Here is a 57,671-nt window from a genome sequence, read left to right as displayed (position 1 = left end):
CATCAACAACGTACCAGTCGTGTTGAACTTCAGCTGGCTTAGCGCTGAGAGTTTTCATTAAACCACTACCTATTATAGTTGGTTTGGACTATGGAAGCTGTCCAAACAAAAAGGAGTCCGAATTCTACCTGAGAATGGGTAGAACTACAATGGAAAAGTCACATTTTAAGCGCTATATTTTATCAAGTTTGGTTATAAAAGCAAAATCACCTCTAGCGACCATTTCACGACAGTAAAAATCAGGTATTGATCTTCTTTATCTAGTGCTGTTTTAGCTTTTTCTGTATGGTCGCAGCTAATAATAATGATGAGGACGGATCACTATGTCTGATGATTTAGAACGCATCGCTACAACGACAAAAGCATTAACGACAGAAGCATTAAAGCCGCAACCAAATAAACTGCTAAAATTTATAGCAGGTTTTTTCATCACATTGATTGGTCTGTATGAACTGGCATTTTTGTTGGTAGGTGCAGCTTATGGTACTGATGTATTTGATTTTATCTTAATCTATTCTGTATTTATGCACATCACCTTGCTCCCTTTTATGCTATATGGCATCGGTGGCTTCATCATGTTGAGTCTATCTGATCAAAACTATCGAGCAGTCACTCAACAAGCGCCCAAAATACTATTTATAGGTTTGTTGTTATGTATGGTCGTGATTGGCATTTCGGAATGGGCGCATTAGATGGGCATCTTAGATAGCCGATTTAGATTAGATTGGAGATAAAACAATTTTGCTCAGGATGGCGCTATAATTCAGCTACACCTAGCTATAGTGGATGAAGCTGCATGCGCCCTTTATATGTCACCAGTGGTGAACCTGCAGGTATTGGACCTGATATTTGTCTAAGTCTGGCAGCTCGACAAGATGAGCGTCCAATTGTGGTATTGGCAGATCATCAATTATTACAACAACGCACCGAAATTCTAAAGCAACAAGTCGAATTGATTGAATATTCAGGTCAGCAACAGCCTGCAGCGCTTGGGCAGTTATATGTTGAGCATGTGCCTTTGGCTGTAGATGTTGAGTTGGGGCATTTAAATGCACAAAATGCAACTTACGTTTTGGAGCAATTACGTCGCTCAGCTTCTTATGCAATGACAGGTAAGAGTGTGGGCGTGGCGACAGCACCCGTGCAAAAATCTATTATTAATGAAGCTGGTATTTCTTTTAGTGGGCACACTGAATATTATCAGGAGTTTGCAGGTGTTGCGCGTGTGGTGATGATGTTAGCCACCAAAACCTTACGCGTTGCCTTGGCGACCACGCATTTACCTTTACGTGCCGTGGCAGATGCCATTACCAAAACACGTTTAGAACAAGTAATTGATATTTTGCTGCACGATTTAAAAAGCAAGTTTAAAATTGAACATCCTAAAGTATTGGTCTGTGGTTTGAACCCACATGCGGGCGAAGATGGGTATTTAGGCATGGAAGAAATTGAGGTGATTAATCCTGTGCTGCAAAATTACCGTAATCGCGGTGAAAATCTCAGTTTAAGTTTACCTGCAGATACTTTATTTACCCCAGAAAATTTAAAAGATGCCGATGCAGTTTTAGCGATGTATCACGATCAGGGTTTACCTGTGTTAAAATCTCAGGGCTTTGGTGAAGCAATCAATATTACTTTAGGCTTACCGTTTATTCGCACTTCAGTCGATCACGGCACAGCGCTCTCCCTCGCAGGTACGGGACTTGCGAAAAGTTCTAGCTTGCATGTTGCTGTCGATTTAGCGCTGGATTTAGCACGTTCATAATTTCAGCTTGGAAATCTTTATGTATCAAATTAATGCCCTAAACCCAAAAGATGAAGGGCATCAGGCTCGTAAACGCTTTGGTCAAAACTTTTTGCATGATCAACGCGTGATTGCCAAAATTGTCCGCTCAGTGAACCCACGTCCAGGCGATAATATTGTCGAGATTGGACCGGGTTTAGCGGCATTGACCTCACCTTTAATTGGTGAGTGTGATGCTTTGACTGTAGTGGAATTAGACCGTGATTTGGCCGCAGGCTTACCGGGACGTGTGCCACATCCTGAGCGTTTAACTATTGTAGAAAGTGATGCGCTGAAATATGACTTTACCGAGTTATTTCAGGAAGGGCGCCCGCTACGTGTGGTTGGAAACTTGCCGTATAACATTTCGACGCCGCTTTTGTTTCATCTCTTAGAGTTTGGTGACAAAGTTAAAGACATGCACTTTATGCTGCAAAAAGAAGTGGTAGATCGTATCACGGCTGAACCGAATACCAAAGAATATGGGCGTTTATCGGTGATGATGCAGTATTACTGTAAGCCAACGTTCTTGTTTGAAGTACCGCCTGGCGCATTTAATCCACCGCCTAAAGTGACTTCTGCAGTATTCCGTTTAGAGCCTTATGTGACTAAACCGATTATTGCCAAAGATGAAAAAGCATTGGCACGTTTGGTGGCGCATGTATTTACCCAACGTCGTAAAACATTGCGCAATAGCTTAAAAGGCATGTTGGCTGAAGATGCGTTTGAACGTGCAGGGGTAGACCCAATGGCACGTCCTGAAACTTTAAGTTTGAGTGCATTTGTCGCATTGGCAGATCAGATGGTGAATTAATGGCAGCAATTCGATACAACTATGTCATTGGTGATGTGCAGGGCTGCTTTGAAGCCTTAAAACTGTTATTAAAAGAAATACAGTTCGATCCCGATCAAGATTTTATTTGGTTTGCAGGCGATTTAGTCGCGCGGGGTGAAAACTCGGTAGGTGCTTTGCGTTTTATTAAAAAACTGGTAGATCGTGGCGTTGCAGCAACAGTGTTAGGCAATCACGATTTAACCTTGTTGGCAGGCGCACGTGGCTTAAAGAAAATCAAAGCACAAGACAACACTCGTGATGTGATTGATGCAATTGACAGTGATGATTTGATTGATTGGTTGCGTAAACAACCATTGTGTCTTTTTCCTAATGAAAACACCATTTTAACTCATGCAGGTATTCCACATATTTGGAATGCGGAACAAACCGCAGCTTTGGCAAAAGAAGTTGAGGCGGTGATTGGGCATGAGGACTTTGAGGTAGTGGATGCATTCTTAAAGGAAATGTATGGGGCAGAACCTGCAGTTTGGTCGGATGATTTAGAGGGGCATGCGCGTTTACGTTGTATTACCAACTATTTGACCCGTATGCGTTTAGCCAATGCACAGGGTGGTTTGGAATTCAGCTTTAAAGATGCCTTAGATGATCCGATGCCAGAAGGTTTTAAACCGTGGTTTGAATATCCATCTTTAGCTGCGCAAACACATCAAATCGTATTTGGTCATTGGGCAGCATTGCAGGGACAAACGGTAGCCGACAATATTCAAAATGTGGATGGCGGTTGTGTGTGGGGCAATCAGCTTGTGGCTTATCGTTTGGAAGATCAGCAATTGTTTGCAGTGGATAATCCGCTGGCAGAATGGTAATAACATTCATCTTTAAAATTTAAAAATGTGATGATGAAATGAAAATAGCCACCTATTGAGGTGGCTATTTTTTATCTTGAATTTTATTGAATTCGAATCCAAGTTTGACTGCGACCTAGTGTAGATACACCCATATAAGCACGTAAAGTTAAACGTTTACCTGTTGAGTTGAGGCGAATTTTTGCATCGTAAATACGACCTGCCAATGGATCAATTACGCGTCCTTTTTCGTAATTGTTGCTGTTTTTGACTTGTTGTAAGCCTTTTAAAATATCCATCCCTAAAATAGGTTGGTCGGTATAAGGCGCAGGGCATTTATTACAAAGTTCACGTGGGGTATAACCCGGACGCGGGGTTACTTTCACAATTTTACCCGTATAGGTTTGATTGGCTTCTTTACGAATTTCGATGACAGCTTTGGGTGAGCCTGTTTTATCATCAATTTGTTGCCAAGTTCCTGCTAAATCTTGTGCCATCGCCAAAGTGCTTAGACTGCCGAAGATGACGGCTATTCCTAAAGCCAATTTCTGAATCATTTTATTTCCCTTACTCGGTCTTTGCGGCTAGTCTAATCTGTGAATTAACGGACACAAAGTCCCGAGTATCCAGAAAAAATGACCGATGCGACACTATGCGTTAGATTTTATTGACGAATCCACGTTTGTGTCCGACCAATGGCTGAAATTCCGACGTAACCACGTAAAGTGAGACGTTTATTATTAGACGCCAAACGACCTTTCAGGCTATACATTTTGCCTGTAAGAGGATCTAAAATACGTCCATCTGAATAGTTGTTATTTTCCACATGCTTTAAGCCATGAATAATTTCCAAACCCACCAAAGGTTTGTTGGTATAAGGCGCAGGACAATTGACACACATGGTTTTTGGGGTATAGCCTGGTCTTGGTGTGACTTTGATAATTTTACCCGTAAACGTGCCATTTTCCGCTTTGGTAATTTCAATTAAAGCCTTAGGTGAGCCTGTTTTGTCATCAATACTTTGCCAGATACCCGTTAGGTCTGCAGCAAACGCTGAGCCACTGAAGATTAAGCTTGCAAATATACCCATCCATACATTTTTCTTCATATCATTCCTTTAATTGCCAAAATTGATCACAGAGGTTAATTTAAGATATAAAGCGAGTTGTGGTAGGAGTCAAGCGGTTTGAGAGAAAGTGAATCTTAAAGTTGCAACTAAAATGGTGGAAAAACAATAAAAAATGCCACGAACGTGTGGCATTTTAAGTGAAAAGTAAAGTGATTAATTATTCGCTTTTAATCCAAGTTTGGCTGCGTCCTAAAGCTGACACACCGACATAACCGCGCATGGTCAAACGCTTACCGTTGCTGCTTAATTTGGCTTTGGTGCTGTAAATATTGCCGCTTAATGGGTCAATGATTTTTCCACCAGAGTAGTTCATGCCACCTGTATGTTTTAAGCCTTTGAGTACATCCATGCCTAAAATAGGTTGGTTAGTATAAGGTGCAGGACAGTTGATACAGGTATCTTTAGGGGTGTAGCCAGGACGAGGGGTGACTTTGACAATTTTAGCCGTATAGGTGCCATTGGCTTCCTGACGAATTTCTAAAATTGCTTTTGATGAACCTGTTTTGTCATCAATATTTTTCCAAGTACCCGTAATATCTTGAGCTAGCGCAAAACTTCCTAACGCTGAGCAGATTAAGGCAACGGTGAGTTTCATCTTGACCATGTTCAATGTTCCTTGTTTTTGGCTAACTGGATATTTCATAGTAAAAAGAAAGTTAAAACTCGACAAGTCTAAATAAGTGATTGCTCAGTCACATTTTTTGTAAATACAGTATAAAAGTTGGCAGCCACACTGCGGTAAATACTGCATTGACGGCCATACCAAAGGCGGCATAACGTCCAGCTACGCTACCACGTTGCCAAGCTTGGGCGGTTCCAATTGCATGCGCAGCCAGACCTAAAGCCAAACCAGAGGCGCGTTCATCATTGATGTGTCTTAAGATAAAAGGTGAGAACGCGGCACCTACAACACCTGATAAAATCACAATCAAGACTGCCAGTTGAATTGGGGCTTCCAAAAGCGTGGCGATGTTAATGGCAATAGGCGTGGTTACGGCACGTGTGGCAAAGGCCATAATATCGGCACTAGACATGTGCAAGGCATAGGCCAGTCCCATAGGTAGGGCTACAGCACTGATGCTGGCAAACAGTAGAATACCTAAAATGGCTTTTAGTGGTAAATCGTCATAACGCATGGCGGCCAGAGGAATGGCCAGTGCCACCGTCACATAACCCAATAATTGATTAAAAATAGGGTTGGTTTGTGCCATGTAATTTTCGTAAGGAATCCCAAAAATGTATAACAGCAGCAGCACAAAGAACATGCCAAAGACAATTACAGGAATTTGCGGCACTTTTTGGTTGCAAGGTTTTGCCAGAACATAGGCAATGAGGGTGATTAAAAAACCATATAAAACGGATAACATTTTAATCTCCTACAACCAGCGTTTTGCCATTTTGGCATAGAGCCAAAGTGGAATGAGGGTGCTGATACACAGTACAATCAGAAAGATTGGTATTTGTTTGCCCATGTGGGTCAGCATGATCAGTGAACCTGCGCTAATAGGTAAAAAGGCAAATGCACTTTCTTTCATGATTTTGTTGTTGGTATCGACCAAACGAGCAGGAATTTTGCTGAGTTTGCGCCAAGTAAATAAGACCGCCAATAAACTGAGCAAGCCCACTAAATTGCCAAGTTCTGGGTGATTAAACTGAGTCATGATCCATACTGCGGCTTCACGAAACACAATAATCAAAAGGAGTGTGCCGATCCATGCTGGCCAGTCTATCTGTTTTATTCTGCTCATTTTGATCTTTCGTTAAAATTTCACTTATCACGTTTTAACCGATCTGATCATCAATTTCAAATGCTTCTAACGGACGTTTAAATTGTTCCGCCTGCGCACCTAAAATTTCTTCAATCGGTAAATGTGCCTGTTTAATCAGTTGTTCCAATTTGTGAGGCGCCATATTGACCTGTAGCAGCAATTGTCCCTGATCATCATAGTGTTCAGATTGAATGACGTTCAGTTCATACAGTTGATTGCGCAATTTGCCATAGGCAGGTTGTAGTTTGAGTTCAAATGGCTGAATTTGTCCCATCAGACACTCATGCACGGCCTGTTTTAATAACTCCAATCCTTGGCCTGAATGCGCTGAAACATAAACACGGTCAGGTTGATGCGGTTTGTCATAGACAATTTTAGCTGTTTCACCTGACACATCAATTTTATTGTAAACCCGAAGAATAGGCACATCTGCGCCAATTTCTTTGAGTACGCCTTCCACGGCTTCAATTTGTTCCATCAGGTCGGGGCTGCTTGAATCAATCACATGCAACAGCAAACTGGCTTCTAAGGTTTCTTCCAATGTGGCTTTAAAAGATTCCACCAGTGAGTGAGAAAGGTTGCGTACAAAACCTACGGTATCTGCGAGGACTAAGCGACCAATACCATCCCATTCTAGGCGGCGTAGGGTGGGGTCAAGGGTTGCAAACAGTTGGTCTGCCGCATAGACATCACTTTGCGCCAAAATATTAAATAGAGTAGATTTTCCTGCATTGGTATAGCCTACCAGCGACACGGTAGGAATAGCGGCTTTTTGTCGTGCTACTCTGCCTTGTGCACGGGTTTGACGGACTTTATTGAGTTTGGTTTTTAGTTGTCCCATGCGAATACGCAATAAGCGTCGGTCAGTTTCAAGCAAGGTTTCCCCAGGACCACGTAAGCCGATACCACCTTTTTGACTGTCTAAGTTGCTGCGACTACGCACCAAACGTGAAGATAAATGTTGTAATTGTGCCAATTCGACCTGTAATTTACCTTCGTAAGTGCGGGCGCGTTGAGCAAAAATATCTAAAATGAGTTCGGTACGGTCAACCACACGGCATTGCATCACTTTTTCTAAATTACGTGCCTGTGCAGGACTGAGTGCATGATCAAAAATGACCAAATTGGCGTCGTGTTCTTTGACCAATGCGGCAATTTCTTCGGCTTTGCCTGAGCCAATAAAGAGTTTGGCATCGGGTTTACTACGTTGAGTGTGGACGTGTTGTAAAACTTCTGCACCCGCAGATTCAGCCAAGAGCTGAAATTCTTCGGCATCTAGGTCTTCTAAAATTTGGACAGCGACACTGACCAGTACAACACGCTCGCCATCTTGATGTGGCACAAAATTTTCCACTCAGCGCAATCTCCATGCTAAAGCTATATTCTAGTAGAAAAAATGTTTGTGCAGGGAAATAGATGATTGGATTTTTCCTGCGCCCTGATTTGATGCTATATCAACGTATGTAAACTCAATTATAAGGATGACCCCAATATAGAATTTATCTATTTAGATTTTGCCAAAAGTCGCATGTTTGCATGCAGGTTTCGGTTTTTATTATCAATGCAAGTTCAGATTGAACAGTATAGAATGAGCAAAATATAGACCTTTATACGTTGTTTTGCGTTTAACAATTAGTGATGACCCTATGAACCCAGCTGTTGAAACTCACACATCTCCAATTCATGGTTTTGCAAAGCTTGCTTTGTATAGCAAAAAAGTTCTGGCAACGGCTGGCGCGATTGGTGAAGGGTTCTATTTGGTCTATCGTCATCAATTGTATAAAGACACCAACAATCCGAACAATACGCGCTATGTGCAATATTTTTGCCGTCAATTGTGCAAAGTTTTTAATATTGAAGTGCAAATTCATGGTGAAATTCCGCATGACCCTGCGCTATGGGTCAGTAATCATATTTCGTGGTTAGATGTAGCGGTATTGGGTTCTAGTGCGCGGGTATTTTTTCTGGCCAAAGCTGAAATTGAAAAATGGCCGTTATTGGGTAAGTTAGCCAAAGGTGGGGGGACGCTATTTATTAAGCGTGGCTCTGGCGATTCAGTCAAAATTCGTGAACAAATCACGCAATTTTTAAAACAAGATATTCCTGTATTATTTTTTCCTGAAGCGACCACGTCAGATGGAAGCAAAATTAAAAAAGTGCATGGTCGTATTTTAGGGGCAGCAATTGAAGCCAAACGACCTGTGCAAATTTGTCTGATTTGTTATGTGAATCAGCAAGGTGAGTTAGATACTGTTGCGCCGTTTATTAATGACATGACCTTTGTTGATCATGTGAAAGATGTTTTGGAAATGCCGAAAGTGACAGCGCATTTAATGGCGTTACCTGCAATTGTGGTAGAAGGGCACGATATTGAATCTTTAACTGCTGTGGTACAGGAACGCATGACAGAAGGTTTGGCTGAGTTGCATCGTCAGGTATTAAAACCACAAGTGCTGACATCATAAAACATGCTTAGGCGCATCTTCATGTTAAAGATAGCCTAAGCACATCACATTTTTTTAAGAATAATGGTCATCATCCAACAGCTTCAATATTATGTTGCTACATAAAGCCTTCAATTGGCAGCCATGAGGTAATTTTCATTGCCGCACGTTGATACCATTTCATCCCTGGTTCTTTTTTCAGAATTTGAGTTTCGCCTTGTGGATTTTTCATCTGCCATTGAATGTTTTGCTGTGCATCCAAAACCAGTTTATAAGCATATTTGGACAAATTGACATCCATGGTGTGGTGAACTGCGCGAGCCAATGGCGGACTGTTTAAAATCACCCCAATTTCAGTATTTAAATATGCCGAGCGTGGGTCAAAATTAAACGAACCAATAAATACCTGTTTTTCATCCAATGCCATGAGTTTGGCATGTAAACTAGAACGGCTTAAACCTTTCATACTGACTTTGGCTTTTTTGGAAATTTCGTGCGTATGTGTGTTTAGGTTTTCCATTTCAGGTCGCGCCAAAAACTCATACAGCTGCACGTTATTTGCCAATAAATCTTCTCGATATTTGGCGTAAAAAGCATGCACCACAGGAACATCGTTGGCTTTAAAGGAGTTGGTCAGTACGCGTACCTGAACGCCATCATCCGCCAAGTCTTTTAGTTTTTCTGCCCCCGATTGTTCAGGGACAAAATACGCAGAAATAATATCGACACTACTGCTTGGCTTCTCTAAATGCGTCAGCAATTGAAAGTTGAGATGTTCTTCTTTTGAGGCGCGGTCTTTAATTTTACTCGGCGCATCTTTGACCACTTCAGCACTGACCCAATCGAACTTAATACTATGCGTCATCCACTGTTCAATCGCTTTAGAACGAGTCACCAAATCTAAATAATTTTGTACGGTGGCTTCTTGATCGTGCTGTTCTAATTGCTGTTTTAAGCTTTCATAACGCAAGGTGTAATGTTGTGGATTGACCAATTGCTTGACTGAATAAGCATAGTCATCATTCCAGTATTCATCAAAAGAGTGAATAATTTCATCCGAAGCCGAGCCGACTAACATCACATCGACATCAGAAAATTGATAATTGTCGCTGACGTTATAGTATTGATTGCTCATATTGCGCCCACCAATCAGAGAAATTTGGTTATCGGCAATAAAGCTTTTGTTGTGCATACGACGGTTAATACGCTTCAAATCCAAAATCATGTCCATGGCACGATAATGTCGAAAGCGATATGGATTATACAGTTTGATGTCGATGTTGACGTGTTGATCGAGCGCGAGATAAATGCCTTCCATTTTTTTGGCATTGTTATCATCGACCAATAAGCGGACTTTCACCCCACGATCTGCCGCACGAATAATGGCGTGTAGTGCAAGCGCGCCAATTTTATCGTTATCCCAAATATAATATTGTAAATCTAAAGATTTTTCTGCTTTATTAATCAGATAGATACGTGCTGCTAGGGCTTCGAGCGGATCATATAGGACATGATAACCCGTAAGCTGCGGATATTTTTCGCGTAGCGGCAGTACAATTTTGGCCAAACTGGTTTGATCGGTTGGGGTTTCAAACGCCATCTGGATCGGATGTTCAATCTGTTTGGGCAGCGTGCTACAGCCTGAGAGTGTCAAAACGAAGGCGCAACTCAGCCACAAGACGTTGTGCCGAATATTTTGAAATGGAGCGGATGAGCTGCGGTTTGCCAAATTAAATTCCTTTTTAGCACGAGGAGCAAATAAGTTAAAAATAGGGTTTGAGTATAATTGTCAGCTATGAAAAGATAAATATGACAATGGTGTGTAGACGACGAGCAAAGCCACTGTGTTGCTATCTAAATGACAGCAACATTAAGCAGTTGTAGTATGACGTAACAGAGAACAATTATGTGGAACAATGATTCGGTGGTGTTGTATTTCTATATTGGCATGGCAATTTTAGCGGTGTGGGCGGTTTCGCAAGCATGGCGCAGTCAGGCCAATACCGAAACCATTCATCCGTTCAAAGCTTTTGTGCATTTATTGGCATTTTATTTGTCTTATCTGTTGCCGCCATTGGTGTTCTTTAGTGTCTATGCTGGGATGCAAGGCTATTATTCTGTTCACGAAGCGATTTTTGTATTTGTGGTCAGCGCCGTATTAAGTTATGCACGTTTTATAGAACCGCATTTAATTCAGGTAAAAACTACTAAATATCAGATTCATGCAGACCGCCGTTTATTAAAGCCTGTCAAAATTGCCTTAATTGCAGATTTACATATTGGTTTGTTTTCTGGGCATGAACGTCAGCTCAAGCAAATTGTGAAGAAAATCAATTTGCAAAACCCCGATATTGTGGTCGTGGCAGGAGATTGGACCTATGAACCTGAAAATAAACTGGCTCAGGAACTTGCCGTATTAAAAGAGATTTGTGCGCCAGTGTATTCGGTCAATGGGAACCATGATGAACAGTACCCAGGTCCGCCTATTCAAGAACTTTTACAAACGGCTTTGGCACAAAATAATGTAATTGATATTGAAGGGAAGATTGTCGAGTTTGACGAGTTCCGTTTGTTGGGTATTGGCGATTTGTGGGCAGGTAAAACCGACATGCGTTATATGCCCGATTTACCTCAAGACAAGCCGTGGGTGTTGTTATCACATAACCCAGATACAGTAGATATGGTACCTAAATTACCAACTCGTCCGCTGATGTTGGCAGGACATACCCATGGTGGGCAAGTTGAGTTGCCATGGTTAACCGATTATGTGATGAAAAAAGTATCGATTTTAGGGCATAAAAAAGGTTTATATCGGCATGATCATGCCGATGTATTTGTGACTGTAGGGACAGGAATGGTCGGTGTTCCTTTTCGTTTTGGTGTGCCGCCCACGATTGATATTATTGAATTATTGTAAGCACCGTCACCATCGCCTACATGAAAAAAACCAGCCGAGGCTGGTTTTTTTGATGCAATTTTTGCGCTTAAATTTGATTGTTTACATCATCATGCTTGGTTTCTCGAATCATTAAAAATGCGATTAAAGACAAGATGGATGCTGCACTTAAATAATAACCAACTGCAGCCAAGCCATAAGTGGTGGCAAGTTTGGTGGCAATGAGTGGGGCAAACGATGCGCCAAAAATACCCGCCAAGTTAAAGGTGAGTGCGGAGCCTGTATAGCGTACAGATGTTGGGAAAATTTCAGACAATACTGTACCAATGGGCCCGTAAGTAAGTCCCATAATTGCCAAGCCAATACACAGGAAAATAAATACAATCCACGTGCTGCCTGAAGCAAGCATATCGGCAAAGAATAAGCCAAAAATTGCAGAGACGATGCACACCGCAATAGAGGTAGTTTTACGTCCAAATTTTTCGGCTAAAACGGCTGAGAGGGGAATAAATGCGGCAAAACACAATGTGGCTAGTAGTTGAAGTTTTAAGAATTCTTCACGTGAATAACCCAGTTGTTTAGTGCCCCATTGCAAGGCAAATACTGTAGTCAGATAAAACACCACAAAGGTACAAATTGCAGCGATTGTTCCGAGCACTAACATTTTAGCGTGTTTTTTAAAGACCTGAATAAATGGCACATTGACTTCTTTTTGTTTATTCAACACTTTTTGGAAGGCAGGCGTTTCATGCAGTTTTAAGCGAATCCATAAACCGACAATCACCAATAAGGCACTCGAAATAAACGGGATGCGCCAGCCCCATGTCATAAAGTCTTGCTCAGACATCAGCGCACCTAAAATAAGGAATGAACCTGTGGCAAGAATAAAACCAATCGGAGCGCCCAATTGTGGGAACATGCCATACCAAGCACGTTTACCTTCAGGGGCATTTTCTGTGGCTAACAGTACTGCTCCCGACCATTCACCGCCCAAGCCTAAACCTTGCCCTAAGCGACACAACGCCAACAGTAATGGCGCGATAATCCCAATTTGTGCATACGTCGGCAGTAAACCAATACAGACTGTAGAAATTCCCATGGTCAATAATGCCGCGACCAAAGTGGCTTTGCGTCCAATCCGATCTCCTAAATGTCCAAATAAAGCTGCGCCAATTGGACGGGCGATAAAGGCAATTGCAAAGGTGGCGAGAGATTGAATGGTTGCCGTCATTGGGTCAGTACTGGTCGGAAAGAACAGATACGGGAAAATAATGACTGCCGCAGTGGCGTAGATATAAAAGTCAAAAAACTCGATGGTGGTACCGACCAAGCTTGCAGTCAGTACTCGAAATTTAGAATTTTGAGTCGGCTGTTCAGCGGCAGCAGTAGATGAAGATGCCATACAGGACCTTATGTAAAGTGAATTTTAAATGAAAGTGCAATTTGGCACAGACCGCACTGGCAGAAAAATAGTAGATACTTCTTGTAGTTATACTTTTTTGAACAAGAAGTCGGTTACAAAACTGCATCCATGAACACCATTCAAATCTGATCGTTTTATCTGTAAGACATGAGCGATATTCAGCGTTAAATCACATACAGATAAATTGCCAGAAAGTGTGCGCCTGCACCAATTAAGACAAATACATGCCAAATTGCGTGGGTATATCTTACGCGTTTTAAGGCATAAAACAATGCACCCACGGTGTAGGCAATGCCGCCAATTAGCAAAAAGGTCAGGGCTTGGCTGCTTAAATAGGCTTGCATATCGTCCATGACCAGAACGGCTAACCAACCCATCACCAAGTAGGCAATTAAAGAAATTTTATGAAAACGGTTGATAAATACCAGTTTAAATAGGGTGCCAATCAGGGCAATAATCCACAGGGCAATTAACAAATATTGTGCTTTTTGAGTAGGAATCGCGATGGATAAAAATGGGGTATAAGTCCCTGCAATTAAATAATAAATTGCGGTGTGATCTAACTTTTTATAAAAATAACGACGGTCTGCTGCGGTTGCCATGTGATACAGCATTGAAGCAGAAAAAAGCAGTACCATGCTTATTGCATAGGCCCACAAACCTAGCCATTGTCCCGTACTTAAATACGCACCTTTAATGATTAAAAGAATACCTGCAATAAATGCCAAAGCCGCACCAACACCATGGCTCAGATAGTTAATCCGTTCTTCTTGCAGGTCATAATCAGGCACTAAAGGGGCATTTAATTTCATGGCGAATCTGCTTTAATTTCTTTAATTATACAACTGTATCGTAATTCAATTTTGCTTTTAGGGTAATAACAATTAAACTTGAATTGTAATTTTTTCAGGTTTTTATTATGTCGACTTTGGCTTCTCCCTCTGTGCAGGAACAACAATTCTTAGAGGCTTTTCAGCAAGCCATTGATACACAAAAGCTTGATCGTGTGGTGCTGAGTCAATATAAAGGCGAACTGGAACAATTAGAAAAAATCACCTTACGGGTGATTCAGCTAAATCAAGACACCGTTTTAACTTGTTTGTATCGCCATAAAACGCAGGATATCACCAAAAACTATCCTTTGGCAGAAGCACAGATACAATTGAGTCACTTATTGGCAGATTGTAAACAGGCCAATTTATTCACGACAGATCAGGAAATTCAGCTAAAAAAGAACAAAAAGAAAGCCATGCTTAGCATCAGTAAAACAGCACCGACTATAGCGAAACCGAAAGAACCACAAGGACATGACCGAGAAAAGCAGCGTTATGTCGATCAATCCAGCCCATTTTTACAACACTTGGGGATTAGCGATGCCAAAGCGCAAATTATTCCGAGCATGGCGCGTAAATGGAAACAGATTAATAAATTCATTGAAATTTTTTCGGGTGCCTTGGCGCAAATCAAAATTTCGGAAAATACCTTGCGCGTGGTGGATTTTGGTTCAGGCAAAGGCTATTTAACTTTTGCGCTCTATGACTATTTGCAAAAGCAGCAATTTATTCCCTTTGTGACTGGGGTGGAACTAAACCCGAAAATGGTTGAGTTTTGTCAGTCGGTGGCGAGTGCTTCAGACTTTCAGCAGCTAGATTTTTTTCAGGGCGATGTGCGCACCTATCAGCCAGAACATTTAGATGTAATGATTGCTTTGCATGCCTGTGATGTCGCCACCGATTTTGCAATTCATACTGGTATTCGCCTGAATGCACAAATGATTATGTGCGCGCCGTGTTGCCATAAAGAGTTGCGTCCACAATTACAAAGCCCAAGCGTGTTGCAACCGATGCTGCAATTTGGCATTCATGCAGGGCAACAGGCGGAAATGTTAACCGATACCATCCGCGCTTTATTGCTCAAAGCCTATGGTTATGACACCAAAGTTTTTGAGTTTGTCGCTTTAGAACACACCAGTAAAAACAAAATGATTTTGGCAACCAAACGTCAAAATTGGAGTGAACCTGATCAAGCAGTTTTGGCACAAATTCGTGATTTAAAAACCATGTACGGTATTCAAAAACATTCTTTGGAGTTGTTGTTGAACGATCAGTGGGATCAACAGGGCATTGGTTCTAAGTGCTAAGCAAGATGGAACAGGATATAAAGATGCAAGATTATGAAATTCAATCGGGCACTTGGACACAATTTGCTGCAGAGGCCAAATCTATTCGTGAGCAAGTCTTTATTCAGGAACAGCGAATTGCGCCTGAAGATGAGTGGGATGCACAAGATGCAGTTGCCTTGCATTTTGTGGTCTATGCAACTGGACAGGCGATTGCAACAGCACGTTTACTGGAAAATCACAGTATTGGACGGGTCGCAGTGTTGAAATCACAGCGCGGTTTAGGTGTGGGACGTGTTTTAATGCAGCATATTATTCAGGTGGCAAAGCAGCAGCAACGTCCGTGGGTCAAGTTGTCTGCGCAGGAACACGCGATTCCGTTTTATCAAAGTTTGAGTTTTCAGGTTGAGGGTGAGTCGTATTTAGATTGTGGTATTCCGCATGTAGATATGCGATTGATATTTTAAACGAATTGTCGATAGTCCTGATTTTAATCGTGCAAAATAAAAATCGCCATGATGGAATGTGATCATGGCGATTTCTTTTTATAAACTGTATGAACAGAGCCGCTAGCGCATATTAATGTCCATGTGCGGGTGCTGGCTCATGGTTTTCAGGCATATTGGCATGTTCTGTTTCAGTCATACCGTGTGCATCTGCAGTTTCAGCAGCCAAAGCTTCACGTGCTTCACGATCTGCTTGTGCTTTTGCCAATGCTTCTTGTGACATAGCTGGCGCATTTTTAAAGGCGTGTTGCTGAGTATTCTGCTTTTGTTGCTGGCTAGGCATGTAGTCAGGTTCATTCGTGACCGCTAACCAGAAAATAAACATGAAAATTCCACCCAAAATACAGAAAATAAAGAGTGCTTTCCAACCCCAAGGTGATTTTTCAGGAGTAAGGCGTTCGGTCATGTGCATCTACCCAATTTGAATCTAAATCTTAAAATTATGTAACTTTATAACATAAAATGCATGAGAAACGGATTAAATTCTATTTATGCAGGGATATTCATTGTAATTTTGAGCAAATAAAAAGAGGGATGATATATCCCTCCCAGATTGCTTTAAATTTAAAGTTTAGCTTTAAATGCTTTTAGCACCTGCAGCAACACGATCTTGCAAGATTTTAGGTGGGGTAAAACGCTCGCCATATTCAGCAGTAAGTTGCTGTGCTCGTGCCAAAGCCTGTGTTAAACCATATTGATTCAAAAATTGTAAAGCACCACCTGTCCATGCAGGAAAACCAATGCCAAAAATGGAACCCACATTGGCATCAATGACAGATTCTAAAACACCTTCTTCTAAGCAACGTAAGCTGTCCAGTGCTTGCACAAATAAAAAGCGATCTATCATCTCTTGTTCAGCGATTTCGGTATTTTGATACCAATGGCTTAATCCCGACCAAAGCTGTTTTTTACCCTGTTCAGGGTAGTCATAAAAGCCTGCACCTGCAGCTTTGCCTTTACGTGAGAATTGATGAATCATGGTTTGAATGACTTCATCTGCACTCGACAGTGGTCGGTCTTTTCCTTCGGCTTGCAGCGCCTTACGTGCTTCCTGTGCCACGTGTTCAGATAAGGTTAAAGATACTTCATCTTGAATAGCAAGTGGGCCAACAGGCATACCTGCTTTTAAAGCTGCCATTTCAATTTTGGCAGGATGTACGCCTTCTGCCAGTAAGCGCAAGCCTTCCTGCACAAAAGTGCCAAACACCCGACTGGTAAAAAAGCCACGTCTGTCATTGACTACAATCGGTGTTTTACCAATGTGTTGCACAAAGTCATATGCTTTTGCCAAAGTATCGGCAGAGGTGTTTTTTCCTTTAATGATTTCTACCAACGGCATTTTATCGGCAGGACTAAAGAAATGCAGTCCAATAAAGCGCTGTTGATCTTGCGCAGCTTGGGCAAGCCCGCTTATTGGCAAAGTTGAGGTATTGGATGCCATCACACCTTGTTCTGCCAGAAAAACTTCGGCTTCTTGTGTGACTTGCGCCTTGAGTTGAGGATTTTCAAATACCGCCTCAATAATCAAATCACAGCCTTGTAAATCGGCAGCCTGTGCCGTTGGATGAATATTGGCTAAGACTTGTGCTGCTCGCTCTGCACTTATACGACCTTGCGATACTTGTTTATCCAATAGTTTTTGACTGTAAGCTTTGCCTTTTTCAGCTTGTTCGATGGATACATCTTTAAGAACAACCGCAATGCCTTTGCTTGCTGTGGCATAAGCAATGCCTGCGCCCATCATGCCTGCACCTAAAATGCCGACTTTTTGAGTTTGATGCGGTGCAATGCCTTGCGGACGGCCACTGCCCGATTTAATCGCATTCAGCCCATGCCAAAAGGTGCCAATCATATTTTTAGAAATTTGACCTGTTGCGAGCTGGGTAAAATAGCGAGATTCAATGCGTAAGGCTGTATCGACATCAACCTGCGCACCTTCTACTGCTGCACTCAAAATTGCTTCAGGCGCAGGGTAACAGCCTTTGGTTTTGTCGCGTAGCATGGCAGGAGCAATGGAAAGCATTTGCGCGACAGCAGGTGTAGATGGTGTTCCCCCAGGGATTTTATAGCCTTTGACATCAAATACTTGTTGTGATTGAGGATGTGCAAGAATCCAGTCTTGGGCTTTGCTGAGTAATTCTGTTTCATTTTCAGCAAGATCATGGATTAAACCTAAACTTTGTGCTTTTTCCACACTCAGCTGTTTGCCTTCCATCAACAGCGGCAGGGCAGTTTGTAAACCCAATAAACGTACCATCCGCACAATACCACCGCCACCAGGCAATAAACCTAAAGTCACTTCGGGTAAACCAAACTTGGTTTTTGCATCACGAATTGCAATACGATGATGACAGCACAGAGCAAGTTCCCATCCGCCGCCGAGTGCCGTGCCATTTAAGGCAGCTACCACAGGAATACCACGGGTTTCAATATAACGCAGCTGTGCTTTTAGGTTTTCAATCATCTGAAAAAATGAGCTGGCATGCTCAGGCTGTACTTGAATCAACTCATCTAAGTCACCGCCTGCAAAAAAGGTTTTTTTCGCAGAGGCGAAAATGATTCCCGCCACTTGTTCGTCTGCTTTTAACTTTTGTACCACTTGCGCTAATGCATCTCTAAAGTCAGCATTCATGGTGTTGGCAGATTGATTTGGTGAGTCAAAGGTTAGAATGACAATGTTATCGGCATTTTTATAATAGTGAATGGCGCTCATTTTTATACTCCTTATACTCGCTCAATAATGGTGGCAATTCCCATCCCACCGCCTACACATAATGTAGCCATGCCGCGTTTTTTATCTTGTCGTTCTAGCTCGTCCAGTAAGGTGCCTAAAATCATGGCACCTGTAGCGCCAAGTGGATGACCCAAGGCAATAGCACCACCATTCACATTGACTTTGGCGGGATCAACCTGAAGTTCTGTAATAAAACGCAGAACCACGGCTGCAAAGGCTTCATTGACTTCAAACAGATCAATATCTTCAATGTTCAGTCCTGCTTTGGCTAAGGCTTTGCGTGCTGCAGGCGCGGGTCCTGTGAGCATAATGGCAGGGTCTGTGCCAACCAGTGCGGTAGCAAGCACTTTGGCGCGTGGTTTTAAGTTGTGTTGTTGTACCGCTTGTTCCGATGCAATCAAGACCAAAGCCGCGCCATCAACAATACCTGATGAATTGCCTGCATGATGCACATGATTGACTTGTCCTGCTTCAGGATATTTTTGCAGGGCAATCGCATCAAAACCCATTTGTCCCATATTGGCAAAACTCGGCTTGAGCTGTGCCAAGCTTTCAGCCGTGGTCTGTGGTTTGATAAATTCATCTTGTGCCAAAATCACCACACCTGCCTGATCTTTGACAGGTACAATCGAGCGCTCGAAATGTCCCTGTGCTTGTGCTGCTGCGGCTTTGTGCTGTGATGCTGCTGCAAATTGATCGACTTCTGTACGGCTATAGCCATCGAGTGTGGCAATTAAGTCAGCGCCAATACCTTGAGGAATAAAGTCACAAGCCATATTGGTTTCAGGGTCGAATGCCCAAGCACCACCATCGGAACCCATTGCCACGCGTGACATAGATTCCACACCACCTGCAACGATTAAATCTTCCCAACCCGAACGAACTTTTTGCGCTGCGAGGTTCACGGCTTCTAAACCTGAGGCACAAAAGCGGTTGATTTGTACCCCAGCAACATCATTGTCCCAACCTGCGGCAATCGCTGCGGTTTTGGCAATATCTGCACCCTGATCGCCAATTGGTGTGACACAACCCAAAACAATATCGTCTACTTGTGAGGTGTCTAGGTTGTGTCGTTGTTGCAATTCATTCAATAAGGTTGTGAGTAGGCGAATGGGTTTAACTTCGTGTAATGCGCCATCTTTTTTTCCTTTGCCGCGCGGAGTGCGAATAGCATCAATGATGTAGGCCTCGCTCATAATCAATCCCTTGTCGATAGTTTTCTTTATGATTGCTTTTGAGTGTAATCTGAAAATTTTGAAGTGCAATGACGAGAACGGTACAGGTCAGTGAGGTTTTTTGCTAATTCGGATGACGCAGTAATTTGGCAGAAAGATTGAAACTATAATAGAGCGATAAAAAAAGCCCTTGCGGTGTGCAAGGGCAATCGATTGGAATTACGAGTTATTGTGAATTGTCGATTCTAAATTAATGATAACCGTGCAACTGACGGTATAAACCAGGTGTGACGCCAGTCCACTTTTTGAAAGCACGGTGGAAAGTACTGGTTTCGCTAAAGCCAACTTGTTGTGCCACATCTTCAAGGGTAAGTTCAGGATTCAGCAATAGGTGAATCGCGGCATCACGGCGTAATGCATCTTTTACCCCTTGATAGCTTTTACCTTCTGCAGCCAAACGACGACGCAAGGTTTGTGGCGATAGGTACAGCATGGATGCAACATCGTTCAAGGTTGGCATTTCTTCGCCAATTTGGCTCTTTAACACGTCACGAATACGCGAAGTTAAAGAATTGGTGTTTTTGAATTTCACCAACAATTGCGCAGGCGCGGTTTTTAAGAATTCGTCTAAGGTTTCTTGGGTTTGACGAATTGGTAAATCCAAGTAGTCGGCAGCAAAGGTAATTTCGGTGCGTGGCATGTCAAATTGCATGACAGGCGCAAAGAACAGCGCATCGTATTCATCTGCATGTGCAGGACGTGGATAGCCAAAATGTACGCGCTCCAAAGGCAGGCGACGTTCAATCAGCCAAGATGCCAAGCCGTGCCAAATCATCAACATACTTTCAGTAATAAAGTGATCAGGATCCATAGCTTGTGGAATAGATGGTACCAAACGTGCTTCGTGTTTATCACGTTCTAAGGTAACCGACCAATCATCACCAAACAGTTTGTAGAATTGCGAAGAGAGTTCTAAGGCATCGCCCAGTGTTTTGGCGTGAATTACCAATTGGCACATGATCGCGAATGTACCCAAACGACGTGGCTGAGAATCAAAACCCACGTGTTCGTCTTGGGTCACCATCCACAACATTTTAATAAAGCGAGTATATTGTTCAGGTGAAATACGTGCTTTCGGTTGGCGCAGAAGTTCTGCCTCAATACCGACATGAGATAATAAGGTTTCGACATCCATGCCGAGTCGCTTAACACCCGTGAGCGCTGCATTTACAAAATGGATACTAATGGTATCTCTGCTCATGTTAAATCCTTCAGTCTCTTTTGTATTCACGTAAGCTTGACCTAAATGACGCTAAAAATTGAAATTGGCAATTTACAATACCAATTTTACTTATTTTACATAATAAATTGCCGAAATGATCAAGGTAAATGGCTGAACATGACATTGTGTTACAGTTTTGCTGTTTATAAGATGAACGGAAAATCAGTAAAAATCGAGTAATCACAACAATGACACATGCACTGAGCGGTTTAAAAGTTTTAGATTTTTCTACCTTATTGCCCGGCCCTTTTGCCAGTTTGTATTTGGCGGATATGGGTGCAGAGGTGATTCATATTGAATCGGCAACCCGTCCTGACTTAATTCGTTTATTTCCGCCCTATGCCAATGGACAAGCGACTTCGCACAGTTATTTGAATCGGAATAAACAGTCAATTACTTTGGATTTAAAATCCCCCGAAAGTATTCAGCTTATTCACGATAAAATTGCCGAATTCGATATTGTATTGGAACAGTTTAGACCAGGCGTGATGCAGCGTTTAGGGCTGGACTATGCCAGCTTGGCAAAAATTAATCCGCGACTGATCTATTGTTCCATCACAGGTTATGGACAAACAGGCGATTATCAACAAAGGGCAGGACATGACATCAACTATTTAGCCTTGTCTGGCATTGCGGGGCATAGTGGACGGCAAGCGGGTGGGCCGCCACCGCTCGGGATTCAAGTGGCCGATGTAGCAGGTGGATCATTGCATGCTTTGGTGGCGATTTTAAGTGCAGTGATAGAACGTCAGCGCAGTGGTTTAGGGCAGTATATTGATATTTCGATGACCGATTGCGCTGCGACTTTAAACAATATGGCCGCTTCAGCGGTTTTGGCGGCACAGGTTCCTCAATATGCTGAGCAATCTTACTTAAATGGTGGCACCTATTATGACTATTATGAAACAGCAGATGGCCGTTATCTTTCAGTCGGTAGTTTAGAGCCGCAGTTTATGCAGGGTTTGGCACAGATTTTAAACTTACCGATACTTTTGGAAAAAGGGGCATCTTTAGATCCGCAAGAGCGCTTGCAAGTCAAACACGCTATTCAAGATAAAATTAAAACACAAAGTTTTGCCACATGGCAGCAGGTATTCGCGCAATATGATGTCTGCGTTGAACCTGTATTCACTTTAGATGAAGCCTTACATTCACCTTTGGCACAGCAACGCGGTTGGACAGTAGAAGTTCCTATTCAGCAGAATGCCGAAAAAACTGAAACTCAGTTGGCGTGTCCAATTAAATTTTCACGTTCTCAAATGCGTTACGATTATATCGGGCAGGCTTTGGGTGCAGGGCTGTGGTCATCTCAGATTAAAAATCAGGATGAAGATGAAGCCAAGTCGTAATTTCAGGTAATCAATAATAGATCGAATAGATGCTATAGCAGAAAAAGTGCTAAAGCATGCACTATTTTGTGATAGCTCTATAAAAAGCCTGTAAATTTTGGCAAAGGCTTACAGGCTGTGATGTTGCAATGGCTTATCAATAAAACCGCTAAGAAATATGTAAAAAACACATTTTGTTGATAGATTGAATCTCGCTATGCTGTCAGCCGTGATAATAGAAATGACTAGCTGTACGCCATGTATTTATATACTGATTTCGATCAGCAACTGATTAATGAACGTGTTGCACAGTTCCGCGACCAAACGGAACGTTATTTAGCAGGCAAATTGACTGAGGATGAATATCGTCCATTGCGTCTGCAAAATGGTTTGTATGTACAACGCTATGCGCCAATGTTGCGTATTGCGGTGCCTTACGGTCTGATGAACTCTAAGCAATTGCGTAAAGTTGCGCAGCTTGCCAAAGACTATGACCGTGGCTATGCGCACGTATCAACACGTCAAAATATTCAGTTTAACTGGCCTGCACTGGAAAATGTGCCTGACATGCTGGCAGAGCTTGCAACCGTACAAATGCACGCAATTCAGACTTCGGGTAACTGTATTCGTAATACCACCACAGACCAGTATGCAGGTGTCGTGGCGGGCGAAATTGCTGACCCACGTCCAACCTGTGAATTAATTCGTCAGTGGTCGACTTTCCACCCTGAATTTGCCTTCTTGCCACGTAAATTCAAAATTGCGGTGTCTGCACTGGAAGAAATTGACCGTGCTGCGACTGCATTTCATGACATTGGCGTCTATATTGTTAAAAATGAAGCAGGCGAAATTGGCTATAAAATTAAAGTTGGTGGCGGCTTAGGTCGTACTCCAATTATCGGTAGCTTTATTCGTGAGTTCTTGCCACGTGAAGATTTGATTGCTTACTTAGAAGCTATTTTACGTGTTTATAACTTGCATGGTCGTCGCGACAATAAATATAAAGCACGTATCAAAATTTTGGTAAAAGCCTTAACTCCAGCAGTATTTGCAGAAAAAGTTGAAGCTGAATTTGCACATACGGTGAAAACCTTAAAAATTGATGCAGAAACTTTGCAAAAAATGGATAAAAACTTCACGCCATTTGCTTATCAAAACTATGCCGATGAAGATTTTAGCGAGCTGTTTGCGCAGTATCCAAAATTCAAGCAATGGTTCAACATCAACACCAATGCGCACAAAGTACAAGGCTATCGTATTGTCACCATTTCATTGAAACGTGCAGGTGTTGCACCGGGTGACATGACGACAGAAGAAATGAATCTGATTGCAGATTTAGCCGATCAATATACCTTTGGTGAGTTGCGTACCACGCATGAGCAAAATATTGCTTTGGTAGATGTGCCACAAAAAGACCTGTTTGCATTGTGGCAAGTGCTCGATGCCAATAACTTGGCGCGCGCGCATATTGGCTTTATTACCGATATTATTTGCTGTCCGGGTGGTGATTTCTGTTCACTTGCCAATGCCAAATCTATTCCAATTTCAGAAGCCATTTCACGCCGTTTTGATGATTTGGATACCATTTATAATCTTGGCAAACTGGATTTAAATATTTCAGGTTGTATGAACGCTTGTGGTCATCACCACGTTGGTAATATCGGGATTTTAGGTGTCGATAAAAAAGGCGCGGAATTCTACCAAATCACTTTGGGCGGGCATGCAGACCATGATGCGTCAATCGGTGATATTTTAGGGCCATCTTTTGCTGCTGAAGTGATTCCTGATGTGGTGGAAGAAATTTTAAATACCTACTTAGATTTGCGTAGTGAAGGTGAAGACTTCATCGACACTTATCGCCGTGTCGGCATTCAACCATTTAAGGAGCGCGCTTATGCTTAATACTGCACTACCTGTGCTCGCAAAAGATGGCACGATTGCAGACAATACTTATCAAGTGATTGCTGAAGATGCAGCATTACCGCAAGGTGATGTGGTGCTCAGCGTTGAACAGCTTGATCAGTTGGCACAAATTTCAGGTAAAAAAGCCCTATATTTAACGGTAGATGCTTCGCCTGAAAATCATGAATTTCCATTGGCAGAACTGGATGCAATTTTTATTGAATTTTCAGGTTTTAACGATGGCCGTGGTTATTCTTTTGCGGCATTGTTACGCCGTCAAGGCTTTCAGGGTGAACTTCGCGCAGTCGGTGATGTCTTTAAAGACGTCTTAAATTATATGAAACGTGCAGGTTTCGATACTTTCGTGATTAAAGAAGGTAAAGATGTGCAAGAAGCTGCAGCAGGTTTGGCGGACTTTACCCATCCTTATCAAGCTTCTACCGCAGTGCCAAAACCAAATTATCAAACAGGTGCGTAATATATTGATGATGGATTTCATCGAAATGTAGATAGATTTTATCGAAATATCGCGGTTCACACATTTACAAACAGCCTGCCATGTGCAGGCTTTTTGTTTGCCTTAAAATGATCAAACGGCTTGTTTTATCGCACTTCTTAATGATTTAATTTACCGCAAAGTGCTGTAGTATAAGCACGCTGATGTAGCATCGCAGTCTTATGTAGGCGTTATTTTTACATTATCAAAAATCAATCAAGACGATAATTTGATGTGATTATCCTCTGATTTATTTTTCAATTTTTTCATGATGAAGTGATTTGTCTTTATGCAAAATTCTATCCGTATTGGTATTGCTGGTTATGGCAACTTAGGTCGTGGCGTTGAAACGGCGATTCATAAAAACCCAGATTTACAATTGGTGGGTATTTTTACCCGTCGTGCGCCTGAAAGCGTTTCACCATGTTTTGCTGAAACAGCAGTGTTTCACATGGATTCATTGTCAGATTTTCAAGACAAAATTGATGTGCTGATTTTATGTGGTGGTTCAAAAGACGACTTACCACAACAAGGTCCTGTATTGGCAAGCCAATTTAATATTGTCGATAGTTTCGATACGCATGCACGTATTCCTGAATATTATGCATCTGTAGATGCACCTGCGACAGCGAACAAGAAAACTGCACTCATCTCAATTGGTTGGGATCCAGGCATGTTCTCGATTAATCGTTTATTTGGTGAAGCGTTGTTACCAGATGGTGAAACCTATACTTTTTGGGGTAAAGGTTTAAGTCAGGGTCACTCAGATGCCATTCGTCGTGTTGATGGTGTAAAAGCAGGTGTGCAATATACCATTCCATCGAATGATGCCATTGAACAAGTGCGTAGCGGTGCGCGTCCTGTATTAAGCACCAAAGATAAACATACTCGTGAATGTTATGTCGTACTTGCAGAAGGTGCCGATGCTGCTGCGGTAGAGCAAGCGATTGTGACCATGCCAGATTATTTCGCTGACTACAACACAACCGTAAATTTCATTGATGAAGCGACTTTAGCCAAAGATCACCAACGCATGCCACATGGTGGTTTTGTCATTCGCAGTGGTAATACCAGCGATGAACAAAAACAAGTGCTTGAATTCTCATTGAAGTTAGACAGCAATCCTGAGTTTACCGCGAGTATTTTGGTGGCTTATGCACGTGCTTGCTATCGTTTAAACCAAATGCAGCAATATGGTGCAAAAACTGCTTACGATGTTGCGCCAGGTTTATTGTCAATGAAATCGCCTGAACAGTTGCGTGCAGAATTGCTCTAAACTTTTTAAAGTTATAAGCAAAAAGACGAATCAATGATTCGTCTTTTTACTTTTTGAATAAAGAAGGGTTAGGGAATGACTTTATTCAATCTACCTCAATCCCTCTTTACGAAATAGGGGTTGCAAGGCACTTAAAGTAATTCAATCGCGACCGCAGTTGCTTCACCACCACCAATACAGAGAGCAGCCACACCACGCTTGCCACCTGTACGTTTAAGCGCATGAATCAAAGTTAGGATAATACGTGAACCTGTAGAACCCACAGGATGCCCAAGCGCACATGCACCACCGTTAATATTCACTTTTTCAGGATCAAGCTTGAACTCATCCATTGGGCACATGGTGACCATAGCAAAAGCTTCATTAATTTCCCATAAATCTACATCTGCAACTTGCCAAGCTGCTTTATCCAATACTTTTTGAATCGCAGCAACAGGGGCGATGGTGAACTCCGATGGATGTTGTGAATTGGTGGCATAAGCCACAATTTTCGCCAATGGTTGCAAACCTTTGCTTGCTGCATTTTCTGCAGATGTCAGGACTAAAGCCGAAGCGCCATCCGAAATTGAGCTGGCATTGGCTGCGGTAATTGTGCCATCTTTGGCAAAAGCTGGACGAAGGGTTGGGATTTTTTCAATATTGGCATTAAACGGTTGTTCGTCTTTATCGACAACCACGTCACCTTTACGTGTTGAAACATGTACAGGCACAATTTCATCGGCAAAATAGCCTTCATTTACGGCAGTTTGCGCACGTTTAAGAGAGCGAATCGCAAAATCATCCATTTGTTCACGGGTATAGCCTTTGCTATTGGCCATATCTTGTGCGAATGAGCCCATTAAACGCCCTGTTTCTGCATCTTCTAAGCCATCTAAGAACATGTGATCTTTCACATCACCGTGTCCCATGCGGTAACCCGCACGTGCTTTAGTCAGAATATAAGGTGCATTACTCATTGACTCCATACCACCAGCGACAATGATTGAGGCAGAACCTGCTTTGATTGCATCGGCTGCTTGCATGACAGCTTTCATACCAGAACCACAGAGTTTGTTGATGGTGACCGCACCTGTAGAATCTGGTAAGCCTGCTTGACGCATCGCCTGACGAGCAGGGCCTTGCTTTAAGCCTGCAGGCAGGACGCAGCCCATAATGACTTCATCGATTTCTGTTGCTTGTACCCCCGCACGTTGAATGGCCGCTTGGATACTTGCCGCACCTAATTCTGGTGCAGTCACATTGGCTAAACTGCCTTGAAAGCCACCCATTGCAGTGCGTGCACCATTTACAATAACGATATCCGTCATTTTATTCTCCCAGTTTTTTATATGTGCTTTTGTCTAGATTTAATTCCAAGCAGGAATAGATCACTTCAGCAGTATAGGCAAAAAAAGATGAGAATAAAGTGACAATATAAAGATCATTTAGACTGCTCAGTTAACATCCATTGATGTCTTCAGCTCGAGTTTGCCCCATTTTACTAAGCACCAGTCGTTTGCTCGCGACGTGAGTAGAGCAGTAAAAGAAACTACCATTCGAGCCGATCGGCAAACCTTGTTGTGCATTAAAAGTTACACTGGGTATGTTTAAAGTGCCACGCCAATCCAGAGTTCCGTATTTAAGTGCAGTTTTTTCTGTATAAAGAATGTATTCATTGTTGTCTATCTGACGATTTTTATTTCGATCAATAAAAATCATAAAACCCGTATTCCAGTTTTGCTTACTGCATTGGCTAAAGTCATGTGTTGGACAGATCACAACATTACTATGATGGGTGAAGGCATGGGAGCGTGCTATTTTCAGGCTGGACTGTAATGAATACTGAATTCGCTTGAGTTCTTGTTCTGCCATCAGCTGATGAAAATAGGGCAGGGCAATCATGACTAAAATCGCACTAATTGCTAAGGTGACGATCAATTCAAACAGCGTGAAGCCGTTTTTTCTTATATTCGACATAAGTCTATACCTGTTATTGTTATGTTTTTTTTATGATTAATTTGAGTAATTTGTTGTTTTATAGCGCTTTATTTGTTGTATAATAATTACTAAACAACTTCTCGCGAAAGTGCTAGAATAAACCGTAAGAAAGATAGGCTATTCGGACCAAATAATTGAGTAGAAAGTTACCGAATTACAACGGAAATTGTAAGTAATTTTGTCAATAATTTACTTGATTAAAATTATCAAGCACTTGGAAAAGTAAAAAAGTGTTTGTATGATTCAAAGTGACTAGCTTAAAAATAATACTGGGGTATAAGAAAGCCTATCTCAGGGTAGTCGAAAATTTAAGCTTGAGCTTGAACAACAATTGTTATCTCTGGAGGATAAATCCATGAAAATGAGTCGTATTGCATTAGCAATGCTCGTAGCTGCTCCTTTAGCTGCTGCAAACGCGGGCGTAACTATTACTCCTTTAATGCTTGGTTATACTTGGCAAGACACTAAACACAACAATGACAAGCTAACAGATGGTCCAGAATTACAGGACGATTTATTTGTTGGTGCAGCACTTGGTGTTGAACTTACTCCTTGGTTAGGTTTCGAAGCTGAATATAGCCAAGTTAAAGGTGATGTAGAAGGTCTTGGTGCGGGTGCTGAGTATAAAGCTCAAAATATTGCTGGTAACTTCTATGCAACTTCTGACTTGATCACTAAAAACTACGATAGCAAAATCAAGCCATACGTACTTTTAGGTGCTGGTCATTATAAATACTCGCCAGAAGGCTCTATTGCTGGTGAAGATATTGAAGGTACTTTAGGTAATGCGGGTGTTGGTGCGTTCTTCCGTTTGAACGATGCTTTATCTCTTCGTACAGAAGCACGTGGTACTTACCACTTTGACGAAAAGTTCTGGAACTACACAGCTTTAGCTGGTCTTAACGTTGTTCTTGGCGGTCACTTGAAGCCAGCTGCTCCTGTAGTAGAAGTTGCTCCAGTTGAAACCGTTGCTCCAGTTCAACCAGCTCCACAAGAGTTGACAGAAGATCTGAACATGGAACTTCGTGTGTTCTTTGATACCAACAAATCTAACATCAAAGATCAGTACAAGCCAGAAATCGCTAAAGTTGCTGAGAAGTTAGTTGAATATCCAAACGCTACTGCTCGCATTGAAGGTCACACTGACAACACTGGTCCACGTGCATTGAACGAACGTTTATCTTTAGCGCGTGCGAACTCTGTTAAATCTTCACTTGTAAATGAATACAATGTAGATCCAGCTCGTTTGTCTACTCAAGGTTTCGCTTGGGATCAACCGATTGCTGACAACAACACTAAAGAAGGTCGTGCTATGAACCGTCGTGTATTCGCGACGATCACTGGCAGCCGTACAGTGACTGTTGAACAACAAGCTCAATAATTTGAGTTAAGTTGAAAAAACGACTCTTCGGAGTCGTTTTTTTATACTTCTTTTTTTATGAGGTGTTTGGATTAAAGAGTGCCTGAAATAATTTACATTCAATACGTTTAAAAAATATTGTAAAAGTATGATTTTTAGAATAAAGAGTAAATAAGGTAGAGGCTGATGGTGCTTAATATTTCGGTCTGTTGACTCGTAAACTTAGTCGAATTTTTATACCAAGTTTATCGTTAATTCATTTAAAAACTCCAAAGCGTCGTCGCAGATCAAACTTTTAAAATATGGACTCGATGTCTATCAGTCGATCAAATCGTTGTTTAACGATTATAAAATCAACATTGAGCAGTTTGTGATGTGATCTCTCGCCGTATTATCAATAATGAAAGTGCTTTAAAAATAAAATTTGTCTTAAATTTACGCCATAAAAAAACAGCCAAATGTTGGCTGTTTTTAGAATCTTGGCTTCTTAAATGAAGTGAAATAGAAGAAGAACTTTTTTAGTCATGATCAGGGTGTAGTGGTTTCACATCCATATCCTGATATGCAATCAGTTTGGTTTTGTGTTTCCATTTATAGCCTAACCAAATGACCAAGAACAAAAGAATACCAATATAAGTCGATAAAACTGCGAGCCATTCACCTTCGAGAACTGCTTGGTAGTTTTGCCCTAACACGACAATTGCACACAAAATAAAGGCAAACCATGGCGCAAAAGGAAAAAATTTAGCGCGGTAATCTAAATCTTCAAGTTTGTAGCCTTGTGCCAAATAGCCTTTACGGAAGCGATAATGCGATACAGCAATTCCGAGCCAAACGATAAAACCACACATGCCTGACATATTCAGAAGCCAGTTAAATACTTGTTTTTCGCCAATAAATGTTGTTAAAAAACATAGTGCAGCGATTGCTGTTGTGGCATACAGTGCATTCATTGGGACGCCACGTGCATCTAAGCGAGCAAAAGCTTTTGGCGCACTGCCTTTGCGTGCCATATCAAATAGCATACGGGTCGATGAATACATACCCGAGTTACCAGCAGAAAGAATCGCAGTTAAAATTACTGCATTCATGACACTTGCGGCAAAGGCAAAGCCTGCCTGTTCATACAGTAAAGTAAACGGAGAGAGTGCAATGTTATCGGTAGCGGCTGCTTGAAGTAAACGTGGGTCATCATAGGCGATTAAGGTACCAATAATGAAAATACACACGATATAAAACAACAAAATACGCCAGAAGATTTGTTTAATTGCAATCGGAATTGTTTTCTTCGGATTTTTAGATTCACCCGCAGCAACCCCCACCATTTCTGTACCCTGAAATGAGAATCCTGCAATCATCGCCACACCAATTAAGGCAGATAGTCCACCTACAAATGGCGCTTCGCCTTTGCTCCAATTGGCAAATGTAGCAACATCAGGGTTGAGCATGATTTTGACAATCATAAAAATACCGATAATGATGAATGCCACAATCGCAAGTACTTTGACCAAAGAAAAGAAGAACTCAGACTCACCAAAACCTTTGACGGTTAATGCGTTAATTGCGAAAACCACCGCTAAAAATAATGCACTCCAGTAAAAGCCAGGAATATCAGGAAACCAAAATTTCATGATGAATTGCACCGCAACCAATTCAAATGCCACGGTAATGGCCCAGTTGTACCAATAGTTCCAACCTAGTGCAAAACCGAAACCACCTTCGACATATTTACTGCCATAGGTAAAGAACGCGCCTGAAGTTGGATTATGCGTTGCAAGTTCGCCTAGACTGGTCATCAAAAAATAAATCATGACGCCAATTAGGGCATACGCAAGCAAGGCGCCACCAGGACCTGCATTGGCAATGGTCGCACCTGAAGCAAGGAATAAACCTGTACCAATTGAGCCACCAATGGCGATCATGTTTAAATGACGCGCACCGAGCTTACGCTGCAGTTTTCTACTGTTGTGTGAGTCGCTCATCCTACTTCCTTTGTATTTTTCTGCGTGCTGGCAAACAGCACTTTAAAGCCTTGTTGATCTGCCTTGATTGTGCATTGACCGAAACTTTGTTCAATTAAGAGTGGATAATTCAAAAAGCGATTGGCCACAATCCAAAGTTCACCACCCGATTTCAGGTGACGACGTGAGGTTTTACACAGATTTTCACTGGCATCGTAATGTGTGTGAATGCCTTGGTGGAACGGGGGGTTACTCACGATGGCATGCAAAAATAGCGGTGCATCCTCAATGCCTGTCACGGCTTTAATTTCAAGCTGTTGTGGATTGAGCTGATTTTTTTCAAACGTCATTTGCGTTGACGCTAAAGCAAAGGCATCGACATCTAAGGCAAAAATACGATTTTCAGGGTTAAGTTTGGCTAAGTAAGCACTGATCACACCCGCACCACAGCCAAAATCTGCAATTTTCCCAGCAGTAACCTGATTCAAATAAGGCAGTAATACAGCCGTGCCAACATCCAAGTGTTTTTGGCTAAATACACCCGGCAAGGCACAAATCTGTAAATCGCCTTTAGGTGTAGCAACTGTATAGTTTTGCGCCCAATCTGCTAAGGCTTTAGTTTGAACCTTGCAGTCTAAAATCAGCTGCCATAGTTGGCAGTGGCGGGCGCTATCTAGTTTGAGTGTTTTGCCATAAGGTTGTAATTGCTTTGCAGCCCGTTCAATTCCTGCTTTCTTTTCACCGACTAAAAATACGCTGCTGCCTTGTGGGAGTTGTGCGGCAATGGTGTGAATCAGGTAATTGAGCAGTTCCTTGGATTTCGGCACAAAAATAACAGCCTGATCAAATTCACCTGCAGGCAATTCTGCACCAAAATGCACTTGCGCCTGTCGATTTTGAAAGTATTGATAGTCGTTAAAATTCCATGTCCAAACAGAAGTTTGGATTGAGTCACCCAATTCTGCGAGGAGTTGATCGGTCGGGGCATTGATCAGTAGAACGCGACCAGACAAATAGTCATATTGTCTGAGTAAAACTTCGCTTTGGGGGTTCATGGTTCTCTCTCCAATAGAAAAACACTGCCCAAGTTCAGCTCAGACAGTGTTTTTTGGACATGCAATTACTTTTTAGTTTCAGGAAGCACAATATTTAAAATGAGTGCTGCAATACCGCCTGTTGCAACGCCTGAACTGAAAATATTACGGAATAATTCAGGTAAGTGTTCCAGAATTTGTGGCACTTGTGCAACACCTAAGCCTAAGCCTAATGAAATTGCAATAATCAGTAAGGCACGACGATCTAAAGCGACACCTGAAAGAATATTGATTCCCGAAGCGGCAACGGCACCAAACATCACCATCACAGCACCACCTAGTACGGCTTGAGGCACAGCCTGAATCACACCTGCAACTGCAGGAAGTAAACCTAAAATGATGAGTAGGGCAGCAATCCAAATGCCGACATAACGGCTAGCAACACCTGTAAGTTGAATCACGCCATTATTTTGGGCAAATACCGAACTTGGAAAGGTGTTGAAAATCCCTGCCAAGAATGAGTTAGCGCCATTTACCAATACACCGCCTTTAATGCGTTGTATCCATTGTGGGCCATCGACAGGTTGATTGGAGAGTTTAGAGGTCGCGGTAATATCACCAATGGCTTCCAGTGAAGTCACCAAATAAATAAATGCCAATGGAATGAATAAGCTCCAAGAGAAATCCAGTCCAAAATGCATCGGTGTTGGAACTTGTACCAGAGGCGCATCTTTCAGACCTGAAAAGTCGAGATGACCCATCATGCCTGCCATTACATAACCAATCACCAAGGCAATTAAAATGGCAGAGCTTTTAATCCACGTGATATTGATACGGTTCAAAATAATAATAATCGCCAAGACCGTGCACGACATAATTAGGTTGTCAGTATTGGCAAAGGTATTATTGCTCATGGCTTGATAGCCACCACCCATACTGATTAAGCCTTCTTTAATTAAGGTCAAACCAATGAGAAGTACCACAATACCAGTGACCAATGGGGTAATCAGCTTTTTGACCCACGGTAAAATTTGTGAGACGCCCATTTCAATAAACGAACCAGCAATGACTACGCCAAAAATTGCCGCCATAACGGATTCAACAGGTGTGCCTGCGGCGACCATAGCAGCGCCAATACCAATAATTGGGCCAATAAAGTTAAAACTGGTGCCTTGCACAATGAGCAAACCTGCACCAAAAGGGCCGACTTTTTTACATTGTAAAAAGGTTGCAATACCTGAAATGACCAAAGACATTGACAAGATCATGTTGGTATCTTGTTTGGAAACACCTAAAGCCAAGCAAATTAAGAGACCTGGTGTGACAATTGGAACAATAATTGCCAGTAAATGCTGAAAAGCTGCTAAAAAAGCGATGAATGGTTTTGGACGGTCATTCAGACCATAGACCAAATCGAGCTGGTCTTTTGGGTGGGGAGAGTGGTTTAAATCAGACATGAGTCATAAAAAATTGCAAAAGTGGCGCTATTCTAATCGAGTTACACAGCTTTACAAAACCCAAAGCACGCCACTCATCAAAAAAAATTGTGTGTGTCAATAAAGTGTCACTATAAAACTTTAGTATTTTTCTGTATAATTTGCCCTCAAATTTATAGCGTATTGAATTTAAATGTCTGATATTAAAACTCTCCGCAACATCGCAATTATTGCGCACGTTGACCACGGAAAAACAACTCTTGTGGATAAACTTTTACAACAATCGGGCGCACTCGGTGAACGAGCGGGCGAGATTGAGCGTGTCATGGATTCAGGCGCTATTGAAAGTGAACGTGGTATTACCATTCTTGCAAAAAACACTGCAATCAAATGGTTAGACAAACGTACTGATACTGAATACCGCATTAACATTGTGGACACCCCGGGACACGCCGACTTCGGTGGCGAAGTTGAACGTGTAATGTCGATGGTGGATTGCGTACTTCTTTTGGTTGACTCACAAGAAGGCCCAATGCCACAAACACGTTTCGTAACGCAAAAAGCGTTCGCACGTGGTTTGAAGCCAATCGTGATCATCAACAAAGTAGACAAGCCAAACGCGCGTCCAGACTGGGTTATTGATCAAGTATTTGACTTGTTTGATAACTTGGGTGCAACCGATGACCAATTAGACTTCCCAATCGTATATGCATCAGGCTTACGTGGTGTTGCTGGTCCTGCGCCAGACGAATTAGCGGAAGATATGACGCCGTTATTCCAAACAATTGTAGATATCGTCGAGCCACCAGCAGTTGATGTTGATGGTCCATTCCAAATGCAAGTCTCTTCACTTGACTATAATAGTTTCGTGGGTGTGATTGGTGTGGGTCGTATTCAACGTGGTTCTGTGAAATTGAATACACCTGTAACCGTGATTGACCAAGAAGGCAAAACACGTAACGGTCGTATCTTAAAAATCATGGGTTACCACGGTTTAGAGCGTATCGACATCGAATCTGCATCTGCAGGTGACATCGTTTGTGTAACAGGCATGGACGAATTACATATTTCTGACACGATTTGTGATCCGAAAAATGTAGAAGCTTTACCGCCGCTTTCTGTAGACGAACCAACCGTATCGATGACTTTCCAAGTTAACAACTCACCTTTTGCGGGTAAAGAAGGTAAATTCGTGACTTCACGTAACATCCGTGAACGTCTTGACCGTGAATTGATTCATAACGTTGCACTTCGTGTAGAAGATACTGACAGTCCAGACCGTTTCAAAGTATCTGGTCGTGGTGAGCTTCACCTTTCTGTATTGATTGAAAACATGCGCCGTGAAGGCTTCGAAATGGGTGTATCTCGTCCGCAAGTCATCTTGAAAGAGATTGATGGCGAAATGCAAGAACCATACGAAAACGTGACTTTTGACGTAGAAGAACAGCACCAAGGCGCTGTGATGGAACAAATGGGTAACCGTAAAGGTGAGATGACCAATATGGAAGTAGACGGTAAAGGTCGTATCCGTATTGAAGCCACTGTGCCTTCACGTGGTTTAATTGGTTTCCGTTCTGAATTCATGACCATGACTTCTGGTACGGGTATCATGACGTCAAGCTTCTCACACTATGGCCCAATGAAAGCAGGTCAAGTTGCGAAACGTCAAAACGGTGTGTTGATTTCTATGGTTCAAGGTACTTGCCTTGGCTATGCATTGTTCACATTGCAGGACCGTGGTCGTCTATTTGCTAAACCTCAGTTAGAAGTTTACGAAGGTATGATCGTAGGGATTAACTCTCGTTCAGACGACATGACAGTTAACCCAACTAAAGCGAAACAGTTAACTAACGTACGTGCTTCTGGTACTGATGATGCGTTGACATTGGTACCTGCAATTGAATTCACGCTTGAACAAGCGCTTGAATTTATTGAAGATGATGAATTAGTTGAAGTAACACCTAAGTCAATCCGTATCCGTAAACGCTGGTTGACTGAAAACGAACGTAAACGTAACCGTTCTGGTAAATAAGTTTTAAAAATGATGTTGTCCTCATGCGGGGCAGCAAAATTTAAAAATGCCATCAATTTATTGATGGCATTTTTTGTTTAAAATTAGCAAACCAATATATAAAAGCAGATGATTTCCGAGTAAATTACGTGGAAATGAAGCTATAAAATTAATGTATACTTCGTCACATAAATTAAAGTCAAAAAAACTGGAGATTTAAATGAGTATTATTCAAGAGTTCCGCGAATTTGCGGTAAAAGGTAACATGATCGACTTGGCTGTCGGTGTGATTATTGGTGGGGCATTTGGTAAAATTGTTGACTCATTAGTGAAAGATATCATCATGCCATTGATTACTGTGATCACTGGCGGTGGTGTGGATTTCACACAAAAGTTCTTTGTTTTGGGCGATAACCCAAACAATTTACAGTCTTTAGATGAGTTAACCAAAGCAGGTGTAAATGTCCTGACCTATGGTAACTTCCTTACGATTTTAATTAACTTCATTATTTTGGCATGGGTGGTGTTCTTAATGGTGAAAATGATTAATCGTATGCGCCGTAAACAAGAAGAAGCAGCGCCAGAACCAGCAGCAACGCCAGAAGATATCGCGTTGCTACGTGAAATTCGTGATGAATTGAAAAAACGTCAATAATTTTTAATACGCAATCAAAACAAACGGCGCTTTATGCGCCGTTTGTTTGCACCCTATTCTCTAGGATGGAGAGGCGCTGAAGGCATAAAAATTACATCCGAAACTTTACTTCTACCAAATGAAAACCAAACTGACTTTTTACAGGTCCGTGTAGTACGCGTTCTGCTGCGGTAAACACTAATTTATCAATGACGGGTACCAATTGTCCTTTTTTGACCTCACCCAATTCCCCACCTTTTTTTCCTGAAGAGCAGGTCGAAAATTGTTTGGCAATTTTGGCAAAATCAGCACCTGATTGAATCCGCTTTTTCAGTTGTTCACAGGTTTCTTTATCTTTCACTAAAATATGACGCACAATAGCGGTTCTCATACTTTTTTACCTCGTTTGCTTGTTGCAGCTTTAGTCGAAGTGAGTACTTTTTTCAAAGGCTGACATTCAGGACAAAATACCGAGGCACGTTGGCCCAGTTTTAAATTTTCTAGTGTGGTTTCACAGTTCACACACATTTCACCTGCACGTCCATACGCCAACAAGGTTTGTTGGAAATAGCCATTTTCGCCCATCGCATTGCTGTAATCACGTAAGGTCGAACCGCCTAAATCAATCGCTTGTTTTAAAATGCGTTTGATTTCGAGCACTAGTTTTTCAATCTGTTTCAAACTGAGTGATGATGCAGGTTGTGCAGGGTGAATACCTAAATTAAACAGACTTTCCGTGGCATAAATATTGCCCACACCCACCACGACATGGTTATCCATAATTGCAACTTTGATGCCAACATTTTTGTTTTTGAGCTTCTGTGCAAGATAGTCGGGGTTAAAGGCATCACTCAACGGCTCAGGGCCAAGTGGATCTATCAGTTTGCGTTGAGAGCTTTCATTTAGCCATAAAATACAGCCAAAGCGACGTGGGTCGTGGTAGCGCAATTGTATATCTTCAAACTGAATAATCAAATGGTCGTGTTTGCGTAAATCTTCCTGCGCATCGCAAAGACGAAAACTGCCCGACATGCCTAAATGCCACAACATGCTGTCCTGTTCAAATTGCGCCAGAATGTATTTGGATCTGCGGGTCAATTGCAGTAATTTTTGTCCTGTGAGTTTATGTAGGTTTTCTGGAATGGGCCAGCGTAAATTGGCTTGACGTACTTCTACATTCAGGACTTTTTGATCAAGTAGCGGCAATAGACTAGTTTTGGTAGTTTCAACTTCTGGTAATTCTGGCATGGTACAAATTCAATCCGCTTTTAGAAATTAAGCAGGCAAGGACATACAGTAATGCGCTTAATATTGGGCATTATCCATAGAATACAAGCCATAGTGTGCTGTCGCAAAATTATTCTGTGTAAAACAAAAGCAGGCTTTGCAAAAACCATACAACACGTTATAAATAAAATACTTTTTATGTTGAGTATCTTGCATCATTTGAGTTAGTTTTAATTCAAATTTTCAGAAAATAGATTCATCCCGCCATCTTAAAAATGTAGTCTGCTTTAAAGTGGATGATTGCTTTAAACAACAATGTTGGCATGGATGAATTAACTTCAAATTATCTTTGATCAGGTTACATTTTGAGTGTAATCGCACAATATGAGGGCGTGCAGCGTGACATTACTTTTTCAGCCGATTCAATTTGGATCACTGCAACTTGCCAACAAAATTGTTATCGCCCCGATGTGTCAATATTCTGCCAATGAACAAGGTGAATTGAGCTGTTGGCATGAGCAGCAATGGGCCAATTATGCCTTGTCGGGCGCAGGGATGTGTATTGTAGAAGCCACGGCAGTGCAGGCAGAAGGACGTATTAGTTATGCAGATTTAGGCTTATGGAATGACATGCAGCGTGCGCAGATGAAAGCACTATTGCATAAAGTTAAAAGTTTATCGCCTATGCCATTTGCTGTGCAGTTGGCACATGCGGGTCGTAAAGCTTCAACTGATAAACCGTGGCAGGACAAAGGACAGTTTGCTCCGAATGAAGAACATGGCTGGCAGACGGTATCGGCCAGTGGGTTGCCATTTCAATCGCACGAACATCCACCGCATGCTTTAACGCAAGATGAAATTCAACAGGTCATTGCAGACTTTGCCAGCGCCGCAGTACGAGCGGTGGATGCAGGTTTTGACTTAATCGAAATTCATGCCGCACATGGCTATTTATTGCATCAATTTATGTCGCCATTGTCTAATCACCGCCAAGATGAATATGGCGGCAGTTTGGAAAATCGGATTCGCCTTACATTGGAAGTATTTCAGGCGATTCAAAATGCTGTACCAAAAGGCTATCCAATTGGCGTGCGAATTTCTGCAACAGACTGGATGGATGATGCAGAAGGTTGGAATGTGGAATCTTCTGTGGGTTTGGCAAAGGCACTAGAGCATTTAGGTGCGGCTTATATTCACGTGTCTAGCGGCGGTTTGCATGTCGATCAAAAAATTGATGTGCATGCGGGTTATCAAACGCCTTTTGCTCATGCAATTAAGCAAGCTGTAAAAATTCCTGTAATTGCGGTGGGTTTGATTACTGAACCGATGCAGGCAGAAGGTATTTTGCAATATGAACAAGCCGATGCAATTGCAATAGCACGTGCCATTTTATATGACCCACGTTGGCCATGGCATGCTGCGGCAGAGTTGGGCGAAAAAATTGATATTGCCCCGCAATATTTACGATGTCAGCCGCATGGGTTCCGTAGTTTATTTGTGCCGTTTAAACTCGCAGATATGGATGTAGAATCCTAATATTTTACCTGCTTAAAATAAGTGAAACTTAAACTATTTTGCCGTGCTTTATAGGGAGATTCGGTGTAAGGTAAATCAGTAAAAACCATGTCGATTATGGGCAACACTGAAAAAGGATGACAGGGTGTTACTGAGTATTTTATTTCCCATTTGTACCGTAGTACTGTTGGGATATTTTGCCGTCAGAAGCCAATTTATTGAGACCAGTGCGATTCAGTTTCTAGGTCAATTTGTCATGAAAGTGGCGTTGCCTGCATTTCTATTGCAGGCATTGGCCAGTAAAAGTTTGTCAGAAATCTGGCATCCCGCTTATTTTTTAGGTTACGGTGGCGGTTCTATTCTACTGTTTATCTTTGCCTTTTTACTGTATCGGCATTATTTTAATTCAAACTTAACCCATGCCAGTGTCTTGGCAATGGGTGCATCAATGTCAAATACAGGGTTTATTGGCACTGCTATTTTGACTTTGTTGATTGGCAGTCAATCGGCAATTTATTTGTCTTTAACTTTAATTGTCGAAAATTTAATTATTGTGGCATTGATGCTGATTTTGGCAGAACGAGGGCTACAATCTTCAGCGAAATCAGGTTGGCAGGTGTATGCCGAAACTGTGCAGCGTTTACTGAAAAATCCAGTAATTTTATCTATTTTATTGGGTATGCTGTGCGTATTGTTGAATTTCAAACTGCCGCAAGCTATTGCACAAGTGCTGGAAATGTTGGGCAAAACTGCTTCACCTTTGGCTTTATTTGTGATTGGTGGAAGTTTGGTCGGCATGCAAATCAAGTCGGTGAATTTGCAAAGTATTGTTTTGGTTGCATTCAAAGTATTGCTGATGCCACTCACGATTTTTGGAATTTTATGGGCATTAGATGTGAACCGAGAAATGCTATTTGTCGGGACTTTGCTTGCGGCTTTACCAATGCCAATTGCCTTTGGTATTTTCGGGCAGCACTATGGTTTACATGAAAAAGCCTTAGCCCCCTTGGTGTTGAGTACAGTTTTTGGTTTTGTGATGGTGGCGATTTTATTGACACAATCGGGTAAGTATTTATAGCATCGGTATCGAAGTGCTCAAATCATAAAAAAAGTCTGTACCATGCTGATACAGACTTTTTTAAAAATTTCTCTGATTAATAGCTTTTATAAAGAAACTATCTTAACTTTTCTTAGCGGTTGCCTTGTTGGAAGCTTTGGCTTGATCTGCCATCATTTTTTCAACCACAGCCAATGATTCTTTGGCTTGCGCTACATTTTCCTGTGCCAGTGAGGCAAAAATCTTTTTCGCTTCAGGCAAGTTTTGCGGCACGATATTGCCATTCACAAACATATTGCCCACTGCCATGAGTGCAGGAATATAACCCTTTTGCGCCAAGTTTTGAATGCTTTGCAGCCCTTGCTTAATTGGTGCTTCATCTTTGTTTTTAAAGCCTGTGCTAATTTCGTACAAGGCTTTTGCATGTATGGCTTGATAATGATCTTTGGCAATTAAAGGTTGTAATAGTTTTAAACCTTTTTGGTCAGATGCTGCCGTATTTTCCGAGAAATATAAAACGGCTAAATCGACTGTGGCATCATTAAAACCCTGATTGGATGCCGTCTGTAAATATTGTTTGGCTTTTGCAGCATCCTGTTTTAAACCCAGTGCGCCAGTAAGATAGTTTTTGCCTAAAACATAACTCGCAACAGGGTAGCCTTTTTGGGCAGATTGCTCATACAACTGAATGGCTTTCTTTTCATTTTTTGCTGTGCCTTGTCCAGTTTGTGTCAAATAGCCTAAGTTATACATGGCTTGCGCATTGCCTGTTTTGGCAAGCTTTTCTAATTCCTGATAGGCATCTTTAACCTTGTTGGCTTGCATTAATTGTTCAATTTTGGCAAAAGCAGGATCGGTTGGAATGTTGCTATTTGCCATACTGATGCTGCTAGATAGGGCGATTGCACCCGCAATGAGTAGTTTTTTCATCATTTGAGTTGTACCTTGTTCTCTTTTACACATTATTCCGTTGATGTGCGTTTTGTTTTTACAGTGGTGCATTCATCATAAGTTGAAAAGTGTGAATGTAAATATAAAAAATGTGTACGAATGCTTTTTTTTTCATTGTCATTTGAAGGGAATCTTGCGACTCCCTTAACCTGAGCGGGTGGAATCTATTTTATTGCGGACGTGCAACATCGCCATTCAAATGTTCAGGCAAAGCCAATACTTGTACAGCTAACTCTTCCAAAGCACTTGGTTTGGCAACCACCAACGCTTTAAAACCTTCTGCAGTCGCTATGCTATTCACCACTTCCACATCATTATTCAGTTTGGCGGCAGGTGCAGGTGCTTCGCCTGAACCCTGAATTAAATGCAACCAATGTTTTGGTTTGGCTTTAAACCATAAACGTGCCACGACTTCCTGACCCAAATAACAGCCTTTGTCATAATGCACGCCATCTCGTTGATGCAAACGCAATTCCTGCGGTTGAAACACTTCTGCTGTTGAGGCTTGAATCCATGCCTGACCTGTTTCAATCGCTTGTAGTTGCCATGCGTTTAAATCAGTCACTTCAGCTGAAAATTCAGTTTGATTGCCCTGAATGGTTGGGTAAACCGTACCGATGGTTTCAAGCTGCATTTTTGAAAATGCACCAAACTTTTTAATGTGTTTGGCTAAATCTTCGGCTTGGTCGGCTGTGCTGATGATTTCAAAACATTCGGACGAGATTTTTTTAAGCCAGAAGCCAAACTGAACGCGTCCTTTTAAACTGCAAATTGCGGTATAACAGGTTGTATTTTCAGCTAATGTTTCGACATTGACTGTTACCTGACCTTGCAGGAATTTTTGTGCATCGACACCGTTTAAACTTAAAGCACTGAAAGCTAAATCGCGCATGAATAACCTTTCACATTGAAATCTAAGACTAAAGAATGAGGTCAATTTTGCGCTATTTTTCAAAAAAAAGCATTTTTAGGGCAAGAATTTTACTCAAAATGTAATTAAATGTTTCAAAAACCCCTGTTTTTATATTTAAGTGTATGAAATATATAGGATTTGGGAAATGGGTTTTTGGCAGCGTACAATGCTTTCGACGGGTGGAAACAATCATCCCATAAGATGTTGAGAACAATAGAGTAAGGGCGAATACCAGATGAATAACAACTACCGCAAACCACTGCAAGGCACTCAGCTCGATTTTTATGACGTGCGACAAGCCGTTGAAGATATCCAGCCAGGCGCTTATGCCAAACTTCCTTATACCTCAAAAGTACTTGCAGAACAGTTAGTGCGCCGTTGTGATCCTGCAATTTTAGAACAATCTTTAAAACAATTGATTGAGCGTAAACAAGAGCATGATTTTCCGTGGTATCCAGCGCGTGTGGTATGTCACGACATCTTGGGGCAAACTGCGCTCGTTGACTTAGCAGGTTTACGTGATGCGATTGCCGATCAGGGCGGCGATCCTTCTAAAGTGAATCCTGTCGTACCTACCCAGTTAATTGTCGATCACTCTTTAGCTGTGGAATATGGCGGTTTTGACCCAGATGCTTTCCGTAAAAACCGTGAAGTGGAAGATCGTCGTAATGAAGACCGTTTCCACTTTATTGAATGGACGAAAACTGCATTTGAAAATGTTGATGTGATTCCTGCAGGCAACGGCATCATGCACCAGATTAATCTGGAAAAAATGTCACCAGTCATTCAAAACCGTGAAGGCATTGCATTCCCAGATACTTGTGTGGGTACAGACTCACACACACCACATACCGATGCTTTGGGTGTCATTTCTGTAGGTGTAGGCGGTCTTGAAGCTGAAAACGTGATGTTGGGTCGTGCTTCTTGGATGCGTCTGCCAGACATTATTGGTGTGGAGTTGGTCGGTCAGCGTCAGGCTGGTATTACGGCAACGGACATCGTATTGGCTTTAACCGAGTTTTTGCGTAAAGAACGTGTGGTCGGTGCATATTTAGAATTCTTTGGTGAAGGTGCAGATAGCATGTCGGTGGGGGATCGTGCCACGATTTCCAACATGACACCTGAATATGGTGCAACTGCCGCTATGTTCTACATCGATCAAAACACCATCGACTATTTAACCTTAACAGGTCGTGAAGCAGATCAGGTCAAACTGGTTGAAACTTATGCTAAAGAAATTGGTCTTTGGGCATCTGAAATGACACAGGCAGAGTATCCACGTGTATTACGTTTTGATCTTTCAACGGTAACTCGTAATATTGCAGGCCCATCGAATCCGCATGCACGTGTTTCAACTGCAGACCTAAAAGAAAAAGGCATTGCAGGTGTGGTTGAAAACCGTACCGATGGTTTAATGCCAGATGGTGCCATCATCATCGCTGCGATTACTTCTTGTACCAATACCTCAAACCCGCGTAATACTGTAGCAGCAGGTTTGTTGGCACGTAAAGCCAATGAGTTAGGTTTAGTGCGTAAACCTTGGGTGAAATCATCATTTGCACCAGGTTCTAAAGCGGCTGCATTGTATTTGGAAGAAGCAGGCGTACTGAAAGACTTAGAAAAACTTGGTTTTGGTATTGTGGCTTATGCATGTACCACCTGTAACGGTATGTCGGGTGCATTAGACCCAGCGATTCAACAAGAAATCATTGACCGTGACTTGTATGCGACTGCGGTGCTGTCGGGCAACCGTAACTTTGATGGTCGTATCCATCCGTATGCGAAACAAGCATTCTTAGCATCACCACCGTTGGTTGTGGCTTATGCGATTGCAGGAACGATTCGTTTTGACATCGAAAAAGATGCTTTGGGCACAGATCAAAATGGCAACCCAATTTACCTGAAAGATATTTGGCCATCTGATGCAGAAATTGATGCTTTGGTGAAAGAATCGGTTAAACCTGAACAATTCCGCCAAGTGTATATTCCAATGTTCGATTTGGGTGAGTCGGAAAAATCTGAAAGTCCACTCTACGACTGGCGTCCACAAAGTACTTATATCCGCCGTCCACCATATTGGGAAGGTGCATTGGCTGCGCCACGTACTTTGGCCAATATGCGTCCGTTGGCAATTTTGGGCGATAACATCACCACAGACCATTTATCTCCATCGAATGCGATTATCTTAGATTCGGCAGCAGGGGAATATTTGGCAAAAATGGGCTTGCCAGAAGAAGATTTCAACTCTTATGCAACGCACCGCGGTGATCATTTGACTGCACAGCGTGCAACTTTGGCGAATCCGAAATTGTTTAATGAAATGGTGGTACGTTCAGACGGCACAATTAAGCAAGGTTCTAAAGCGCGTGTTGAGCCAGAAGGCGAAGTAATGCGTATGTGGGAAGCGATTGAAACTTATATGAACCGTAAGCAGCCGTTAATTATTATTGCGGGTGCAGATTATGGTCAGGGTTCAAGCCGTGACTGGGCTGCAAAAGGTGTGCGTCTTGCGGGTGTGGAAGCAATTGTAGCTGAAGGTTTTGAGCGTATTCACCGTACCAACTTGGTGGGTATGGGCGTATTGCCACTTGAGTTTAAAGCGGGTGTTAACCGTAAAACTTTAGGTTTGGATGGTACGGAACTTTATAGCGTGATTGGTAATATTGCGCCACGTTCGACTTTGACTTTGGTGATTGAGCGTTCAACGGATGATGGTAAAAACCAAACAATTGAAGTGCCAGTAACTTGTCGTTTAGATACCGAAGAAGAAGTATCTGTGTATGAGGCGGGCGGTGTATTGCAACGCTTTGCGCAGGATTTCTTGGAAGGGAATGTGGCTTGATGATGTTTTAAGAATCTTCTTTAATTTTTCTTCTTTAAAGAAATGTTAGAGAATGATTATTGTTGAGAAAAGACCTCATTGTTAAGTGAGGTCTTTTTTTTTTGGAAGATGAATATATTGTGAATTAAACAGCAAACTCCTTGTAAACCTAACTTAATTTTCTAAAAAGTATCTTTCATTCAAAAAATCAGCAGTTATCAAAAACAATAAAATTTAAAAGTAGAAGTTTATTTGGTTGAAAAACACCCAATAAATACCTATCATAAGATATGTATCAAAAACGATGGAGTAGCCCAATGACTACCGCAAAAGTTTTTATGACAGGACGAAGTCAAGCCATTCGATTGCCTAAAGAATTTCGCTTTGAAGGCAAAGAAGTTGAAATCTTTCGTCGTGGTGATGAAGTGATTCTTCGTGAAAAACCAGTAACGGTAGATCGGTTATTTAAAGCGTTATCCCAAATACCAAATGACTTTTATGCAGATGAAAGAGAAGATCTGCCGCCTCAAGAACGGGAAATGTTCTAATGCAAGTACAATATTTATTAGATACAAATATTTGTATTTACATTATTAAATACCGACCTGAAATTGTGCGTCAGCATTTTGAAAAACATCTTCCGCATCGAAATATATTAATTTCTGTCATTACGTTGGGAGAATTACGTTTTGGTGCAGAAAAAAGTCAACATAAAGAAAAGGCTTTAAAAGTCATAGATGAATTAACATCAATGATTCAAGTGGTTGAATTGGATGAAAATGTTGCACACCATTATGCAGAAATACGCCAGAACCTTGCATCTAAGGGGCAGATCATTGGCGCAAATGACTTATGGTTAGCAGCACATGCACGTGCAAATCATTGGGTCATGGTCACCAATAACGAAAAAGAATTTACTCGTGTCGATGGATTAAAAGTCGAAAACTGGGTATCTAATCCTTTGTAAGTGAGTTAGATTTTTTATAAAAATCATCCTTTGCCTAACTGCCCTCATCACCCGTCAAAATGGACAATAGACAATCATCACAGAATAGATATACTGGATTGACCATTTCTAAACCACACGGAGAACAAAGATGGTAACTGCAGGTGATAAACCAGGAACAGGCTTCTATTTTTGTGTCCAATGCGGGCATCGCGTTTACTTAGAAATTGGTACAGACCGTCTACCACCGTGTACCAAATGCCATGGCACCGAATATAACAACAAGGTTGCCTAAGCTACACGACTTAAAACAGCTGATCCTGTTTTTAATCTAAAGCCCTATCACCCGATGGGGCTTTTTGCTATTTTACCTAAAGAAAACCCAAGGCAATGAGGTACAACATGGAAACAATACTCGGTTTATGTGTCGGCATTGGGCTAAGTGCTGCCAGTGGTTTTCGGGTTTTCGTACCTTTATTGGTTATGAGTGTTGCCGCGCTCATGGGTTGGTTTGAACCCTTAAAAGGTTTTGAATGGTTGGCGATGCCTGCTGTTTGTCTGGCTTTGACCGTGGCAACAATCAGTGAAATTGCTGCGTATTATGTACCGTGGGTTGATAACTTACTCGATACCGTTGCAACGCCTGCCGCCATGATTGCAGGTACACTCACTACAATGGCTGTAAGCAGTGGCGAAATGTCGCAATTTGCCAGTTGGGCTTCGGCCATTATTGTCGGTGGCGGTACAGCGGGTGTGGTGCAAATGAGTACAGTTGCGGCACGTGGCGTATCAACCGCAACCACAGGCGGTGTTGCTAATCCTGTAATTTCAACAGGAGAGTGGATTGGGGCTGCCGTACTTTCAGTGTTGTCTTTCATTGTGCCTGTATTGGTGGTTTTTGTAGTGCTACTGACCTTAATTTGGGCAATTCGCTGGATTCGAGGCAAAAAGAAAGTTGTTGAATCCTCCACATAGATTTTTGGTCAGTTTGAAAACATTTGAAAATAATCATGGTAATAAATTCAATATTTAAGCTTTATTTGATGATTTAAATGCATAAAAAATGTCTATTTGGGAAATTTTTTAAAATATGACTTAAAAAGTGATAAAAATTTTAAAAATTAATCAAAATAAAATCATTTCGGGGAAACAATCCCATCCTCAAATCACTACTATATATCTCAAGGGTGTGATGGGGATCGAAAAGAGTAGATTGCTACCAGTTGCGTACAACGTGCGTGTAGTACTTACCCAAAAGGTCTCGATTCGGCTTAGGACGCTATAAACCAGAAGTTTATAGGCTATAAGATCATGGCTTATCCAGCATGATAGTTGAAGTAAACCACAGTTGTTTTCCCTAACACCCTAAAGAATATTGTTGAAAATATAAAAAACAAAACAAGATCAAGACAATAAAATCCAGACAAAATAAAAGCTTAAATGAATTTTAAACCATCTTTCTGATACAAAACTCCCATCAAATTTTTCATTCAAATCTGTTAATTTGCAATAATCATCTACATCTAATTAGGTGTGATATGAGTGTTGATTACGATTTTTGGTGTCGCTTATTACTGACCTGCGCACTGATTAACTATGCCATTTTAATGCTGTGGTTTGTGGTGGTGATTTTCGCGCATGACTGGCTGCGACAGTTACATGGCAGATGGTTCAAATTGTCAGATGCAAGTTTTGATGCCATTCATTATGGCGGCATGGCGGTCTATAAAATTGGGGTATTGCTATTGAATATCGCGCCACTCATCGCGCTGTATATGATGCGACCTTAATTTAAAACTCTATAAACAAGCAACCGCTTTAAACAGTACATTAAAAACACACGGTCATCGAAATAGAGGCGAAAAGCCCGCAATTTGAGGAGTTGGCAAACATGAATCAATTTAAACCTGCACTGATTTTAGGCGGTCTAATTTGTTTGGGGATGGTTATCGCGGGTTGGATCTTGGGCAATAGCGCACTTAAAATTAAACAATATGAGCGTGTGGTTTCAGTCAAAGGTTTGTCTGAACGTGAAGTAAAAGCCAATGTGGCGGTGTGGCCAATTCGTTTTAGTACTGCCAGTCAAGACTTGGCGGCGCTATATGACACCATGCAAAGCCAAACCTCCCAAATTCAAAACTTTTTAAAAAATGAAGGTTTTAGTTCTGAAGAAATTACCATTGCGGCACCTGTAATTACCGATAAATACGCCCAGCAATATGGTGGCGATGGCAATGTTGCTTTGCGTTATACCGCACATCAAACCATTACGGTCTATACCAAAAATATTGATAAAGTGCGCAGCGCACAAAGTCGCTTGGTCGATTTAGGTAAAAATGGAATTGCCTTTGGTGGTGAAGATTACGGGCAACGCACCGAATATTTATATACGCAACTAAATGACATCAAACCTGCCATGATTGAGCAAGCCACACAAAATGCCCGCAGTGTTGCAGAAAAATTTGCTGCAGATTCTGACAGTCGTTTAGGCAAAATTAAATCGGCCAATCAGGGCGTATTTAGTATTGAAGACCGTGACAGCAACACGCCATATTTGAAAAAAGTACGTGTGGTGTCTACGGTGGAATACTATTTAGCAGACTAAGTTTGGCAGACTAAGTTTCGCAGACTAAGTTTGACAGATTAAGCTTGGCAGACTCAGCCAATTTAAAATCTAAATCTTTACACTAAAAAGTACACCGCCCGACTGAATTGACAGTTTGGGCTGTGCTTGATATTTTGCCCGCACCGCTTTGTATGCTGTATGTTCATGGCTTTAAACGACAACTTTATTTATGCACCTCCACAAGAACCCTTAGTGATTGTCTATGAAGATGACGATTTATTGGTGATTGATAAGCCCGCAGGTTTATTGTCGGTGCCTGGGCGTTTGCCCGAACATCAGGACAGCGCATATTTAAGAGTACTCGCAGATTATCCTCAGGCAAAAATTGCCCATCGTTTAGATATGGCGACCTCAGGTATTCTCATGTTTGCCAAGCATCGTGATGCAGAAGTCGCATTGAGTAAAATGTTTCAGGCGCGAACAGTAGAAAAAAACTACATTGCTTTAATTCAAGGCAAACTTGAAGGTGAGGGCAGTGTCGATGTGCCTTTAATTACCGATTGGGAAAACCGTCCACGCCAAATTGTGCATTTCGATTTAGGCAAGCCTGCGCAAACGCTGTATCAGGCTTTGGAATATTGTGCGGTTGAAGATATTACCCGTGTATTGCTCACCCCGCTTACAGGGCGCTCACATCAGTTACGAGTACACATGCAATATATTGGACATCCCATTACAGGCGATAAGTTATATCATCCTGAACCGAAAAAAAGCACTTTAGGTCGGATGGCGCTGCATGCCAGTTATTTGGCTTTCACGCAACCTTTAAGCCAAGTTCCTGTTGCAATTCGAGCACAGCTTCCTTTTTAGAGATTTTGGGATTCAATTTTTCTAACAGGCGCACATTTTTCAATTTTTTTGTGAAAATACTCAAAAATTGGGATGGTCTTCGTGCCGCTAACTCGCTAACGTATCCTTAGAGCTGTCGTTATTCATTTGCCTTGGCATAAATGAAGGAAATGAATAACTCGCTGTTTTAAAATTTTGTGTTTTTGAGTGTGGTGGGCTGTCAAAGCGGGTTAGAAAGCGTCTTTAAAACTGAAGATGACTTTTTAAAATATGGCAGACCAATGCGGTGGGAGAAGTTATATGCTGTATATATTGGGTGCAATCATTATTGTTTTGGTGGTGATTATTTTTTGGCAATCTCAGCGCCGCCGTGAGTTGTCTGCCAGCATTCAATCTTTACAAAGCAATTTAGACCGCACTCGCTCCAATTTGGCGTCCGATGAGTTAGAAAGTAATGAATTAGAGCATCAGCTCACCATGCTACGCATCGAAATAGGCAGTTTAAAAGGTCGTTTAGAAACCTTGCAGCACTATCAACATATTTTAGACGTTGAGCAATATGTATTAGAACGTCGTCAACAAGTAGAAATGTTTGTAGAAATGATTAAATCCGAAGCGGAAAATACGCGGGAGCAGTGCAAGCAACAAGTTGAAAAAGTCCGAGATTTTTTAGCCGAGCATGAGCAAAAAACCAAAGCCAAAACGCTTAAAACAGCACAAGATCAATTGGGTGCTTTTTATAACTTGGTTGAAGAACGTCAGCAACTCGAACAGATTATGACCGCGCTGTATCATAAAATTGAACATCATACGCCTGCTTTTCAGTTGCCTGCACAGCAGCTAGTGGATGATCTGATTGAAGGTTATGGCTATAGTGATGCAGCACAGCACCTGCAGCAAGTACGACACAAGATTCAAGATGCGGTCAAAAATCAAGAAGTTGCGCATTGTGCTTTTGTCGATGAGCAACGCCGTCTAGCGGCAGTGACTTTGCTGGCTCAAGCATTTAATAGTAAAGCAGATTTATATTTGGCGCAGCTGACTGAACATAATCTGGCTGAATCGCTTCAAGCTTTGCAGGATGATTTTACTTTGCTGAATCATTATGCGGCTGCATTTGGACACGCAAAAATTCTAGACTCTTACTTAACACTTCGACAAGAAGAATTAAAGTTTGCTGCTTTACTGTTGGCATTTAAACAGGAAAGCATCTTGTCAGATGCCACAAATTAAACTGGCTGCAAATGCTTAAAGCAATTGTAGTGTCATGTAAAAGCAAGCTTCTGGGTAATTCAGACTAAAGTCAGTGTAAAACGAGATGAAAATTGAGTCCTTCGGGCAAATTTGTGCTATGTTGAATTCACTATTTTGTCACTTGCCAGATATATATTGGCTAAAAAGATAACAAGGATATTCGCATGACACGTGACTATGAACAATTCCCTGATGATGATAATGGCAATGTACTTTGGCAAATGCATGAAGATGGGGATGACCTGACAGAGCCACATGAGATTGAGTACTCCATCGCTTTTACCACACAAGAACAAGCTGAAAAATGTGCTTTGTATTTGTTGGCCGAAGAACAAAAAATTTCATTATTCCAAGATGAAGAATCTGACGCAGTTGAATGGATCATTACCATTTATGTTTACATGGAACCAGAGTATTCAGACATTATCGATTTAGAGCAATGGTTCAGCAAAATTGCTGAAGAACATGGCGGTGAATACGATGGCTGGGGCTGTATGGCTTACGTCTACGATGATGAAGACGAAGACGATTACGAAGATTAAATCGGGTATCTGAAAAGCATGTGTTGATCACATGCTTTTTTATTTGTGATACATAATCTGCTGCCTAAAACTTTGGCGCTGATGACGTCATCATAAAAGATGCAGAGGTGCAAATATGGATATTGCAATGAAACGCGCTTATCTTGAAGCGACTCAGGCAGATGGAACACGGGTGTTGGTTGATCGTTTATGGCCGCGTGGTGTGAGTAAAGAACGCGCTCGTATTGACTTATGGCCCAAAGAAATTACGCCTTCGACTGGGCTGCGTAAATGGTATCATCAAAACCCTGAACAACATTGGGATGAGTTTCAGCAGCGTTATATAGCTGAATTAGCAGAGCAAGAAGAGGCTTTACAGGCGTTGTGTGAACTGGCACAGCAGCAAAAAATCACTCTGGTCACAGCAGCTAAAGTTGAGCAGCACAATCATGTAGTGGTATTAAAACGCGTGATGCTGCAACGCTTAGCACAGTCCAATTAAAGAGTTTTATTTGATTATCCTTGTGCTTTATAAGGATTTTAAGTTTATGAAAATTCAGTAAAAAATGCTATAATATAGTTTTTGAGGTTTTTTATGTCTTTGCCAAATTGCCCAAAATGCCAATCAGAATACACTTACCAAGATGGCGACCTACTGATTTGTCCTGAATGCTCACATGAGTGGAAAGAAGGGGAACAGCTAGAAGAAACTGCTGCTGTGATTAAAGATGCAAACGGCAACGTGTTGGCAGATGGCGACACGGTGACTGTGATTAAAGACCTGAAAATTAAAGGTTCTTCGGCTGCTGTAAAAGTGGGAACGAAAGTGAAAAATATTCGCTTAATTCCAGATGCAGCAGATGGTCATGACATTGATTGTAAGATTGATGGCATGGGAGCTATGAAATTAAAATCTGAATATGTGAAAAAAGCTTAAGTTTAAGCAGATTTCAACAGCGCAGGCGACTTGAGTTGCCTGCGCTTTTTTATGGAGTTTATAAAAGTATTTTAGTATTCAAATTGAGCAACAATAACTTTAAGAGTGTACAAAATTAATACTGTTTTCTTGTGCCTAAGTCCTTTATATTTTAAGTGAAAAGAATAATTTTTAGGCAGTTTAAAGCCTAGCATCATTCAACAACACACTTCACCACTCATAAGAAAACTGGGGGCAAGTATGTCAGGATGGTTTGAGATTTCACAAGCAAGCAATGGTCAGTACCGCTTTGTACTTAAAGCTGGGAATGGCGAAATTATCTTAACCAGTGAACAGTATAAGGCGAAAGCATCGGCAAAAAATGGCATCGCTTCGGTACAAAAGAACAGTCAGGATGATGGGCGTTATGATCGATTGACATCTAAGAATGATAAGCCGTATTTTAATTTAAAAGCTGCCAACCATCAGATTATTGGTACGAGTCAGCTCTATACTTCTGAACAATCACGTGACAAAGGCATTGAGTCGGTGAAAACCAATGGCGCAAGCACCACGGTCAAGGATTTAACGCAGGAATCGTAATCTTTTGCATTAAATCTTGATGTTCAATTGCATTAGAAAAGCATGCTCTGGCGTGCTTTTTTATTGAGCTGAGTAGGCAAGGTGTTAAATCTAGCCTTGATTAAGCCGTTGAATCACAGATGACAATTTCAGGAGTTGCGAAGATTATGAATTTCAAATGCAATCTAAAAATATTACTGGCGATCGGTGGTTTGTTGGGTAGTGTTAATATTTTTGCAGTACCAATCACTACTGAAAAAACGATTGCTTCAAGCCAGCCGACTGCTTTGCAAGGACTGTATTTTCAGCATCAAGATTGGGAGTTGGCCTGTGATAATACAGGAACTTGCCGTGCTGCAGGCTACCAAGCCGATGATGATTTTGAACAACCGATCAGTATGTTATTGACCCGTCAAGCAGGTGCAAAGACTGCTGTACAAGGACAATTGCAAATTCAAGAAGATATTGCTCAAGCCACTTTATTTTTAAATGAACGCGCTTTGCAGCAATTAAACTTTCATGAAAGTATCGCCAATTTATCTGCTGCCAGTGTGCAAAAGCTGTTGGCACAGGCGCGTCAGCATGTCGTGATCGAGTTGAAACATGGTCAACAACGCTGGAAATTGTCTGATGCAGGCATGAGTGCAGTGTTGCTAAAAATGGATGAATTTCAAAAACGTGTGGGTACAGACTCCGCAATATTGGCAAAAGGCAATCAAGCATCCACGCAGGTCTTAAAAGCGCAAGCGATGCCTAAAATTAACATTCTCATGCAGCCTCAACACCGAACCGCCAAAGCACAGGTGCTTACCGCGGCCAGTGCAGAAAAGTTATATCCAATTTTACAAAAAACCGTAGATCGTGAAGATTGTTATATGCTGTTTGAACCTGAACAAGCAGAACAGCAGATTCATACTTATCCCTTAAATCAAGATAGCGTGTTGGTTGAGGCAAGCTGTTGGCGAGGGGCTTATAATTGGGGTGTGGCTTATTGGGTTATGGATGAAAAACTGCAAAAGATACAGCAATTTGTAACTGATTCTGCTTCAGAATTTAGCAATGGACAGATTTTTGCCTATCAAAAAGGGCGTGGAATTGGCGATTGTTTCAGTCAAATTGAGTGGGCGTGGAATGGTCAGCAGTTTGTCAAAAGCTATCAATTCGATGCAAGACAATGCAAAGGTTTTGCAGGCAGTGCATGGGAAATGCCAAGCTTTGTCAGCAAGGTTGAATAGCCGATATTCACTAGGGGCTTTTGACATTTCATAAATGGCTTGCGCTGTAGGCTAAAACTGAGCAGATCAGGCATGAAACGCAAGTAATAGCGAGACTATTGCTAAGTTTCATAACACAATCTGAGAAAGTTTTAGCCACAGCCTTTCAGGGCGAGCATATTTTTTGCTGCTATTGCGTTATGTGCCAGTCATTTAGAATGACTAAATTTCCTGTCCCATGCCTTATATCAGCTAAAAAATATGCATCGCCGCAAACATAGACGAATTGTCAGCAGACCCTAATAAAAGCTGAAATTTTTTAGATGAAGCTTGAGTTTGATGGATTCAATGTTTAAGTCGTGTGCGCGACTAATTTTTCAATGATTTCATCCAGCTTTTTCAGACGCTTGATTTCATCCCACAAAGCTTTGGCTTCGGGATAATGTTTCGACATCATGCCGAGCCATTGTTTATAACGTCCCAGCATCCCAATTTCTGTTTTGGCAGGGCCGTGAATAAAGCGAATTTGTAGTTGCAGCAAATCTTGCCAACTCAGCAAAGGCAGGTCTGAATTTTGACGAATACATTGGGTCAAGTCTGGGGTGGTGACCGCACCACGACCAATCATCAAATCTTCACAGCCCGATTCTAACTGGCATTGTTTGGCATCGGCATTGTTCCAAATTTCACCATTGGCGATGACGTTAATCTTCAAGGCTTCACGAATAGGACGTAGCTGATCCCAAAATGCGGGAGGCGTATAGCCATCGGCTTTGGTACGTGCATGTACTGTAACCCATGCTGCGCCTGCATCTTCAATGGCGTGCGCATTTTCTAGCATGAAGTTCCGATCCATATAGCCTAGACGCATTTTGGCGGAAACTGGAATATGAGCAGGAACGGCATCGCGAACCGCTTTAACCAGTTCATATACTACTTCGGGTTCATCGAGTAAAACTGAACCGCCACGATGCCGATTGACTGTTTTGGCAGGGCAGCCAAAGTTCATATCAATTGCAGGTGCACCCATAGCCGCAACTTTGGCTGCATTGGCGGCTAACATTTCAGGATTATTCCCCAAAAACTGAACATGCACAGGCGTACCTGCCGCAGTTTTGCCATTGGTGAGTAGTTCTGGGCAATAGGTGTGGTAGATATGGTCTGGCAAAATGCTGTCTGTGACCCGAATAAACTCAGTCACACACCAGTCGAAGCTGCCGACAGACGTGAGGACATCACGCATGATCGGATCGGTTAAGCCTTCCATGGGTGCAAGAATCAGTTTCACAAGATGCTGCCAGTTCAAACAAAAGTGGAGTTATACGTTTTTTTATAGAGGATGTCTAGGATAGGAAGATTACCTAGCATTTATATAATTTGATACGATTAAAATTTCATCTATTTCAAATAATACCTTATAAATATTTATATAGAATAGACTTCTTGCGTTAGTCAAAATTTAAACAGCCCAAAGCTACATTTTATAAGGTTTTAGCCAATTCAAAAATTAGGTAAAACGATACTTTCGCAAGAGGTCTAATTTTCTATAAACTATGGGGGTAATAAAAATGAAATCAAGAAATAATCAGCTTATGGTGAAGCTCATTTCATTAATGTTTGTGGTTTTGTTGACAGCATGTGGTGGTGGTGGCGGTGGTGAAAATACCAATAGCCTTAGCCCTAAAAATGAATTGTATTTTAAAGATGGAAACGAGCAACTTCAACAAACTGGGGTGCAGACAATTTCTGTACAATCTATACCACTTGATCAGGAAACATATATTGGATACATAGCGGGTGAAGAAATTAAGCTAGTTCGATCGGAGTTAGGAGATTTAATATTTTTACTACCAATAGGTATTTCAGCTGGTGACCATACTATTACTGTAAAGATTAATGGCAAAGAATATCAAAAAAAAATTAAGGTACTTGAGTCACAAACTTTTAGCAGATCAGAAAGTTTAGATGTATTAAATGCAAATATTGAGCTAGCACAAAATACACTTATTGAAACTCTAGAAAGACAAAGAGCGACAGATGGAGATCAAAAAATAATTGATGATCTTGAAAGGAATATAAATTTATTAAATCAAAAAGAAATACATCTATCCTCTGCGACTGATATGGAACTTGATTATCTTGCAAAAATTTTCACCTCCTTAGAAATGGGAAGTGCAACAATAATGGCAAGAAGTTCAAGCGATGTACAATGCGAGAGTTCAATGGCTGCTTATGCTGCGAAGGTAACAGTTGCTGTGGCTGCTGTAGGTTTGTCAGTTGCTCTCAGTCCTACTATTGTTGGTGGAATCGGTGCAGCAATTATTGCGGGCTTAACAGTCCATCATGTAATTGATGATGTAGGTCAAGGATTTTTAAGTTTATGGCACAATTGTGTAGCTGCAAGATTTAATGAGTTGATTGAGGAGGCGTTCCCAAGTAGTCGTATATCTTCGAATTTATTTTCACGCACAACAGTGGTTAATGACAGCAATATTTATCTTGAATTAAATTCTGGTACAGAAACCTTTTATAAAGTTAAAACAGAATATAATGCTACTCAAGAACTTATGGATTTTTTACCTGTAGTAAAAAGTTTGGTGAATAGGTTTTCAAGTATTGTTCCAAATAGCATTTTGACTTTCATAAACAATGCACAACAGTCGTATAAAGAAGTTGTAAATCCGAATCAATTGTCAATTACTGATATTAATAATCCTAATGTTAGTGGCGTATTGAAGATGATTGATGCAGAAGTTTTTTCACTGAAATTTAGAGCTTTGGTTCCAGCTTCGCAACTCGAAAATTTTTCTTTTGCAATATACGATGCAAAGAATGATATCAAAACAATATATAGAGTTGATTTATCAGTTCCTGCGGTTTGTCCATCTATAAGCGAAGAAAACTCGATCGTAGTAAGCAATGGACAAAAATGTAAAGTTGTAGATATTTTAAAAGACACTCAATTAGTACGATATAGAGAGTATGAAAATAGACTACTCGTCACTGATGAGCGTTATCAACCAGGAAATACACAGAATCTTAAATTTACTAAACTTCAAGATGCGGATGTGGATATTGGAGATATTTGGGTAGCTGAACTTGAAAGTGCTGAATATTTTTATCTCAAACAAAATGTTGATTCAACATGGATGACATTACCATATAAATCTTTACATAAAGATATTGATGGAAATATTCAGTTAATTAAAGAGTACAGTCCGCCGAGACAAAATAGTTTAAATGAATGGGGGGTTGTATTGAAGGAAGACTCTTACTGTCAAGTACGTTTGGCTAGCTATCATAGAAATACCAGCCATTGTTATTACAGTGAACCATTACAAACGCTAGATGGAAATTGGATTAGTGTTTTTGAAAGAGTAAGAGCATTTTTTGACTCTTCATATTATTCAACTTATGAAGACTATTATTATAGCCAGCCACAGCAAGGTGTAAATGGGTCTTGGCAAGTCGCAATAAGTAAGATTGATTCTTATTATGTTGATGGAAGAAGCTATTATAAAACTTATTATTCAACGCCAATTTTTGAAAATTCTGGAAAATTAGTTAGTGTAAAATCGGAACATATTCAATATCATGATAATGAGGTGGTATCATATCATGAATATTTTTCACAGCCTCTATTAAATCATATTCTAGGTCGGTGGGAATCTGTTTCTAAAAGTACAACTCAATACTTTAGTGATGGAGGAGTACAATATAAAACTATTTCTCATGAACCTAAACAAAATCTATCAGGGGATTGGGTTGCGCTTCCATCCAAATTTCAAGGTTATGATGAAGTGCCAGTGGAAAGATTTTATTCTGAACCCTTATTAAACCCTAATGGAAACTGGACGGTTGCAGAAATTGCAACTTATATTGGTGGCAATCTTTATCAGAGTTGTACACCAACTCGACTCAGTAGTTCACATAACTGGGAGTGCCATTAAGGGTTAATAACTGCTAGTTGAAATCTACCTATTTCTATATTATTATATACAAATGAGTAGATATGTTAGTATT

The 57,671-nt window shown here is 41.4% G+C and carries 56 protein-coding genes (1 of these 56 running past the window's edge); 32 read left to right on the top strand and 24 right to left on the bottom strand.

The window, feature by feature from the left end; translation table 11 throughout:
• Window positions 1-58 carry the 5' end (the start) of a 50S ribosomal protein L13 gene (gene rplM / locus CF596_RS06420; protein ID WP_004909012.1) on the bottom strand. Its footprint begins 371 nt before the window's first position, so only the first 58 of its 429 coding nucleotides appear in the window; it begins with the start codon at window positions 56-58; its stop codon lies off the left edge, out of view.
• A 265-nt stretch (window positions 59-323) separates the two neighbouring features.
• On the opposite strand from rplM, the gene CF596_RS06415 reads away from it, so the two are divergent.
• The 4 genes from CF596_RS06415 (at window position 324) to CF596_RS06400 (ending at window position 3,445) form a co-directional block, all read left to right on the top strand.
• Entirely contained in the window at window positions 324-692 is a 369-nt protein-coding gene (locus CF596_RS06415) for a hypothetical protein (protein ID WP_096901580.1), read from the top strand.
• A gap of 104 nt (window positions 693-796) precedes the next feature.
• Window positions 797-1,765: a 4-hydroxythreonine-4-phosphate dehydrogenase PdxA gene (gene pdxA, locus CF596_RS06410; protein WP_096901579.1), complete on the top strand. Its 969-nt coding sequence runs from the start codon at window positions 797-799 to the stop codon at window positions 1,763-1,765.
• Between the two features lie 19 nt (window positions 1,766-1,784).
• Window positions 1,785-2,597, top strand: coding sequence for a 16S rRNA (adenine(1518)-N(6)/adenine(1519)-N(6))-dimethyltransferase RsmA (gene rsmA / locus CF596_RS06405; RefSeq protein ID WP_004972477.1), 813 nt, complete (start codon window positions 1,785-1,787; stop codon window positions 2,595-2,597).
• The gene (locus CF596_RS06400; protein WP_096901578.1) at window positions 2,597-3,445 is read left to right on the top strand and encodes a symmetrical bis(5'-nucleosyl)-tetraphosphatase; all 849 of its coding nucleotides are present in this window, start codon (window positions 2,597-2,599) and stop codon (window positions 3,443-3,445) included. The genes rsmA and CF596_RS06400 overlap by 1 nt, the downstream gene beginning before the upstream one ends.
• A gap of 83 nt (window positions 3,446-3,528) precedes the next feature.
• Here the strand turns inward: CF596_RS06400 and CF596_RS06395 are convergent, their stop codons facing one another.
• From CF596_RS06395 to hflX, 6 genes are all read right to left on the bottom strand, one after another.
• Window positions 3,529-3,981 (bottom strand): DUF2147 domain-containing protein, encoded by a 453-nt coding sequence (locus CF596_RS06395; RefSeq protein WP_004972473.1) that lies wholly within the window; start codon window positions 3,979-3,981, stop codon window positions 3,529-3,531.
• Window positions 3,982-4,088: 107 nt separating this feature from the next.
• On the bottom strand, window positions 4,089-4,532 hold the full coding sequence (locus CF596_RS06390) for a DUF2147 domain-containing protein (protein ID WP_096901577.1): 444 nt from the start codon (window positions 4,530-4,532) through the stop codon (window positions 4,089-4,091).
• Window positions 4,533-4,710: 178 nt separating this feature from the next.
• Window positions 4,711-5,157 (bottom strand): DUF2147 domain-containing protein, encoded by a 447-nt coding sequence (locus CF596_RS06385; RefSeq protein WP_096901576.1) that lies wholly within the window; start codon window positions 5,155-5,157, stop codon window positions 4,711-4,713.
• 88 nt (window positions 5,158-5,245) lie between these two features.
• The gene (locus tag CF596_RS06380; RefSeq protein ID WP_096901575.1) at window positions 5,246-5,920 is read right to left on the bottom strand and encodes an LrgB family protein; all 675 of its coding nucleotides are present in this window, start codon (window positions 5,918-5,920) and stop codon (window positions 5,246-5,248) included.
• Window positions 5,921-5,929: 9 nt separating this feature from the next.
• Window positions 5,930-6,301, bottom strand: a complete 372-nt coding sequence (locus tag CF596_RS06375) for a hypothetical protein (RefSeq protein ID WP_096901574.1) — start codon at window positions 6,299-6,301, stop codon at window positions 5,930-5,932.
• 34 nt (window positions 6,302-6,335) lie between these two features.
• On the bottom strand, window positions 6,336-7,676 hold the full coding sequence (gene hflX, locus CF596_RS06370; RefSeq protein ID WP_096901573.1) for a ribosome rescue GTPase HflX: 1,341 nt from the start codon (window positions 7,674-7,676) through the stop codon (window positions 6,336-6,338).
• A 292-nt stretch (window positions 7,677-7,968) separates the two neighbouring features.
• Here hflX and CF596_RS06365 point away from each other — a divergent pair, with 292 nt between their 5' ends.
• Window positions 7,969-8,787: a lysophospholipid acyltransferase family protein gene (locus CF596_RS06365; protein WP_096901584.1), complete on the top strand. Its 819-nt coding sequence runs from the start codon at window positions 7,969-7,971 to the stop codon at window positions 8,785-8,787.
• A gap of 97 nt (window positions 8,788-8,884) precedes the next feature.
• Here the strand turns inward: CF596_RS06365 and CF596_RS06360 are convergent, their stop codons facing one another.
• The gene (locus CF596_RS06360) at window positions 8,885-10,495 is read right to left on the bottom strand and encodes a phospholipase D family protein (RefSeq protein WP_242439134.1); all 1,611 of its coding nucleotides are present in this window, start codon (window positions 10,493-10,495) and stop codon (window positions 8,885-8,887) included.
• A 177-nt stretch (window positions 10,496-10,672) separates the two neighbouring features.
• Here CF596_RS06360 and CF596_RS06355 point away from each other — a divergent pair, with 177 nt between their 5' ends.
• Complete coding sequence (locus tag CF596_RS06355) at window positions 10,673-11,683, top strand: metallophosphoesterase (RefSeq protein ID WP_096901572.1); 1,011 nt, start codon at window positions 10,673-10,675, stop codon at window positions 11,681-11,683.
• A gap of 67 nt (window positions 11,684-11,750) precedes the next feature.
• Here CF596_RS06355 and CF596_RS06350 read toward each other — a convergent pair whose 3' ends face one another.
• Both CF596_RS06350 and CF596_RS06345 read right to left on the bottom strand, forming a co-directional pair.
• The gene (locus CF596_RS06350; protein ID WP_096901571.1) at window positions 11,751-13,064 is read right to left on the bottom strand and encodes an MFS transporter; all 1,314 of its coding nucleotides are present in this window, start codon (window positions 13,062-13,064) and stop codon (window positions 11,751-11,753) included.
• A 185-nt stretch (window positions 13,065-13,249) separates the two neighbouring features.
• Complete coding sequence (locus tag CF596_RS06345) at window positions 13,250-13,897, bottom strand: hemolysin III family protein (protein WP_004972459.1); 648 nt, start codon at window positions 13,895-13,897, stop codon at window positions 13,250-13,252.
• A gap of 107 nt (window positions 13,898-14,004) precedes the next feature.
• Between CF596_RS06345 and CF596_RS06340 the strand changes: the two genes are divergently transcribed.
• Together CF596_RS06340 and CF596_RS06335 are read left to right on the top strand one after the other, a co-directional pair.
• On the top strand, window positions 14,005-15,225 hold the full coding sequence (locus CF596_RS06340) for an SAM-dependent methyltransferase (RefSeq protein WP_096901570.1): 1,221 nt from the start codon (window positions 14,005-14,007) through the stop codon (window positions 15,223-15,225).
• A gap of 23 nt (window positions 15,226-15,248) precedes the next feature.
• Window positions 15,249-15,671 carry a GNAT family N-acetyltransferase gene (locus CF596_RS06335; RefSeq protein WP_004972455.1) on the top strand — a complete coding sequence of 141 codons (423 nt, stop codon included), beginning with the start codon at window positions 15,249-15,251 and terminating at the stop codon, window positions 15,669-15,671.
• Window positions 15,672-15,783: 112 nt separating this feature from the next.
• Here the strand turns inward: CF596_RS06335 and CF596_RS06330 are convergent, their stop codons facing one another.
• From CF596_RS06330 to CF596_RS06315, 4 genes are all read right to left on the bottom strand, one after another.
• On the bottom strand, window positions 15,784-16,116 hold the full coding sequence (locus CF596_RS06330; protein ID WP_004972453.1) for a hypothetical protein: 333 nt from the start codon (window positions 16,114-16,116) through the stop codon (window positions 15,784-15,786).
• A 171-nt stretch (window positions 16,117-16,287) separates the two neighbouring features.
• Window positions 16,288-18,423 (bottom strand): 3-hydroxyacyl-CoA dehydrogenase NAD-binding domain-containing protein, encoded by a 2,136-nt coding sequence (locus tag CF596_RS06325; RefSeq protein ID WP_096901569.1) that lies wholly within the window; start codon window positions 18,421-18,423, stop codon window positions 16,288-16,290.
• Window positions 18,424-18,434: 11 nt separating this feature from the next.
• A complete protein-coding gene (locus CF596_RS06320) occupies window positions 18,435-19,640 on the bottom strand; it encodes an acetyl-CoA C-acetyltransferase (protein ID WP_096901568.1) in 1,206 nt (401 codons plus the stop codon).
• 229 nt (window positions 19,641-19,869) lie between these two features.
• On the bottom strand, window positions 19,870-20,880 hold the full coding sequence (locus CF596_RS06315) for an AraC family transcriptional regulator (RefSeq protein ID WP_004972448.1): 1,011 nt from the start codon (window positions 20,878-20,880) through the stop codon (window positions 19,870-19,872).
• 209 nt (window positions 20,881-21,089) lie between these two features.
• Here CF596_RS06315 and CF596_RS06310 point away from each other — a divergent pair, with 209 nt between their 5' ends.
• The 4 genes from CF596_RS06310 to CF596_RS06295 all read left to right on the top strand — a co-directional run bounded on the left by CF596_RS06310 (window position 21,090) and on the right by CF596_RS06295 (window position 25,903).
• Entirely contained in the window at window positions 21,090-22,250 is a 1,161-nt protein-coding gene (locus CF596_RS06310) for a CaiB/BaiF CoA-transferase family protein (RefSeq protein WP_096901567.1), read from the top strand.
• Between the two features lie 237 nt (window positions 22,251-22,487).
• A complete protein-coding gene (locus tag CF596_RS06305) occupies window positions 22,488-24,131 on the top strand; it encodes a nitrite/sulfite reductase (RefSeq protein WP_096901566.1) in 1,644 nt (547 codons plus the stop codon).
• Entirely contained in the window at window positions 24,124-24,609 is a 486-nt protein-coding gene (locus tag CF596_RS06300) for a DUF934 domain-containing protein (RefSeq protein WP_004972443.1), read from the top strand. Before CF596_RS06305 ends, CF596_RS06300 begins: the two co-directional genes overlap by 8 nt.
• Window positions 24,610-24,916: 307 nt before the next feature.
• On the top strand, window positions 24,917-25,903 hold the full coding sequence (locus CF596_RS06295) for a diaminopimelate dehydrogenase (RefSeq protein ID WP_004972441.1): 987 nt from the start codon (window positions 24,917-24,919) through the stop codon (window positions 25,901-25,903).
• Window positions 25,904-26,034: 131 nt separating this feature from the next.
• Here the strand turns inward: CF596_RS06295 and CF596_RS06290 are convergent, their stop codons facing one another.
• Both CF596_RS06290 and CF596_RS06285 read right to left on the bottom strand, forming a co-directional pair.
• Window positions 26,035-27,210: a thiolase family protein gene (locus CF596_RS06290; protein WP_004972439.1), complete on the bottom strand. Its 1,176-nt coding sequence runs from the start codon at window positions 27,208-27,210 to the stop codon at window positions 26,035-26,037.
• A 130-nt stretch (window positions 27,211-27,340) separates the two neighbouring features.
• Window positions 27,341-27,859 carry a GspH/FimT family pseudopilin gene (locus CF596_RS06285; RefSeq protein ID WP_004972436.1) on the bottom strand — a complete coding sequence of 173 codons (519 nt, stop codon included), beginning with the start codon at window positions 27,857-27,859 and terminating at the stop codon, window positions 27,341-27,343.
• Window positions 27,860-28,235: 376 nt separating this feature from the next.
• On the opposite strand from CF596_RS06285, the gene omp38 reads away from it, so the two are divergent.
• Complete coding sequence (omp38, locus tag CF596_RS06280; protein WP_096901565.1) at window positions 28,236-29,261, top strand: outer membrane protein Omp38; 1,026 nt, start codon at window positions 28,236-28,238, stop codon at window positions 29,259-29,261.
• Between the two features lie 497 nt (window positions 29,262-29,758).
• On the opposite strand, the gene CF596_RS06275 is transcribed toward omp38, so the two are convergent.
• The 3 genes from CF596_RS06275 to CF596_RS06265 form a co-directional block, all read right to left on the bottom strand.
• Window positions 29,759-31,222 carry an amino acid permease gene (locus CF596_RS06275; RefSeq protein WP_096901564.1) on the bottom strand — a complete coding sequence of 488 codons (1,464 nt, stop codon included), beginning with the start codon at window positions 31,220-31,222 and terminating at the stop codon, window positions 29,759-29,761.
• On the bottom strand, window positions 31,219-32,256 hold the full coding sequence (locus tag CF596_RS06270; RefSeq protein WP_096901563.1) for a methyltransferase: 1,038 nt from the start codon (window positions 32,254-32,256) through the stop codon (window positions 31,219-31,221). The genes CF596_RS06275 and CF596_RS06270 overlap by 4 nt, the downstream gene beginning before the upstream one ends.
• 65 nt (window positions 32,257-32,321) lie before the next feature.
• Window positions 32,322-33,692, bottom strand: coding sequence for a uracil-xanthine permease family protein (locus CF596_RS06265; protein WP_096901562.1), 1,371 nt, complete (start codon window positions 33,690-33,692; stop codon window positions 32,322-32,324).
• 172 nt (window positions 33,693-33,864) lie between these two features.
• Here CF596_RS06265 and typA point away from each other — a divergent pair, with 172 nt between their 5' ends.
• Together typA and mscL are read left to right on the top strand one after the other, a co-directional pair.
• Window positions 33,865-35,703 (top strand): translational GTPase TypA, encoded by a 1,839-nt coding sequence (gene typA, locus CF596_RS06260; RefSeq protein ID WP_004972424.1) that lies wholly within the window; start codon window positions 33,865-33,867, stop codon window positions 35,701-35,703.
• Between the two features lie 199 nt (window positions 35,704-35,902).
• On the top strand, window positions 35,903-36,337 hold the full coding sequence (mscL, locus tag CF596_RS06255) for a large conductance mechanosensitive channel protein MscL (protein ID WP_004972423.1): 435 nt from the start codon (window positions 35,903-35,905) through the stop codon (window positions 36,335-36,337).
• A gap of 91 nt (window positions 36,338-36,428) precedes the next feature.
• On the opposite strand, the gene CF596_RS06250 is transcribed toward mscL, so the two are convergent.
• Together CF596_RS06250 and mutM are read right to left on the bottom strand one after the other, a co-directional pair.
• The gene (locus CF596_RS06250; RefSeq protein ID WP_096901561.1) at window positions 36,429-36,707 is read right to left on the bottom strand and encodes a peptidylprolyl isomerase; all 279 of its coding nucleotides are present in this window, start codon (window positions 36,705-36,707) and stop codon (window positions 36,429-36,431) included.
• Window positions 36,704-37,564 carry a bifunctional DNA-formamidopyrimidine glycosylase/DNA-(apurinic or apyrimidinic site) lyase gene (gene mutM, locus CF596_RS06245; RefSeq protein ID WP_004972419.1) on the bottom strand — a complete coding sequence of 287 codons (861 nt, stop codon included), beginning with the start codon at window positions 37,562-37,564 and terminating at the stop codon, window positions 36,704-36,706. The genes CF596_RS06250 and mutM overlap by 4 nt, the downstream gene beginning before the upstream one ends.
• A 378-nt stretch (window positions 37,565-37,942) precedes the next feature.
• Here mutM and CF596_RS06240 point away from each other — a divergent pair, with 378 nt between their 5' ends.
• The gene (locus CF596_RS06240) at window positions 37,943-39,079 is read left to right on the top strand and encodes an NADH:flavin oxidoreductase/NADH oxidase (protein WP_096901560.1); all 1,137 of its coding nucleotides are present in this window, start codon (window positions 37,943-37,945) and stop codon (window positions 39,077-39,079) included.
• Window positions 39,080-39,203: 124 nt separating this feature from the next.
• The gene (locus tag CF596_RS06235; RefSeq protein WP_096901559.1) at window positions 39,204-40,136 is read left to right on the top strand and encodes an AEC family transporter; all 933 of its coding nucleotides are present in this window, start codon (window positions 39,204-39,206) and stop codon (window positions 40,134-40,136) included.
• A gap of 102 nt (window positions 40,137-40,238) precedes the next feature.
• Here CF596_RS06235 and CF596_RS06230 read toward each other — a convergent pair whose 3' ends face one another.
• Window positions 40,239-41,045 carry a tetratricopeptide repeat protein gene (locus tag CF596_RS06230; protein ID WP_026438287.1) on the bottom strand — a complete coding sequence of 269 codons (807 nt, stop codon included), beginning with the start codon at window positions 41,043-41,045 and terminating at the stop codon, window positions 40,239-40,241.
• Window positions 41,046-41,235: 190 nt separating this feature from the next.
• Window positions 41,236-41,958 (bottom strand): folate-binding protein YgfZ, encoded by a 723-nt coding sequence (locus tag CF596_RS06225; protein WP_004972410.1) that lies wholly within the window; start codon window positions 41,956-41,958, stop codon window positions 41,236-41,238.
• Between the two features lie 256 nt (window positions 41,959-42,214).
• Between CF596_RS06225 and acnD the strand changes: the two genes are divergently transcribed.
• The 14 genes from acnD (at window position 42,215) to CF596_RS06155 (ending at window position 53,669) form a co-directional block, all read left to right on the top strand.
• On the top strand, window positions 42,215-44,821 hold the full coding sequence (gene acnD / locus CF596_RS06220) for a Fe/S-dependent 2-methylisocitrate dehydratase AcnD (protein WP_096901558.1): 2,607 nt from the start codon (window positions 42,215-42,217) through the stop codon (window positions 44,819-44,821).
• A gap of 296 nt (window positions 44,822-45,117) precedes the next feature.
• Window positions 45,118-45,348: a type II toxin-antitoxin system VapB family antitoxin gene (vapB, locus tag CF596_RS06215; RefSeq protein WP_096901557.1), complete on the top strand. Its 231-nt coding sequence runs from the start codon at window positions 45,118-45,120 to the stop codon at window positions 45,346-45,348.
• Entirely contained in the window at window positions 45,348-45,767 is a 420-nt protein-coding gene (locus tag CF596_RS06210) for a type II toxin-antitoxin system VapC family toxin (protein ID WP_004972405.1), read from the top strand. The genes vapB and CF596_RS06210 overlap by 1 nt, the downstream gene beginning before the upstream one ends.
• Window positions 45,768-45,897: 130 nt before the next feature.
• On the top strand, window positions 45,898-46,041 hold the full coding sequence (locus CF596_RS06205) for a hypothetical protein (RefSeq protein WP_096901556.1): 144 nt from the start codon (window positions 45,898-45,900) through the stop codon (window positions 46,039-46,041).
• A 107-nt stretch (window positions 46,042-46,148) separates the two neighbouring features.
• On the top strand, window positions 46,149-46,721 hold the full coding sequence (locus CF596_RS06200) for a DUF4126 domain-containing protein (RefSeq protein WP_096901555.1): 573 nt from the start codon (window positions 46,149-46,151) through the stop codon (window positions 46,719-46,721).
• A gap of 563 nt (window positions 46,722-47,284) precedes the next feature.
• Complete coding sequence (locus CF596_RS06195) at window positions 47,285-47,536, top strand: DUF6868 family protein (RefSeq protein WP_004972400.1); 252 nt, start codon at window positions 47,285-47,287, stop codon at window positions 47,534-47,536.
• A gap of 101 nt (window positions 47,537-47,637) precedes the next feature.
• Window positions 47,638-48,351 carry an SIMPL domain-containing protein gene (locus CF596_RS06190; protein WP_096901554.1) on the top strand — a complete coding sequence of 238 codons (714 nt, stop codon included), beginning with the start codon at window positions 47,638-47,640 and terminating at the stop codon, window positions 48,349-48,351.
• Between the two features lie 165 nt (window positions 48,352-48,516).
• Window positions 48,517-49,182, top strand: coding sequence for an RluA family pseudouridine synthase (locus CF596_RS06185; RefSeq protein ID WP_004972397.1), 666 nt, complete (start codon window positions 48,517-48,519; stop codon window positions 49,180-49,182).
• A 279-nt stretch (window positions 49,183-49,461) separates the two neighbouring features.
• The gene (locus tag CF596_RS06180; RefSeq protein WP_096901553.1) at window positions 49,462-50,394 is read left to right on the top strand and encodes a DUF5660 family protein; all 933 of its coding nucleotides are present in this window, start codon (window positions 49,462-49,464) and stop codon (window positions 50,392-50,394) included.
• Between the two features lie 185 nt (window positions 50,395-50,579).
• Complete coding sequence (locus CF596_RS06175; RefSeq protein ID WP_096901552.1) at window positions 50,580-50,957, top strand: ribonuclease E inhibitor RraB; 378 nt, start codon at window positions 50,580-50,582, stop codon at window positions 50,955-50,957.
• A 115-nt stretch (window positions 50,958-51,072) separates the two neighbouring features.
• Window positions 51,073-51,438: a DUF488 family protein gene (locus tag CF596_RS06170; RefSeq protein WP_096901551.1), complete on the top strand. Its 366-nt coding sequence runs from the start codon at window positions 51,073-51,075 to the stop codon at window positions 51,436-51,438.
• A 93-nt stretch (window positions 51,439-51,531) separates the two neighbouring features.
• The gene (locus CF596_RS06165; protein WP_004972388.1) at window positions 51,532-51,873 is read left to right on the top strand and encodes a zinc ribbon domain-containing protein YjdM; all 342 of its coding nucleotides are present in this window, start codon (window positions 51,532-51,534) and stop codon (window positions 51,871-51,873) included.
• 240 nt (window positions 51,874-52,113) lie between these two features.
• Window positions 52,114-52,455, top strand: coding sequence for a YegP family protein (locus CF596_RS06160; protein WP_004972386.1), 342 nt, complete (start codon window positions 52,114-52,116; stop codon window positions 52,453-52,455).
• A gap of 146 nt (window positions 52,456-52,601) precedes the next feature.
• Window positions 52,602-53,669 carry a DUF1176 domain-containing protein gene (locus tag CF596_RS06155; RefSeq protein WP_096901550.1) on the top strand — a complete coding sequence of 356 codons (1,068 nt, stop codon included), beginning with the start codon at window positions 52,602-52,604 and terminating at the stop codon, window positions 53,667-53,669.
• A gap of 331 nt (window positions 53,670-54,000) precedes the next feature.
• Here CF596_RS06155 and CF596_RS06150 read toward each other — a convergent pair whose 3' ends face one another.
• The gene (locus CF596_RS06150; RefSeq protein WP_197704857.1) at window positions 54,001-54,936 is read right to left on the bottom strand and encodes a tRNA-dihydrouridine synthase; all 936 of its coding nucleotides are present in this window, start codon (window positions 54,934-54,936) and stop codon (window positions 54,001-54,003) included.
• A 280-nt stretch (window positions 54,937-55,216) separates the two neighbouring features.
• Here CF596_RS06150 and CF596_RS06145 point away from each other — a divergent pair, with 280 nt between their 5' ends.
• On the top strand, window positions 55,217-57,598 hold the full coding sequence (locus tag CF596_RS06145) for a hypothetical protein (RefSeq protein WP_096901548.1): 2,382 nt from the start codon (window positions 55,217-55,219) through the stop codon (window positions 57,596-57,598).
• The last annotated feature ends 73 nt before the right edge of the window (window positions 57,599-57,671 follow it).

The organism is Acinetobacter sp. YT-02 (assembly GCF_002412355.1).
Taxonomy (GTDB): Bacteria; Pseudomonadota; Gammaproteobacteria; order Pseudomonadales; family Moraxellaceae; genus Acinetobacter; species Acinetobacter towneri.
The sequence above is the reverse complement of the archived record's forward strand: the minus strand, read 5'-3'. Positions and strand labels throughout refer to the sequence as shown.

Bases quoted from the DNA above. Each gene is read 5' to 3' on its own strand.
- CF596_RS06415 (WP_096901580.1), top strand. From the start codon at position 324: ATGTCTGATGATTTAGAACGCATCGCTACAACGACAAAAGCATTAACG.
- pdxA (WP_096901579.1), top strand. From the start codon at position 797: ATGCGCCCTTTATATGTCACCAGTGGTGAACCTGCAGGTATTGGACCT.
- rsmA (WP_004972477.1), top strand. From the start codon at position 1,785: ATGTATCAAATTAATGCCCTAAACCCAAAAGATGAAGGGCATCAGGCT.
- CF596_RS06400 (WP_096901578.1), top strand. From the start codon at position 2,597: ATGGCAGCAATTCGATACAACTATGTCATTGGTGATGTGCAGGGCTGC.
- CF596_RS06395 (WP_004972473.1), bottom strand. From the start codon at position 3,981: ATGATTCAGAAATTGGCTTTAGGAATAGCCGTCATCTTCGGCAGTCTA.
- CF596_RS06390 (WP_096901577.1), bottom strand. From the start codon at position 4,532: ATGAAGAAAAATGTATGGATGGGTATATTTGCAAGCTTAATCTTCAGT.
- CF596_RS06385 (WP_096901576.1), bottom strand. From the start codon at position 5,157: ATGGTCAAGATGAAACTCACCGTTGCCTTAATCTGCTCAGCGTTAGGA.
- CF596_RS06380 (WP_096901575.1), bottom strand. From the start codon at position 5,920: ATGTTATCCGTTTTATATGGTTTTTTAATCACCCTCATTGCCTATGTT.
- CF596_RS06375 (WP_096901574.1), bottom strand. From the start codon at position 6,301: ATGAGCAGAATAAAACAGATAGACTGGCCAGCATGGATCGGCACACTC.
- CF596_RS06365 (WP_096901584.1), top strand. From the start codon at position 7,969: ATGAACCCAGCTGTTGAAACTCACACATCTCCAATTCATGGTTTTGCA.
- CF596_RS06355 (WP_096901572.1), top strand. From the start codon at position 10,673: ATGTGGAACAATGATTCGGTGGTGTTGTATTTCTATATTGGCATGGCA.
- CF596_RS06350 (WP_096901571.1), bottom strand. From the start codon at position 13,064: ATGGCATCTTCATCTACTGCTGCCGCTGAACAGCCGACTCAAAATTCT.
- CF596_RS06345 (WP_004972459.1), bottom strand. From the start codon at position 13,897: ATGAAATTAAATGCCCCTTTAGTGCCTGATTATGACCTGCAAGAAGAA.
- CF596_RS06340 (WP_096901570.1), top strand. From the start codon at position 14,005: ATGTCGACTTTGGCTTCTCCCTCTGTGCAGGAACAACAATTCTTAGAG.
- CF596_RS06335 (WP_004972455.1), top strand. From the start codon at position 15,249: ATGCAAGATTATGAAATTCAATCGGGCACTTGGACACAATTTGCTGCA.
- CF596_RS06330 (WP_004972453.1), bottom strand. From the start codon at position 16,116: ATGACCGAACGCCTTACTCCTGAAAAATCACCTTGGGGTTGGAAAGCA.
- CF596_RS06325 (WP_096901569.1), bottom strand. From the start codon at position 18,423: ATGAGCGCCATTCACTATTATAAAAATGCCGATAACATTGTCATTCTA.
- CF596_RS06320 (WP_096901568.1), bottom strand. From the start codon at position 19,640: ATGAGCGAGGCCTACATCATTGATGCTATTCGCACTCCGCGCGGCAAA.
- CF596_RS06315 (WP_004972448.1), bottom strand. From the start codon at position 20,880: ATGAGCAGAGATACCATTAGTATCCATTTTGTAAATGCAGCGCTCACG.
- CF596_RS06310 (WP_096901567.1), top strand. From the start codon at position 21,090: ATGACACATGCACTGAGCGGTTTAAAAGTTTTAGATTTTTCTACCTTA.
- CF596_RS06305 (WP_096901566.1), top strand. From the start codon at position 22,488: ATGTATTTATATACTGATTTCGATCAGCAACTGATTAATGAACGTGTT.
- CF596_RS06300 (WP_004972443.1), top strand. From the start codon at position 24,124: ATGCTTAATACTGCACTACCTGTGCTCGCAAAAGATGGCACGATTGCA.
- CF596_RS06295 (WP_004972441.1), top strand. From the start codon at position 24,917: ATGCAAAATTCTATCCGTATTGGTATTGCTGGTTATGGCAACTTAGGT.
- CF596_RS06290 (WP_004972439.1), bottom strand. From the start codon at position 27,210: ATGACGGATATCGTTATTGTAAATGGTGCACGCACTGCAATGGGTGGC.
- CF596_RS06285 (WP_004972436.1), bottom strand. From the start codon at position 27,859: ATGTCGAATATAAGAAAAAACGGCTTCACGCTGTTTGAATTGATCGTC.
- omp38 (WP_096901565.1), top strand. From the start codon at position 28,236: ATGAAAATGAGTCGTATTGCATTAGCAATGCTCGTAGCTGCTCCTTTA.
- CF596_RS06275 (WP_096901564.1), bottom strand. From the start codon at position 31,222: ATGAGCGACTCACACAACAGTAGAAAACTGCAGCGTAAGCTCGGTGCG.
- CF596_RS06270 (WP_096901563.1), bottom strand. From the start codon at position 32,256: ATGAACCCCCAAAGCGAAGTTTTACTCAGACAATATGACTATTTGTCT.
- CF596_RS06265 (WP_096901562.1), bottom strand. From the start codon at position 33,692: ATGTCTGATTTAAACCACTCTCCCCACCCAAAAGACCAGCTCGATTTG.
- typA (WP_004972424.1), top strand. From the start codon at position 33,865: ATGTCTGATATTAAAACTCTCCGCAACATCGCAATTATTGCGCACGTT.
- mscL (WP_004972423.1), top strand. From the start codon at position 35,903: ATGAGTATTATTCAAGAGTTCCGCGAATTTGCGGTAAAAGGTAACATG.
- CF596_RS06250 (WP_096901561.1), bottom strand. From the start codon at position 36,707: ATGAGAACCGCTATTGTGCGTCATATTTTAGTGAAAGATAAAGAAACC.
- mutM (WP_004972419.1), bottom strand. From the start codon at position 37,564: ATGCCAGAATTACCAGAAGTTGAAACTACCAAAACTAGTCTATTGCCG.
- CF596_RS06230 (WP_026438287.1), bottom strand. From the start codon at position 41,045: ATGAAAAAACTACTCATTGCGGGTGCAATCGCCCTATCTAGCAGCATC.
- CF596_RS06225 (WP_004972410.1), bottom strand. From the start codon at position 41,958: ATGCGCGATTTAGCTTTCAGTGCTTTAAGTTTAAACGGTGTCGATGCA.
- acnD (WP_096901558.1), top strand. From the start codon at position 42,215: ATGAATAACAACTACCGCAAACCACTGCAAGGCACTCAGCTCGATTTT.
- vapB (WP_096901557.1), top strand. From the start codon at position 45,118: ATGACTACCGCAAAAGTTTTTATGACAGGACGAAGTCAAGCCATTCGA.
- CF596_RS06210 (WP_004972405.1), top strand. From the start codon at position 45,348: ATGCAAGTACAATATTTATTAGATACAAATATTTGTATTTACATTATT.
- CF596_RS06205 (WP_096901556.1), top strand. From the start codon at position 45,898: ATGGTAACTGCAGGTGATAAACCAGGAACAGGCTTCTATTTTTGTGTC.
- CF596_RS06200 (WP_096901555.1), top strand. From the start codon at position 46,149: ATGGAAACAATACTCGGTTTATGTGTCGGCATTGGGCTAAGTGCTGCC.
- CF596_RS06195 (WP_004972400.1), top strand. From the start codon at position 47,285: ATGAGTGTTGATTACGATTTTTGGTGTCGCTTATTACTGACCTGCGCA.
- CF596_RS06190 (WP_096901554.1), top strand. From the start codon at position 47,638: ATGAATCAATTTAAACCTGCACTGATTTTAGGCGGTCTAATTTGTTTG.
- CF596_RS06185 (WP_004972397.1), top strand. From the start codon at position 48,517: ATGGCTTTAAACGACAACTTTATTTATGCACCTCCACAAGAACCCTTA.
- CF596_RS06180 (WP_096901553.1), top strand. From the start codon at position 49,462: ATGCTGTATATATTGGGTGCAATCATTATTGTTTTGGTGGTGATTATT.
- CF596_RS06175 (WP_096901552.1), top strand. From the start codon at position 50,580: ATGACACGTGACTATGAACAATTCCCTGATGATGATAATGGCAATGTA.
- CF596_RS06170 (WP_096901551.1), top strand. From the start codon at position 51,073: ATGGATATTGCAATGAAACGCGCTTATCTTGAAGCGACTCAGGCAGAT.
- CF596_RS06165 (WP_004972388.1), top strand. From the start codon at position 51,532: ATGTCTTTGCCAAATTGCCCAAAATGCCAATCAGAATACACTTACCAA.
- CF596_RS06160 (WP_004972386.1), top strand. From the start codon at position 52,114: ATGTCAGGATGGTTTGAGATTTCACAAGCAAGCAATGGTCAGTACCGC.
- CF596_RS06155 (WP_096901550.1), top strand. From the start codon at position 52,602: ATGAATTTCAAATGCAATCTAAAAATATTACTGGCGATCGGTGGTTTG.
- CF596_RS06145 (WP_096901548.1), top strand. From the start codon at position 55,217: ATGAAATCAAGAAATAATCAGCTTATGGTGAAGCTCATTTCATTAATG.